General features: G+C 38.3%; 32 protein-coding genes and 3 pseudogenes. 31 read left to right on the forward strand and 4 right to left on the reverse strand.

What is annotated here, in order from left to right:
• The first annotated feature begins 336 nt into the window (after positions 1–336).
• From mobP2 to A3I7_RS14480, 31 genes and pseudogenes are all read left to right on the forward strand, one after another.
• Positions 337–2,703: a MobP2 family relaxase gene (mobP2, locus tag A3I7_RS0103850; protein ID WP_018375463.1), complete on the forward strand. Its 2,367-nt coding sequence runs from the start codon at positions 337–339 to the stop codon at positions 2,701–2,703.
• A 130-nt stretch (positions 2,704–2,833) separates the two neighbouring features.
• Complete coding sequence (locus A3I7_RS0103855; RefSeq protein WP_018375464.1) at positions 2,834–3,091, forward strand: hypothetical protein; 258 nt, start codon at positions 2,834–2,836, stop codon at positions 3,089–3,091.
• Positions 3,092–3,109: 18 nt separating this feature from the next.
• Entirely contained in the window at positions 3,110–9,196 is a 6,087-nt protein-coding gene (locus A3I7_RS14470) for a PBECR4 domain-containing protein (RefSeq protein ID WP_018375465.1), read from the forward strand.
• Positions 9,197–9,376: 180 nt separating this feature from the next.
• On the forward strand, positions 9,377–11,125 hold the full coding sequence (locus A3I7_RS0103865) for a type IA DNA topoisomerase (protein WP_018375466.1): 1,749 nt from the start codon (positions 9,377–9,379) through the stop codon (positions 11,123–11,125).
• A 1-nt stretch (position 11,126) separates the two neighbouring features.
• The gene (locus A3I7_RS0103870; protein WP_026217117.1) at positions 11,127–12,971 is read left to right on the forward strand and encodes an AAA family ATPase; all 1,845 of its coding nucleotides are present in this window, start codon (positions 11,127–11,129) and stop codon (positions 12,969–12,971) included.
• A gap of 92 nt (positions 12,972–13,063) precedes the next feature.
• Complete coding sequence (locus A3I7_RS0103880; RefSeq protein ID WP_018375468.1) at positions 13,064–13,411, forward strand: TrbC/VirB2 family protein; 348 nt, start codon at positions 13,064–13,066, stop codon at positions 13,409–13,411.
• 10 nt (positions 13,412–13,421) lie between these two features.
• On the forward strand, positions 13,422–14,495 hold the full coding sequence (locus tag A3I7_RS0103885) for a hypothetical protein (RefSeq protein ID WP_018375469.1): 1,074 nt from the start codon (positions 13,422–13,424) through the stop codon (positions 14,493–14,495).
• Between the two features lie 17 nt (positions 14,496–14,512).
• A complete protein-coding gene (locus A3I7_RS0103890; protein ID WP_018375470.1) occupies positions 14,513–15,247 on the forward strand; it encodes an LPXTG cell wall anchor domain-containing protein in 735 nt (244 codons plus the stop codon).
• A 78-nt stretch (positions 15,248–15,325) separates the two neighbouring features.
• Positions 15,326–17,920 carry an SEC10/PgrA surface exclusion domain-containing protein gene (locus tag A3I7_RS0103895; RefSeq protein ID WP_156812730.1) on the forward strand — a complete coding sequence of 865 codons (2,595 nt, stop codon included), beginning with the start codon at positions 15,326–15,328 and terminating at the stop codon, positions 17,918–17,920.
• A gap of 65 nt (positions 17,921–17,985) precedes the next feature.
• On the forward strand, positions 17,986–21,771 hold the full coding sequence (locus A3I7_RS0103900) for an SspB-related isopeptide-forming adhesin (protein WP_018375472.1): 3,786 nt from the start codon (positions 17,986–17,988) through the stop codon (positions 21,769–21,771).
• 40 nt (positions 21,772–21,811) lie between these two features.
• Complete coding sequence (locus tag A3I7_RS0103905) at positions 21,812–22,285, forward strand: single-stranded DNA-binding protein (RefSeq protein ID WP_018375473.1); 474 nt, start codon at positions 21,812–21,814, stop codon at positions 22,283–22,285.
• Between the two features lie 327 nt (positions 22,286–22,612).
• Positions 22,613–22,870 (forward strand): hypothetical protein, encoded by a 258-nt coding sequence (locus A3I7_RS0103910; RefSeq protein ID WP_018375474.1) that lies wholly within the window; start codon positions 22,613–22,615, stop codon positions 22,868–22,870.
• Positions 22,863–26,000, forward strand: coding sequence for a VirD4-like conjugal transfer protein, CD1115 family (locus tag A3I7_RS0103915; protein ID WP_018375475.1), 3,138 nt, complete (start codon positions 22,863–22,865; stop codon positions 25,998–26,000). Before A3I7_RS0103910 ends, A3I7_RS0103915 begins: the two co-directional genes overlap by 8 nt.
• A 94-nt stretch (positions 26,001–26,094) precedes the next feature.
• On the forward strand, positions 26,095–26,574 hold the full coding sequence (locus tag A3I7_RS0103920) for a hypothetical protein (RefSeq protein WP_018375476.1): 480 nt from the start codon (positions 26,095–26,097) through the stop codon (positions 26,572–26,574).
• A gap of 118 nt (positions 26,575–26,692) precedes the next feature.
• Positions 26,693–28,870, forward strand: coding sequence for a pLS20_p028 family conjugation system transmembrane protein (locus tag A3I7_RS0103925; RefSeq protein ID WP_018375477.1), 2,178 nt, complete (start codon positions 26,693–26,695; stop codon positions 28,868–28,870).
• A 5-nt stretch (positions 28,871–28,875) separates the two neighbouring features.
• Positions 28,876–29,160, forward strand: coding sequence for a BRCT domain-containing protein (locus A3I7_RS0103930; protein WP_003045958.1), 285 nt, complete (start codon positions 28,876–28,878; stop codon positions 29,158–29,160).
• Between the two features lie 140 nt (positions 29,161–29,300).
• On the forward strand, positions 29,301–29,606 hold the full coding sequence (locus A3I7_RS0103935) for a hypothetical protein (RefSeq protein ID WP_018375478.1): 306 nt from the start codon (positions 29,301–29,303) through the stop codon (positions 29,604–29,606).
• A complete protein-coding gene (locus A3I7_RS0103940) occupies positions 29,606–30,250 on the forward strand; it encodes a hypothetical protein (RefSeq protein WP_018375479.1) in 645 nt (214 codons plus the stop codon). Before A3I7_RS0103935 ends, A3I7_RS0103940 begins: the two co-directional genes overlap by 1 nt.
• A gap of 9 nt (positions 30,251–30,259) precedes the next feature.
• Positions 30,260–32,209 (forward strand): virulence factor, encoded by a 1,950-nt coding sequence (locus A3I7_RS0103945; RefSeq protein ID WP_018375480.1) that lies wholly within the window; start codon positions 30,260–30,262, stop codon positions 32,207–32,209.
• A gap of 19 nt (positions 32,210–32,228) precedes the next feature.
• The gene (locus A3I7_RS0103950) at positions 32,229–32,489 is read left to right on the forward strand and encodes a hypothetical protein (RefSeq protein ID WP_018375481.1); all 261 of its coding nucleotides are present in this window, start codon (positions 32,229–32,231) and stop codon (positions 32,487–32,489) included.
• Positions 32,490–32,501: 12 nt separating this feature from the next.
• Positions 32,502–33,839: a CHAP domain-containing protein gene (locus tag A3I7_RS0103955; RefSeq protein ID WP_018375482.1), complete on the forward strand. Its 1,338-nt coding sequence runs from the start codon at positions 32,502–32,504 to the stop codon at positions 33,837–33,839.
• 12 nt (positions 33,840–33,851) lie between these two features.
• On the forward strand, positions 33,852–34,436 hold the full coding sequence (locus tag A3I7_RS0103960; RefSeq protein WP_018375483.1) for a hypothetical protein: 585 nt from the start codon (positions 33,852–33,854) through the stop codon (positions 34,434–34,436).
• A gap of 143 nt (positions 34,437–34,579) precedes the next feature.
• The gene (locus tag A3I7_RS0103965; RefSeq protein WP_018375484.1) at positions 34,580–35,404 is read left to right on the forward strand and encodes a ParA family protein; all 825 of its coding nucleotides are present in this window, start codon (positions 34,580–34,582) and stop codon (positions 35,402–35,404) included.
• Entirely contained in the window at positions 35,397–35,675 is a 279-nt protein-coding gene (locus A3I7_RS0103970; RefSeq protein WP_018375485.1) for a hypothetical protein, read from the forward strand. The genes A3I7_RS0103965 and A3I7_RS0103970 overlap by 8 nt, the downstream gene beginning before the upstream one ends.
• 50 nt (positions 35,676–35,725) lie before the next feature.
• Positions 35,726–35,842 (forward strand): annotated as a pseudogene (locus A3I7_RS14475) (replication initiator protein A); the annotation flags it as partial.
• Positions 35,839–36,195 (forward strand): hypothetical protein, encoded by a 357-nt coding sequence (locus A3I7_RS0103975; protein ID WP_018375486.1) that lies wholly within the window; start codon positions 35,839–35,841, stop codon positions 36,193–36,195. The pseudogene A3I7_RS14475 and the gene A3I7_RS0103975, both read left to right, overlap by 4 nt.
• Positions 36,196–36,324: 129 nt before the next feature.
• Positions 36,325–37,659, forward strand: coding sequence for an ISLre2 family transposase (locus A3I7_RS0103980; protein ID WP_018375487.1), 1,335 nt, complete (start codon positions 36,325–36,327; stop codon positions 37,657–37,659).
• Between the two features lie 433 nt (positions 37,660–38,092).
• Positions 38,093–39,631 carry an ABC-F family ATP-binding cassette domain-containing protein gene (locus A3I7_RS0103985; RefSeq protein ID WP_018375488.1) on the forward strand — a complete coding sequence of 513 codons (1,539 nt, stop codon included), beginning with the start codon at positions 38,093–38,095 and terminating at the stop codon, positions 39,629–39,631.
• 652 nt (positions 39,632–40,283) lie between these two features.
• Entirely contained in the window at positions 40,284–41,258 is a 975-nt protein-coding gene (locus A3I7_RS0103995; protein ID WP_018375490.1) for an aldo/keto reductase, read from the forward strand.
• A 78-nt stretch (positions 41,259–41,336) separates the two neighbouring features.
• On the forward strand, positions 41,337–42,194 hold the full coding sequence (locus A3I7_RS0104000) for an aldo/keto reductase (protein WP_026217118.1): 858 nt from the start codon (positions 41,337–41,339) through the stop codon (positions 42,192–42,194).
• Between the two features lie 200 nt (positions 42,195–42,394).
• A pseudogene (locus A3I7_RS14480) lies at positions 42,395–42,457 on the forward strand (IS200/IS605 family transposase); the annotation flags it as partial.
• Positions 42,458–43,030: 573 nt separating this feature from the next.
• Here the strand turns inward: A3I7_RS14480 and A3I7_RS14485 are convergent.
• From A3I7_RS14485 to A3I7_RS0104020, 4 genes and pseudogenes are all read right to left on the reverse strand, one after another.
• Positions 43,031–43,690 (reverse strand): annotated as a pseudogene (locus tag A3I7_RS14485) (recombinase family protein); the annotation flags it as partial.
• Between the two features lie 81 nt (positions 43,691–43,771).
• Positions 43,772–44,266: a recombinase family protein gene (locus tag A3I7_RS14355; protein ID WP_018375493.1), complete on the reverse strand. Its 495-nt coding sequence runs from the start codon at positions 44,264–44,266 to the stop codon at positions 43,772–43,774.
• Between the two features lie 25 nt (positions 44,267–44,291).
• Positions 44,292–44,486 (reverse strand): hypothetical protein, encoded by a 195-nt coding sequence (locus A3I7_RS0104015; RefSeq protein ID WP_018375494.1) that lies wholly within the window; start codon positions 44,484–44,486, stop codon positions 44,292–44,294.
• Between the two features lie 159 nt (positions 44,487–44,645).
• Positions 44,646–44,877: IS30 family transposase (locus A3I7_RS0104020; RefSeq protein WP_018375495.1), on the reverse strand; the 232-nt coding region annotated here is incomplete at its 5' end.

Genomic DNA, 44,877 nt, shown 5'->3' on the forward strand with positions numbered 1-44,877 from the left:
GCTTCAACCCAAAATCGGTAAAACTGTTTATGCTCTATCATTGTAACACCTTATTTCAAAAAATACTAGATAAGGTGTCATTTTGTCATGCCCTTTTATAGCTAAATTAGTGACAAAAATAAGGTAGCAGCCTCAAAATAGTTACTGTTATGCTTTATTTTTTTGCTTAAAGCCTTGATAGACTTGACAAATGGTAGAAAAAGAGTTGCATGTTTCTCAATCTGGGCCATGGTTTAAAGACTTTAAGGTTGAGCCTGAAGAGCTCCAACCGCTCCTGAAAGATTATGTTCAATTAAGAAAAGATGGGCTATTTTGATTAAGAGAGGAGCATAAGTGATGAATGTATCGTCAAGTCCTAATATTACATTTATGCTTCAATACACAGAGGCTAATAGTCAATATGTGGATTATACAAATCGTGATGAAGCTGTCAAAATTGACGAAGAATTGTCCTTGGAAACGAACAGGCAAATGATTGAAGGATTGACTGAAGACGAGATGACTCGTATTCAGGAAGCTGTCCCTGAAACTCAGTTGAATTTCAAGGAATACATTGATTATATGAACCGATCATATGCAACAGAAAACCAATCAGAAGAAATAACAGCTGTCTTTACTCAGGAAGCAGACTATCTCCAAAAACGTCGATTAAACGACCTAAAAAACAAGTTGGAATCAGCTTATCAAAATGGTTCGCTTCTTTGGCAGGGTGTCATTTCTTTTGATAATGCTTTTCTTGCTGAGCAGGGATTGTATGATGTTGCAACTGGCCAAGTTGATCAAAAAGCAATTAAGGCTGCTATGCGTGACATGATGCCAACCCTAATTCAGAAAGAAGGCATTTCAGATTCTGCATTTTGGTGGGGAAATATTCATCTAAACACAGACAATATCCATATTCACTTTGGTCTTTCAGAAGTAGAATCTAACCGTGAAAAAATATTCTATCGGCCACGTGGACGGATGGAGTACAAAGGAAACTTCTCTCAAAAAACAATTAATCGTTTTAAAAGCGGTGTTTATCACGGCTTACTTAAAGAGGAAACACGATCAAACATTCTCAGAAAAGAACAGATTTTAGCTAACCTCAAAGCAGATTTAATAACCTCTGTTTACCAGGAAGATAAAATCACTTCTTCAGCTGAAAAAAATTTTTTGGAACAAGCATATAATCATTTGCCTCTTAATAAGAAATGGCGCTATGGATCTAATGCTAGAGATTTTGCGGTTAGTAAGTTCTTTCTGGATCGCTATTTAGACTCCTATCTAAAAAATGAAGGTAGTGTTGCCTATCAAGAATTTTTGAAAGAAACTAGAGAGTTTCTTAAGACCTATGAGGGTGTCTATTCAGCTGAAAAAAATCAAGTCTATGAAAAACTACGTAAAGTTGATGGACAAACTATCAGAACGCTTGCAGAGTCAAAAGGATATGATTTAGAACATCATATGGCACGCCGTGTGATGGATTTACGGGAGCGATTGGCCAATAATATCTTACGATCGTTTAAAGAAGCTGCACCACAGATACAGAACGCTCAGCTGGAAAAAAATTTGGATCATTTTTCTATCTTGAACCAGCAGAAAATTCTAGAACAGTATCCTGAAGCGAGTGTTGTTAAAAGCTTGAAAGCTTGGCAAAAATTAGGCTATTCCGTAAAAGCAGGGGAACACCCTCTTGAAATCATAAAGCCAGTCTATGAAGCCTATGATAAAACTGGTAAGGGGATTGGTAAGCCAGAATTTGTGTCAGATTATGTTTATGATGTTAATCAGCTAACAGAAAATATTCAGCTGAAAACCTTGACTCTAAAAGACTTGTCCTTATTATCATCAAGCGATCTCAAAGAGTTAGTGGATGCTGCTAAGTCAAAATCAACACTCTCTGAAAAGGAACGTCGTGAGTTAGGGACTTTCCGATATGCGTTAAAACTCAGTATGCTAGAGGCGAGTCAAAAAGAATTACAGGTGCGTCAAAAGCTTCTAGAACAGATACAACCTTTAGCATCCGATCAGCCATTTGTGGATTTTAAAAAGCAATCCTTAATACAAGAATTGAGAGCAATTGAACTACAATTGACTCCTAATTTTAAGCTTTCAGAAGATGATAAACTCTTGAAAGAGCGATTGAAGAGCCAGTTTGAAGATAGTGTTTCACTTCCTGTTTCAAAGGCCACTCCTGGAGTTATACAGCTTCCTATTAGACAACTTAGGGCTGAGATGGGGTTGGTTAATCAGATTCAAGATGATAATATTTTAACGCTTCTAAGAGGAAGACCAACGACAAAACGAGATTATGTAGAGGAGCTTCAGACTCATATTTCTATTTTTCAGTTGAAATACCAGATCAACAATAGAAACCAGCAGATAAGTCAACTATCGGATGAAGCAGCGATAAAAGAAATGAGAGTAGCTAATGCCAAAGGATTCTCTGAATTAAAACGGTTATATGAGAAATTGCAACCAACAGATGATAGTCAAAGCCAGATTGCACAAACAGTTTTTAAGCAATTACAAGAACGCAAAGTTACCAAAAAAACACAACTACAACAGTCTCAAGGGCCTATAAAGTTGGATACGGACTTCATGCGTCAATTGTCATCATCACTGAATCGTTCTCAACAAGCAAATAAAAAAGCACTTATGGAACGTGCTAGAAGTGATGAACGTGAAGAGCAAGAAGAACGCAGACAAGCTCAGCGTTAATCAGCCATTGATGGATTATCAATGGCTTTTTTAAGCTTAAAAATCTCCTGTGATTTGTCCCCTTAACACAAGATTTTCCATTATCTCTTAGACTAGAAGTAACTGTAGGTACAGGAAGGAGGTGGTGAGCATGCTACAATTTCCAAGCGTTTCTGAAGAGGAATTTGACTTCGATGCTGACTGGCTAGTCAAGTCTATTGATGATACTCAAAAACTAATTCTTTTTGCTGGACAAGGAAAGAATGGTGATTTGGAGTTGGAATTGGACTATCAAAATAATCCAGAAGAATTTGAGCATTTTTCAGTAGGTGATCTCATTCAATTACCAAGAGAAATATTTGTTGTTTCTGAAATGACACCGTATCAACCAAAATATGAGTGTTTCTAGTAAAGGAAAGGAGTTTTTATGGCAGAAGAACACACACAACAGCCATCTTCACGTGGAAAAAGCCGTCGAGAGAGGGTAGAATATGCTCGGTCTCGTGATATTTTAGATGTTGCTAGTGAACTGAACATGGAATTGGTGCGTTTAGGACGAGATTACCGCTGGAAAGAACATGATTCTATGGTTATTTCGCCTGATAAAAATATGTGGAACTGGTTTTCACGACACCAAGGCGGGGATGTTATCTCACTTGTTGAAACGATGAAAGAAGTGAACTTCAATCAGGCAATTGATTACTTAAATGATGGCAGTTTTAAAGAATATACAGTTGTTGAGAGGGTACAAGAACCGTTTTCCTACTATCTTGAGCCTTATGAGCAGCCGTTTGAAGCAGCTAGAACCTATCTAAAAGAACAACGTAGTCTATCAGATGAAACAATTGATTTCTTTCTTGATAAGGGAGTTTTAGCTCAAGCTAATGCTAAAGTCAATGGTAGTATTGAACCTGTTGTTGTTTTTAAGTCATTTGATTTCTCAGGTGAGATCGCAGGGGCAACTCTGCAAGGGATTGAAGAGAACTGGGAGAAGTGGCCAGAACGTGGATATGCTAAGAATATTGTCAGAAATTCAGATGGTATTACTGGTATGCACGTTGATATTGGGCAACCTAATCGCCTTATCTTTGCAGAAAGTGCTATTGATTTGATGTCTTACTATGAATTGAATAAAGAAAAACTACAAGATGTCAGATTAATATCGATGGACGGCTTGAAAGAATCTGTGGTAGGAAGGCATTTAGTACAGCTTCAGGCAGATATTTCAGGTCGTCCGCTTCGTTGGACTCATGATCAATTAGCAGAAGGATTACAGACAGCTATTGACAATAATTTCTTTACAGATGGAAAACATGCAAACTGGATCACTCTTGCAGTAGATAATGATACTGGTGGGCATAATTTTATTGACTCTCTGAGAGAAAAGGGAGCTACTATTAATGAGGATTTACCAGATTTACAACCAGGGCAAGATAAGACAGACTGGAACGATGCTTTAAAACAACATAAACTTTTGGGTCTGTCTGATGGTATGGAATCTTATCAAACAAGGAGTGAAGAACAAGGTGTCCTATTTGAAAATCTTGCTAATATAACTTCAACTTCAGATCGTGCTCAAGTACCCTATGATACTTTTAAAGCTAATCAAGAAAGACTATCAGAAGCAGTTCAAAATCAAATTCAAGCTGGTGCTTTGAGAATTACACTTTCAGATGAAGCCTATTTCCATACCTTGGTCAACTATACTGGATGGAGTCATCCGATGCAGCAGTTAAAACCTCAAGCAATGGAAGGCTTAAAAGAACATCGAGCTTTCTTTGAGTCAATCAATGATACTAATATTGATCGTTTTAAAGAAAAAGGGACACCTGAACAAAATCAGATGTACGACCTTTTAAAAGGTCTTCAAAAGGATTTAGGACGCTCAAGTACCTCGACAGTCTTTTCAGAAGAAGTAGCTATTAGTGCTTATAATCTCAATCGTCGATTAAATAGCCTGACAGCTGAAAATTGGGGTAAAGGCATCACGGACCCACTAGGGTCTCTAGGGCGTGATACCTGGAATGTTATCAGCTATCCTGCTAATGATATTGTAACTGATAATACAGACTATTATGATCAGCTGGTGCCTTACCACTTGTTAGAATACCTAAATGGTAAAAATGGAACGGTTGAAATATCTCCAGAAACGTATGAAACGATTCTCCAGCAGTTGAGAGATGAGTCAATTATCATCACTCCTGAAGTGGTAGAAGACGTTACGACATCACCAGAACAGGTGGTTTCTTCATCTGAGGAAACAGAAAAGCCTCTTGAGGTTCATCAAGGGCAGGATGTTTCAGAGCAACAAAAAAAGGAAGTGCAGCTAAAAGATATCCGTACACTACATCGTGAATGGGAACAGGAACTAGAAAATAAGGTAACTCAATTCCTAGGGCACACTCCTCAATGGTGGGAACTTGAGCGTAATCGGGGCGCATTCATCACCTCTGAGTTGGATCAACTATTTGCCAAACGTAGTTCACTGAAATTAGATGCTCACTTTGCAGATAATTCACAATATGTCAGACAGGAGATAAAGCAACTTGATGAACAAATTTTAACGATAATCCAACAAGAGAAAGCTCCTGAGAGGACTCAGGAGCAGGCTGTTTCAGAGCAACAAAAAAACGAGAGGATGTATCAACGCAAGGGTTCTTTACAGCCCGAAGCTGAAGGTAGCACCTCACCCGTACTTGAAACAAGTACCTTTGAACGCTCTGTTACCAGTCGTCCTACTGTATCCTCTCAGTATCTAAATTTTAGCATAAAAGATGGCTTTAAGTCAAGAAAAACAAAGTATGAAAAGTCTATTGATGCTTATAATTTGGGTAAATTAAATAGAAGAGGGATAGATATTCAAGAAGCGGCTCAATTCTATTTAAACGAGTTGGCAAATAGTACAGTCCATTACTTTACATCAGATGGTAGTTTAGTGCAGGTAAACTTTTTAGAAGAGAATTTTCTGCATCTAACTGGCCTAAAAATTATTGGTGATGCTGCAACACCTGGGAAAATATTGCATGATTTTGCTAATGGTGGGGAACTTAGTTATGACGATATTCGTTTAAAAAACACAGAATCTCCATTTGATAAAATTAAAGTTCTTCCTGACTTAGAAACTGTTTTACAGACAGATTCATTTTATTTTGATGATCTACAAGATATTCCTAGATACCAAGGACGTTTTGATAGTCTAATCAAGTCAGACGATAGTGATTTGATGCTTTTATTCCGTATGAATACCGAAGATGGAACAGTTCCTGTGTCAGTATTTAAAGCAAGACAAGTTTTGAGGGTAGAGCTACAAGAAGCTAGAAAAAATGAAATTTTAGGTATTTTTCGAGAGAAAGGTGGCTTGATAGAACAGATTGACATAAATAAAAACTATGTAAAAGACGATGGTGAGGAGATGCTTTCTATTTTAAAGAATAGACAATATGAAGAATCTCGTGATATAAATGATCAATCAATGAATGTTTCCTCTTATAGCTTCAATCATCAAGACTATTCAGATATTGATAGTTTGTTGGAAGCTGGTTCTGCTTATTTACAAACTACAGAAGGCCAAGAATGGCTGGCTAGAGATCCAGAGTATCATCAAGAATTATTAGATGTTTTTGAATCCGCAGGTGCCACCCCTAAACAAAAATTAGAGGTAATGAGTGAGTTTGGTAACATTCAGGTTAATGGCTATGATATTGTTGCTGGTCTAGGTTATTCTGAAGCGTTGAGTGATGATGCACTATTTTTTGATCAGAATACCATAACCGAAATTACAGAACAAGGATTTGTGCAGGAAAAACCAATTCAAACAAGAATAGATCAACAAGTTTCTCAACAACAATTGGAAAGTTTACGAAACTACTTCTCTGGTCAGATGGATAAAGTAGAAATAGGAATTGGTCGTTCTGGAGCTGGAGTAGATTATAGGGCCTATTACTTGAGAAATTCGTATGATAACAGGATAGAAATTGCTGCTACTGATTTAGGTAGTGAATTATCACCTGAAGAGCAGCTAGATGCTTTGATGAATAAGATTGTTGAAAATTATGGGAAGTCATTCTGGGATCTTGTCCAACAACCAGATTTTGAATTATCAGATGAAGAAGCTCATCAATTGGCCTATCCGATAGTTACTCAAGAGTCTTTATCAGAAGTATTTGGATATTCTCCTGATGTAATTACAGAAGAGAAACTTCAAACTCCTGAACCAATTTCAGCTGAACTTTTCACTCAAGTATTAGATTCTGCATATAACGTAGGCGATCCTAGAAAGTTAGGATTACAAGTTCCTGAAGAATCTAAGAGAGCTTGGGAGCGTTACTATGAACTTTCTGATAGTTATGAAGGAAACTTTAGCGCTGTGGTAGATGCTGCCGACCAGCTGAGTCTCGTTGATAAAAATTCTAATTTCTATCAAGACTGGCAACAGGATCAGATTTATAACGATACCTACCATGTTCGTCTTAGAGGCTCTAATGAGGGGTTAATCAGCCCTCAGTGGCCGTTTGAACCGACTCACTTTGTTTCTTATCAAGACTTTGTCACAGAGCTTTACAAGGCTAATCAGGACGCCTCTCAGACGCAGCCAATCGCATTTGATATTTACGCTCCAGGTGGCGCCCTGATTAAAGACGGTGTCCGTTATGCTGTTGGCGATGAAACGCAGCCTGTATCACGTCTTTTGGGACTAGGTTATCGTCGTTTAGAGGATTATCCTAATTTAGCAGCTATTGATGAAGAAGTGCTTTCTCAGCTGGAAAATCAAGAAGTAAATCAAGATATCGCAGCTGAAGCTAATGAGCAGACAGTAGCTTCACCAGAAACACCACAAGAACGTGATTCAAGAGAAGATTTTCAGTCTCCTAAACAGGATATAAGAACTGGATTAGCTCAACGAGTGGAAGAAATTATGGCTGAAGATGCTGCTAAGATTCTAGTATCTTCCATTCCCCAAGTTCAAGAGAATTTATCAGTAGAGGGTGATTTAATCGGAGCTCCTCAACCTGATGGTCAGATGCTTTATACCAACCAAGAAGATTTTGGCCGTGATTATCAATTAGAACTAACTGTTCATAGTCCAGTAAAAATTGATCAATTATCGGATATTCAAGCACCTTGGACGTTGGCACTTATTCAGGGAGAACAGAAACTTGGTTATTTAGCTTATGGTAGTGATTGGGGAAATGATTTTCAAGTTAAAAAAGAACTGGAGCAGCTTGCTTCACAAATTGGAGCTGGAAACTCCCCTGAAGGGCTTTATCAGCAGGAAGAGATAGATGCCTTTTTGACTAACAACAGAGGACAAGCATCTAATTATCGGACTCAGGAAAATATCTCTTCAGCAGAATCGTTCGACTATGCAACAGCTTCCGCTTATGATATTAGTGAAAGAGCTTTTCAGAAGATTCGTGAGTACACACAATCCCCTGAAGACTTGCTGGAGTATGTAGAATTTATGAGTAAATTCCCTCAGCTTTCTCCTCGTAACGTTGCGCTTATCCAAGAACAATGGAGAGGTGCAAATGCAGTCGCAACTTATGATCAGTGGAAATCAATGGGAGAAGCGCTTGGAATTAAACCAGAGGACGTTATTCAAACTAAAGCAACGTACGTTAATAAGAGAACTGGTGAAACAAAAGAAGTTGTTCATCAGGGGCTTTCTGTTAAGTCAGGGGAAAAGTCTCAAATAACATTATTTAGACCGTTGATGGTTCGGATGATTCCTGTCATAGATGAAAGTGGAAATCACGTCAAAAATGATAAAGGGAATCCAAAATATAAAAAGTTTTCAGATGCAACTCCACAAGAAAAAGAATTGGTGAAAGAAGGCAAGCTCCCTGTTCGTCAATTTCAGGAGAGAGATCCTAAAACTGGCCAACCAAGATTTACGACTTATAAAGTCTTTGAGTTGTCACAAACCACTTTGAAACCAGAAAGTTATCCAAAAGCTATGCCAAACCGTCATTATAACTTTAATACAGATAAGGTTAAGACTAAAGAAGTTCTCGAAGGCTTATGTGATTATGCTGAAAGTATTGGTGTTTCCATTATGAAAGATGAAGCTCATGTTCTAGGAAATGCGAAAGGTGCCTTTTTCCCAGGAGAACAATTAATTTTAATTAATCCAGATAACACGCCTGGAGAAAAAATTGCAACAACGATTCATGAACTAGCTCACGCAACGCTTCATAATCCTAACCTTGCAGATCAGTATAAAGAGCTGCCTAAAGTCCAAAAAGAGCTTGAGGCTGAAATGACTAGTCATTTGCTCTCGAAGCATTTTGGTTTAGATACGACTGAGAAGGCTATTGATTATATGGCTAAGTGGACCGATAATTTAAAAGGATTAGATGATAAACAACTAGCTAACTCTTTGAAACGCATCCATAAAACAGTTTCTAAGATGCACAAGCAAATTGAGCATCACACGAAACCTTATCAATTAGGAAAAAGTCGAGGACAGGGACCAAATTTTCCTAAAGCCCCTACCAAAGGGCCAAGTCGTTAAGACAAAAGGTATTCTCAATTGAGAGTACCTTTTTATACACAAAAAATGATACAAAAAGTTATATAACAAATTGTATCATAGCTGTTTTAGTTATCATCTGGGGATGGTTTGTCCCCTTAACGCAAGAATTACCATTATCTCTTAAACTGAAATTAACTAACAGTAAAGGAGAAGAGTGATATGGTGACAGTCATTTTGGCTGAAAAAGAAACACAGGCTGCTGCTTACGCAGAGAGTCTAGGAACAGCTAGTAAAAAAGGAAAAGTTCATATAATTAAACACACACCGTACTTTTCAGATGAAGTTCATGTTATTGCTGCTGAAGGACACTTATTTGAGTATGGTTTACCAAAGGATAATTGGGATTTAGATAAGTTACCCTTAGTCGATGTTTCATTTAAACAGACACTAAAGAAGGACAAAGATTCTAAAGAGACCTTTAAGCAGATTTATCAAGAAGTTATGGCAGCTGATCAGGTGATTATTGGTACAGATTCTGACAGAGAAGGGGAACGGATTGCTTATTCGATTTTATCCCATATTCCTGAAGGGAAAAGCAAGGTAACCAAACGTCTTTGGGTTAACTCGGTTACCACTCGTTCTATTCAAAAAGCTTTTCAGGCACTTAGGGAACCGATGGAAACCTATAACTACTATTTAGAAGCTGAAGCACGTGCGCAATCAGATTGGTTAGTAGGAATGAATTTATCACCTCTAGCAACGATAGAACTGCAAAATAAAGGACGACTTCCCAGAAGCAAAGGCAATAGCTTATCTGTTGGTCGAGTGCAAACTCCAGCAGTCCGTTTAATCTGTGAAAATGATTTAGCTATTCAGAATTTTAGACCCCAAACGTATTGGAAATTACAGTTGGAAGATAAAGAAACAGGAGTGATATTCTCTAATAAAGAGAAGTATTCAGATAGTGATGTAGTTCTGGCCACTTCACGACAATTAAGTCCGATCTCTATTGTCTCTTCAGTTGAAATGACGGAACACCAAAAAGCAGCACCTGCATTATTTAATCTCTCGGATGTTCAAGGGCTTGCTGCAAAATGGTGGGGCTTTGAACCTCTCAAAACAGAAAGGATAGTAGAAAGTCTTTATTTGAAAAAATACTTATCTTATCCTCGAACAGATACTCGATTTATTACTGAAGAGGAATTTGATTATCTAAAGACTTACATCAAGAGTTATCAAGATACTATCAGTTGCCATTTTGAGCCAGTTCATTTAGAACCAAGGGAAAATTACGTTGATCCTGAAAAAGTGGCTAAAACGAGTCACTACGCCCTTATTCCAACAGAAAATATTCCTAACCTAGTGACTTTAAAACCTGATGAGCGTTTAGTTTATGAAGCCATTGTTCGCAGAACGCTTTTGATGTTTGCCGCTGATTGTCGTTACAACACTACAACTGTTGAATTGGAAAATAAAGGCTTGATTTTTAAGGCAGCAGGTAGACAAATGCTTGATTTTGGTTGGGTCGCTTTTAGTAAACAAAAATTAAAAGGTAATGTTGAACTTCCAGATTATCGCACAGGGGATCAATTAGAAACGAAGGCACTGGTTCTTGAAGGTGTGACAAAACCACCTAAGAGAATTACTGAGGCTCAATTTATCAGTGAAATCTTACCTAAGTATGGTTTAGGAACACAGGCAACAAGAGCTGCTACGCTTAAAACGATTCAAGACCGTGGTTATATCACTAAAAATAAGAAATCAGGTCAACTATTTCCAACCAACAAAGCCTATCTCTTAATTCATTACCTTTATGATAATGAGTTTGCGAGTCCTGAAACGACTGGCGGTTGGGAACTATTCCTCTCTCAGATTGGAGAGGGAAAAATTAATCCACGTGAGTTTGTTGATGCGATCAAAGAAAAGCTAACCGATCAGATTGCAACTGCTAAAGGAAGGAGTGATTGAAGTGGACGATGAATTGAAGACCCCCTATCTTGATAAATACACTGATAATTTGTCAGCTAAGGTTGCTAAAAAATCAGATGATTACCAAGTTTATGGCCGTGATAAGGAAGTAAAAGCGGTCATTATCTCTCTTCTCAGACGAACTAAAAATAATCCTATCTTGGTAGGAGAAGCTGGAGTTGGGAAAACAGCTATTGTGGAAGGCCTAACGCTTGCTATTATGCGTGGTCAAGTTCCTGAACCTTTAAAAGGGTTAACAGTTCGCTCTCTGGAACTCTCTAGCTTGATGAGTGAAGAAGATGGTGGCTTTATTGCCAAGTTTAAGAAGATTATTGAAGAGATGGTTGCGACACGTGGCCGTAATCTTCTCTTTGTAGATGAATTTCATACTATCGTTGGTGCAGGTAGCCAGGATGGTCAAGCCCTCGATGCAGGAAATGTGATTAAACCAGTTTTAGCACGTGGGGATATTCAGCTGATTGGTGCCACTACCCTAGATGAGTTTCATAACTATGTAGAGACTGATAGAGCCTTGGAACGTCGAATGCAACCAGTCATGGTAGAAGAGCCCACCATTCCACAAGCCATATCCATTATTGATCAGGCCAAAATAATTTATGAGAAATTTCATGGGATTCAAATTTCTTCTGAAGCTGTGAAACAAGCGGTACGTTTATCTGTTCGTTATCTAACAGATCGCTTTCTGCCAGACAAAGCTTTTGATTTGATTGATGAAGCAGCAACCATTGCTTCAGCTGAAGGAAAAGACAGTATTACAGAAGAGGATATTGCCCAGGTCTTGAAGGATAAAACTGGTATTCCTGTCACTACAATATTAAAAGGTGATCAGGAACGCTTAGATGGTCTGAAGGAAAAATTAATGAATCGTGTCAAGGGGCAAGAGGATGCTATTGATGCTATTGTGGATGCTGTCACGATTGCTCAAGCTGGATTGCAAGATGAGAATAAACCTATTTCGTCATTCATGTTCCTGGGCCCAACAGGTGTTGGTAAAACAGAGTTATCAAAGGCTTTAGCTGAAGCGCTCTTTGATGATGAAAATGCTATGATTCGTTTTGATATGTCTGAGTTCAAAGAGAAAGAAGATGCAGCTAAACTGATTGGTAATCGTGCAACGAAAACAAAAGGGCAGCTGACACAGGCTGTAAAACAAAAGCCTTATTGCGTTGTATTACTAGATGAGGTTGAAAAGGCTGATGGTGAAGTTCTGGATCTTTTTCTTCAGGTGCTAGATGATGGTCATTTAACAGATAGTTCAGGACGTTTGATTAGCTTCAAAAATACTATTGTCATAATGACCACTAATATTGGAGCCAAAAAGATTATCAATAAATGGGAGTTGAAGGGGAGTTTCCAGCATTTAACAGAACGTGATAGGCAACAATTTGAGAAGTCAATGATTAGTGAACTTGAAACTGAGTTTAGACCAGAGTTCCTTAATCGTATTGAAAATAAGCTTATCTTCAATCTTTTGGAACGAGAAATTATTGAAAAGATTGCAGAAAAAAACTTGTCTGAAATTGAAGATAGAATGAGGCATCAAAATATGACACTCTCATATGAGCCTAGTTTAATTCAGTATTTATCTGATGTTGGAACAGATGTAAAAAATGGCGCACGTCCCTTAGAGCGTTTGATTAAAAGAAAAGTTTTAGCCCCTATTTCAGCTAAAAGTCTTTCTTTAGATAAAAGTAGGCAAACCTACAATATTCATCTATGGGTTGAGGGAGAGGCACCAGATAGCCAACATCGAAAAGATTTGAGACAAATTCAGCTAGATGTTGAAGGAGAAATTGGAGAAGAAGTTGATGCTCTTTTCAGCTGAAAAAAACTTTTTTCCCATGACTTGTCCGCTTAACGCAGGAATTTTCATTATCCCTTACACTAATAATGTCAATAAAATAAAGGAGGTCTTCTATGAAGAACAAGTTGACAAATTTTATCAGTGAAGTGAGGACTAAAAGCAAAGGGTATTTGCTTAGTTTATCGCTCTTTTTATCAGGAGTCCTGACGAATACCGTCTATGCGGATGATCCTTTTGCCAAAACAGATGCACTAGCTCAACAAGGTATTTCTAAAGTTCAAGGAATTGGTATTGTAACTTTGGGATTAGCCGTTGTTGTCACTGGTTTAATCTACGGTTTCGGTGGTCGTGAAGTTAAAGCTGCAATCAAAAAACACTGGGTAGCAATCGCAGTGGCAATTATTGCTGTTTCTGCTGGTCCAAGTATTGTTGAATGGTGCTTTAACTTTGTGAAAGGTTAAGGTGGTTGCTATGGCATTTATCCCTTTTAAGAAAAGCAATAAATGCTTAGTAACAGATGAACTATTTCTTGAGGTAACTTGGGAAGAAGGGAAATCTCCAGAAGATGATAGCGAGTTGCTTGGCATTATTGAAGGGCTGGATCAACAGTACCTGGACTTTGATCATACAATTGAAGAATCATTGCCTTATGTGACCTTTTATCAAGCAGAATTGCTACTTCAAGCGCTAAAAGATGCTTATGGGCACATGGAATTGAAAAAAGTGGCTATCTGTCATTTGGAGGGTAAAGAGGCTATCTCAGAAGGAGAAGTCTTTGCCAGTCCATTTATCATTGATCAACGGTATCAGAATTTACTCTTACCGCTGATTCAATCTATTATGACAGGTTCAGATTTCCAAACCTATACTTATCAAGAAAAGCGTGAGTATTTTGTTAATCAAATTTACCCAGCTTATAAAGCAAGTCTAGGAATTCAGGAATCAGCCTTACCCCTTTTCCCAGAAGAAGGAGAGCAAGTGTTGGCTCCCTTTACTCAACAGCAACAAGTACCTAATATTAATGTTGGTGCTACTCCACAAGCAGTAGTAAATGTTGCTGATCAGAAATCTCTGAAAAAGGTTTACTTGCTGATGGGGCTTTTAGCAACTTTAGCTATTGGAGGAATCGTTTCATCTGTTATTGCATATACGCAACTAACTAAGCAAAATGAGCAAGTTACTTATCTTTATCAAGAACTGAAGAATACTCAGAATGTCATTAATGAAGAACATCAGATTGATGTGTTCAGTCGTTATTTCTTACCAAATTATTATTCTGGTAAGAAAGAAAATCTTGAGGAATTTCTTTCTGATGGAGATGCCAAATATACTGTTCCCAAAGAAGGAACTTTACAGTCAGTTATTCTTGAACAACTGACCTATGAACCAGAAACTAAAGAATATCAGCCGACTTACGTTCTATCAGTTAAAGAAGGTGATAAAGCTAGAAGTATTCGTTTAAGTTTTACTGCTAAAAAATCTGATTCTGCAAAATATGGTTTTGTTGTGACAACTGAACCTAAAGAAGCAGACTATATCAAATAAAGAAAAGGAAAACAAAGATGATGAAAAAACAATTAGTTACAACATTAACCCTATCAGCTCTTGCACTAGCTCAAGCTGGGTTCGTTTCAGCTGATGAAGTAACGCCCGTTGATCCTTCAGCACCTTCAACTGAAGTTGTGACTCCAGCAGAACCTTCTACTCCAGCGGTTACAACAGATACAACTGTACCAGTAGATACTACGACAGAACAGCCAGCGCCAGTTGATCCAACAACTACTCCTACTACAGAAGTCACTCCGCCGTCAGGTGAACAAGGTAAGGATAGTGCTGGTGACAACTTGGAAGTTACTGATCCAAGTCAAACTGAACAGCCAGCTCCTTCAGGTGAACAAGGTAAAGACAATGCAGGAGAGAACCTAGATGTTCCAGCCGAACAACCAAAGACAACAGACCAAGCTAATCAGCAGGGAGCTTCTCAAGTAGGAACTGTTTCAACTTCCACTGGTCAGGTCGTGCAAAATGTTACGCCTGAAGCACCAGTACAAACCAACACAGGTGCCTCAATTGTTAGCACACAAAATGGTCAAGTAGTACTTGGTGATGGTTCAACTGTAGCTCCTGAGACAATTGGAGCCGTGACAAATGCTGACAAAACGATCACTGTAACAAAGGCGGATGGGACCAAAACTACTCTCCCTGAAACTGGAGAAAAAGCAACGGGGGTACTCAGTGTTATTGGAATGTTACTACTAGGCGTGGTATCCGCTATTATGAAAAAGAAAATGTTATGAAGTGAGAGGGAAGTTTAATGCTATTAGGAATTGTACTTGTTTTCTTGTTACTGACTTTTTTTACCTGGAGTCTAGTACGTGTCGGAGATAAGAAACAGGGTTGATGAAGGAAAGGATTTAACAATGAAAAATACCAAGGTTTTAGGTGTTGTCGCTGTAGGTGTAACTGCTTTAAGTGGTGGAATAGTACATGCAGAAGATTCTGTTCAAACACGAGCAGTCCAAGAAACAGGAACGGTTGATAGTCAATCTATCGAGGTAACGCAAGTAACAGTTGATTCTGCTAAAGCAGCTGCGACTGTTGCTTCGGAACAAGTAAAGGCACAAGAAGAAATTGTATCTCAAATTAGTTCTGACAGTCAAAAAGCACAAGAACAAGAAGTAAAGGCTGAACAAGCTGTACAGTCAGCTGAAAGTGTTGTGAAAGAGGCGACGCCAGAAACTATTTCTCAGACAGAAGATAGCATTAAAGAGACAACTGCTGCTATTACAGGCGTTGATGAGCAGATTGAAGGAGCTCAAGCAACTGTTAAAGATGCAAATGAGGTTATTGAAGCTAATGAAAAAGTAGTCACTGCTAAACAGGCAGCGGTTGTTTCTGCTGAAGGTGAGTTAAACATTGCTCAAGAAAATGAAGCAACTGCTCAGGCTGTATTGGATGGGACTAATGCAGCAGAACTATATCAACGTGCTGAAGAAACTCAAAATGCAGTGAATACAGCTTCCAAAGAAGTTCAAACTGCTGAAAATGAGTTGGAAGTTGCTAAACAGGCTGATGAAAGTCGTTCGCAGTCTATTGAGACAGCTAGTCAGAAAGTAAGTGACCTTGAATCAAAGTTGTCTGCAACTAAAAACAATTTGAATGAAGCGAGTTTACATAAAAATCAAGCAGATAAGGCGGTTGCTGAAGGACAAAAAACACTGACGAAGGCTGAGAATGATGTTGCTGCTATCAATACCATTACTTTGTCATCTGAATACATTAATGCTTTGAGAGACTATTCTTCTAGTGAAATTGGTTCTGATGACTATCATGCTGCTGAAGAAACATTGGCTCGTTTAAGCACAGAGTTACGCAAAGTTAACCAGTTTAAAGCAAATAAAAATGACCTATCAACTGAGACTTATGACCTTAACAACTTGCCAACATCTGTATTAACTGAATTATCTTTATTTACATCTGATTTGTTAAACCAAATTCATCAACAAGTTGGGACTAGTCCAACAGTTGTTACTCCATCATCTATTGCTTTTGCAGATAAGGTGACTGATAAAGCTGTTGAATCAAATTGGGATACTTGGGATCAGTCTCATAATGAAGAAGGCATTACAGCAGTTGCTAAAACTTATCATTTGGTAGCTTCTGATAAAGTTGGAAATTATTATGAAGATTGGGCTGGACTTACAAATATGTCCAATACATCATATACTGTTCCAGATTTAACAGTGTCTCAATTAAAGCAGAAGATTTATGAAAGTCTTTTGATGTTTTTCTTTCCTACAGATGTTAAAGAGTGGCAACATGCGGCTGATTTGGCGGGAACAAAAGTATCTCTTCTAGGATATGAAGGTAAGGTAAAAGAATCCTATGTAGCTGTTGATTTTTCTCGTATTGGTGAACATTCAGGTATTCATTTTATTACGGTAAATGATGTGATGTTAACGTCAAAATCAGATTTTGACACTACTCCTATTTTACAGTCTAAAACACCTGAAGTTATGAAGAGTACGCTTGAGAAAGCAAAATCAAATTTGGTAATTTTGAAAGAGCAACAAGTGAAAGCTCAAAAACTTTTGTCTGATGAACAAGCAAGTTTTGAAGCTCTTACAAGTCAATTGATAGAAGCCAAGGATCAGTTATTGACAGTAAAACAAATACCATTGCAAACACCAGCGGCTCGACAAGTTCTTTCTAGCAGTCAAGAACGTTTGGCAAAAGCTAAAGCTGCGAATGAAAAGGCACAAGCAGATGTTAAACAATTATCAGCTGATATGACTTCAAAGAAAGTAGCTCTTGAGCAAGCTAAACAGGTTGTTAAAGAGAAACAGGATATTTTAACTCAAGCATTGGTTGAGCAACAAATTGCTTTAGCTGCGCTTAAAGATAGTCAGAAGGATTTGGAAGCTAAACAAGCAGTTGTTCAAAATTTGGAAACACAACGTCAACGTTTGAAAGCCAAACTAGAACAGCAACAGGAGCGTTTGCAACAATACAAAAATGCTCCTAAGTTATTAGCTGCAGCTAAGAAGCAGTTAGAAGAGGTAAAAGTTTCTGCTGAGAGATTGAATCAACAACTAGCAATTGAACAAAAACGATTAGATGAGATGAAAAAAGTTGAGACTGAGATAGTTGCACGTTATCAATCCCTATCTTCTCGTTATCAGAAAGTTTTGGAGGCTAAGAAACAAGAAGATTTAGCTCTAAAATATCAGCTGATTGAAAAGCAGGGTAGTGTGCCATCACCTATTTTTGATGAAGCAGGTAAAGTAGTTGATTATGTTGCTTCTGCTTCTCAGTCACAAGTTTTAGCAACAAAAACAGCCCGTATTGCTTCTAGTCAATCAGCTTTAGTATTGCCATCAACAGGTGATGCAACTAGTATTCTGAGAATTCTAGGAGCTATCCTATCTGTATTTGGTTTGGCTGGTATTCGTAAACGTAAAGAATGTTAAATTTATTTATTAAAAAAAATTGACCTGCGATGTCAGAAAACTCAAGCTAGAAAAGGAAGTTTCACATGAATCAGAAAATGGAATTTAAAGGACGCGGTTTTTACCGTAAATCTAAGGCTTATGGACTTGTCTGTGGGATTGCTTTGGCAGGAGCAGTGATGATGGCGAATACTCAAGTATCCGCTGATGAAACAACTGCAACAACGCCAACAGTGACAGTAACAGAAAATCCAGCAACTAATTTAGTTGAAGCTCAATCAGCTTCATCTGTTGAGAACACTCAAACAGCTGCTAATGCTGGTCAACAAACGGGTGAGTTAGTCTCTCCAGTGCCATCAACTGAGCTTGATACGGCTGTTTCAGAAGCACAAGCTGCTGGAGTTGCTGTGACAACTGAAGAAACTGCAACGACTCATGATAGTCTTGCTAGTGCAGAAGCAGATTTGTCTAAACAGACAGCGGAAGTAGTAACTACTACAGAAAAACAGCAAGCAAATACAGAAAGCATTAAAGCTGCTACTGAAAAGAATGCGGAAATTGATGCTCAAAATAAAGCTGAAGCAGAACGTGTTGCTGAAGTGAATAAACAAGGTCAAGCCGCAGTAGATCAACGTAATACTTTAGGTCAAGCGGCAGTAGATAAACGCAATGCAGAAGGTCAAGCTGCTGTTGATGCTCGTAATGCAGCTAATCAAAAGCGTATAGTAGATGATAAACTTGCTGTTGAAGAACGTAACAAACAAGGTCAAGCCGCAGTAGATCAACGTAATGCTCTAGGTCAAGCTGCAGTGGATAAACGCAATGTAGAAGGTGCGGCTGCGGTTGCTGAGGCTAATGAAAAAGACAAGGCTGCTGCTGAAACGATTAATGCTCAGTTGAAGAAAGAGTATGAAGCAGCTTTAGCTGGCGTGAAAGAAATCGAAGCGTTTAATGCAGCAGTTCGAGAACGTAATGCAGCTGCAGAAGCACAAGCCGCTCAAAAGAATGCTGCCTTGAAAGCTGATTATGATAAAAAAGTTGCTGAAATGAAGGCTAAGACTAATCAAGATGGTTATTTAAGTCAGACTGCTGTTCAAGATCTCATTTTTACAAAAGAACCTAATGTCTCTGTCACTATTCAAGGACAGTATGCTAACTTAAGTGTAGCTTCTACAAATGGTGCTGACAAAACAGGTAATATTTTTTATATGAACAGTAGTAATTATCAGGCTTCTGATTTTGTGTCATCACCTGTTTTATCTACTACTCCAAATGAGGGAGCTTCAATTGGGGATTCATATAAGATTTTGATGAAAGCAGGCGAAACGACAACAGTAACTTATGATGGGCTAGAAAATTCTTCTTATCAAGGTAAGAAAATCAGTAAAGTTGTGTATGCTTTTACACCTCAAAAGAGTAATGATGCTAGTGGTTTAGTGACAGCTTTTATTTTCCGTGATCCGACAGATACCATTAAATTTGGGTCTAATTTGGGTGCAGGTGATTTAGCCTTTGATTTTGTAGCTAAGTATTATTATGAAGATGGTAGTATAGTTGACTTTACTGGTGGTAGTGCTTTGATTTCTCTATCATCTCTCAATGCTTCTGATAGTACTACAGGAATCGCAGGTAGTAGTGATGCTCAAGCGGCGTCTAAATATTATGAATTTGTGTCGAATACAAATGGGGAATTTATTAAAATCACAGGTTCTACTATTGATAACTATAGTGGTATTATTCATTCGTTGACAAATAACAATGCAGATGGAAGTTGGGACACTCCGACATCAAACAAAGCTTATATTGGTGCTGGTGCTCTAAAATTAACGGGTACAGAGATTAAATTAAGTTTTGGCTCTACAAGTGAAGCTAATCAGTGGTTTGCTTTTAACTCTTCTATTAAAGCTCCAACGCTTCCAGCTAAGCCACAACCACAAAAAGTGACTTACGAAAAAGAAAAAGAGGTACCAACAACACCCGTTGAACCTAAATATGTGACACCTGAGGTTAAAACTTTTACGCCAGAAACGTTTACTCCAGAGGTTTTCACTCCTGAAAAACCATCAACAGAAGAATTTAAACCAGAAACGTTCACCCCAGAAACCTTTACGCCAGAAAAATATACACCAGTGACACCAACGGTTTTACCACATGTTCAAGTACCTGAAAAAATTCAGTATAAGGTAGCTGTTCATCCAGTTAAGGTTAAACAAACACCAGTTAATGTTAAGGATGTGGTTGATACAGATGGTGTAAGTACTGACGGTCAGTTAGTTCCAAAAGGTTCTATTCAAACTTGGACACTGACCAATGCTAATCTTAAAGCTGGACGAGAAGAAGTAACGTCTTACGTGATGGACGATCCATTCCCAGCTGATTTTGAAATTGATCGTGAAGCGACTGCTGCTAAAAATGATGCTTATCTACTTTCTTATGATGAAAATGGTAAGGTTCAATTAGTTGCAACACAAGCGACATTGAATAGTTTTAATGCTAATCGTGACCAAGATGTTGTTGTTCCTGTCGCTTATTTTGTTGGTCGTCCATTAAATGATGGTGGTACTTATCAAAATACTTTCACAACAACAATTCAGACACCAACTGGTGAGTTTAAGGTGGTATCTAACACACCTGTTATCTATACACCAGGTAATGATCCTAAAACACCTCGTGACCGTGGTGGAGAAAATCCGACACCGCATGATAATCTGATTCAGCCTGAAAAACACAATTATAATGAACAAGGGACATTGATTGATGGTAAAGTTGTATTTCCTAATCAGGTGAACGCTTATGTGGCTAAATGGGATATGGATCAATATAAAGGAATAACAGCTTCGGCTGGGGCAATTGCTCAAGGTTTTGCCTATATTGATGATTATCAAGATGATGCTCTTGTTGCTCAAGAAGGTCAGTTTACAATTACTGATGCAGCAGGTAAGACAGTTAATGGGTTGACAATGTATCATGTGCTTTCTACTGAGACAGCTTCAGAAGCAATTAAAGCAATGGTAAAAGCATCTGGTGTTTCACCAGTGGGTGCTTTCTATATGTGGGTTGCTGATAAGCCAGAAGAATTCTATAGTGTTTATGTTAAAACTGGAACAAATCTTTACTTCCATTTGCCAATGACAATTAAGGAAGGCTTTACAGGTAAGTATACTAATAAGACGTTCCAAATTGATTTTGGCAATGGCTATTATAGCAATGTAGTAGAAAATGAAGTGCCTACATTTGAGACAACTAAGAAAGTTACAGTGGATGGTAAAGATGTCAATGGTCAAGAAATTGCCTTGAATCAAACCTTTACTTACGAATTGAATCATGTCTTAGTGCCTGCTAATCGTGCTGAAAAACTCTTCCAGTATGATTTCAAAGATGATTATGATGAAACGGGAGATAAATACACTGGTCATTATCATGTTTCAGCTAAAGTTGACTTTACTTATACAGATAAAGATGGCAACTTAGTAGCTGTTAAAGCTGGAGATGATTTAACAGATTTCACAACATTGGTTGATAAAGATGGTCAATTGTTGATTAGCTTTGATAAAGCTTTCCTTGAAAGTATCTCTGATGATAGTGCTTTCCAAGCAAGCGCTTATCCAGAATTTGAGCGTATCGCTTCAGGAACTTTTGAAAATACTTTTGTGGGTATTATCAATGGTAATGAAGTGGTGTCAAATATGGTTAAAACAACAACTCCAGAACCAGAAAAACCAAGTGAACCAACATCGCCAACTCCAAGTATTCCAGTTCAAAAAGCTAATGTGCTTCCATCAACAGGTGAAGCAAGCAGCGCTTTGGGCGTTCTAGGAGCTATCCTATCTGTATTTGGTTTGGCAGGCGTTCGTAAACGTAAAGAAAACTAATCAAATATTTGATTAACTTAATCAATAGAAAGGAAAGAAAATGCAAAGTTTTATTGCTAATGGCCGTGTTTCAGATATTCCATCAGATGCTGTTGGAAAAACCTCTAATGGGCATGTCAGTTTTAAATTTGAATTTGTATGTGACACCAGTCAACAAGATCAAGAAGGTAAGGCTTTACCAGCTTTCTTTCATGTTCAGGTGTATGGTAAACAAGCTGAGTTTATGGCCCAGAGCCTTGTTAAGGGCTCGCCTATCCTAATTAAGGGTGAAATTATTCAACGCCCTTATACGAACAGCCAAGGGCAACGTCGAACCTATCAATTTATTGCTCCAGCCTTACAAGGTGGGATTACTTTCTTAGAAAATAAAGAAGCTGCCAATAGACGAAAACAGGAGCAACTCAACATGCAGAAGCAACCAGCAGATCATGATCCATTTGGTGGAAATGAAAATCAAAATATTCTACCAAATGACTCTTATCCAACACCGATAGATGCTGATGAACCCTTCTAGATAATAGAAAAAGGCGTGAGGGAGAACCTCATGCCTTATTTTATAGAATCATCATCAGTTCAAAAATAGCACGTGGAATAATCGCACGTGCTATTTCTGGTTAGGGCTTTGCGCCTCTGATAGTATATCATAAGGTGTGCTGAGAAGGCAATTCTGAGTCATTTTCAGGTGATTTTATAGGTAATCGTCCATGAAAACTTCTTAAAATGAGCTATAAAAAGTTATATAACTTTTTGTCTACTGTTTAGACTTGTCCCCTTAACGCAGGAATTTTCATTATCCCTTATTCTAGGAGTGTATTAAAAACTAGAAGGGATAACTTTGCTTATGGTAAAACAACAAACAGATTATCAATCTGATGATTTAATGGCAGATTCCCTTCAGATAGAAAATTATCTGAAGCAAGGAAGAAGCTGCCACTTATGTACAGTTCATCTGGGAATTGAAGATGGTATTAGTTCTTACCTGGAACGCTACCAGCTTGCTTCACCTCAACAGAAATTTAAGATTTTTCTTTTTTCTACTTTCTATGGTGAGAAGATCAAGCGATTTTTAGAAGAAATTCGAGGTAAGCAGTATGTTTAGTTGGATAGAAGCCATTTATTACACGCTTATTCAATTAGCCAAAGTCAGTAGGTTCAATGCTTTTCTCCTAGTAAGTTTTGTAGGATATCTGGGTTACCAAGGGATAAAAGTTGTGAGAGAACCACTTAGAAATCTTTTCCAGTTGATAATAGGCTTGATAGATGATAGAGAACGTTTCATAAATAGGAGTACAGAATTAGCTCATATCTTGAAGAACCGTCATGAAATTGACTGGAAGTCAGCTGGTAAAGTTAAGAGTAAACAGTTCTGGAATCTTACGAAGCAACTTATGACAGTTGTTCCTTCATTTTTATTCTTGCTGATTGGTAACCTTCTCTTCCGTCTTATCTATAGATTGCCCTTTGTGAAGCAAGACAGAAAGCGATTTGACAAGGAAATGAAGCCTCTGCTCTACTTCAAAAACTACCGTAGTTTTGTATTCATGGGTTTGGGCTTCAGTTTTATTGCTTTAATTTTGACGAACTATTTGGTAACTGTTTTAAGGGCAGCTATCCGCTTCCTTTATTTCTCACTCATAACATTGAGGGATAGCAGCCAAGTTGTCGTCTTTAATGTTGATAGCTTACTGATTCAGAATTTATTTAATGCTAGAGTATTTCTGGTAGCACCGATTCTAGCAGTACCAATTTTTATCATTGGTTTAATTATTGCTTGGCGCTCTGCATGGGTCAACTTCGAACAATACCGTGACTATAACCATAATGAAGAAGGTGATGACCGCTTTGCGACAGTCAAGGAAATTCACCAACAGTATAAGAAAGTTCCCAATAAAACAGCAACTTATCCAGGTGAAGGTGGTGTACCAGTCCTACATGAGACGAGAACGAATCTTACAGGTTTAACATTAGGTTCTCAAATGCTTTGGCAAAACCGCACTTTTAGCCGATATCTGACGAATGCTGAAAGAGTCTTAGGGATTTATGCGAAAGCTTCAGGTGATTATTACATCGATGACAGCACCACTAATATGCTTGGTATTGGTATGACACGTTCTGGTAAAGGTGAAGGGCATATTACAACGACTATTGATATCAATAGTCGTGCTGAAATTCAGCCATCAATGGCTATAGGTGATCCGAAAGGTGAACATTATCAATCATCTTACAAGACCATGCGCCGACGTGGTTATGACGTTAATGTCCTTTCTTTCCAAAATATGGACTGGTCAATGTCCTATAATCCTTTGGCACTTGCGATTGATGCCGCCAAAAAGGGGTACTATGAAAAGACACAGACACGTGTCAATGCAGTTGCGGAAGCAATCTATCGTAAAACTAAGCCAGGTGTTGGTAATGGGAACGCTAAGTATTGGGAAGACACTTCTATTTCCCTCTTTAATGCGATTGCTATGGCTTTGATTGACCGAGCTAATGAAACCTTCAAAAATGGTGAAATGGATGCCTGGGACACGGTTACAGTCCGTAATATTGCTAAGTTCTTGACCGATTTAGGTTCAGAAGAAGTTTTTGTCAATGATTATGGAGATATTATTGAGAATCCAGACCGTGACCAGCAGGTTAAGAAGAAATCTAAAATCACGGTGTATTTTGATAATCTGCGAAAGATTAATCAGGAGACTTTCTCTAAATTCAGAGATATGGCTGATCTGAACTTCAGATCATCTGACTTTGCTTCAGAAGAAACTAAAGGAAATGTCTTCTCTAGCATGATGTCAGGTATTAACCTCTTCTTGCAAGATAATATTGCTAAGCTAACTTCTAAAAACTCGATTGATTTGGAGTCAGTCGGTTTCCCACGTCGTTTATCTATCAAGTTCCGCTCAAGCTCAACTGCTGCTATGCGTAACGAGTATGCTCATAAGACAGCTAAAATCACTATTACTAGTCAGACAGCTTGGGGTAAAGCTACCAGACAAGTTACTCACGTGAAAGAAGCAACAGCTTTGATCGATGGAGAAGGCTATCTTACTTATGTGATTGAACCTAAGTTGCCTGATCAGTTCCTGGTAACGATTGACTTTGATCACAAAAACAATGGTGCTTCAGCTATTCGTAATAAAACCTTCCAATTTTCAGCTGAAAAAGTCTATAAGAAACATGGTAAGGTCATTGCTTTGGATGAGTACACGAAGAAACCAGTACTGGATCATATTAAGGTTACTGTCCTAAATAAACACGAGGACAATCTTCTTCAGGAAGAAGATATTGACTTAGTATATTCAGATAATCCAAAAGTGATCTACTTAGTAACGCCACCGAACCGAACAGAATATAATAGCATCGTATCTCTGTTCTTGGATCAGTTATTTAATGCTAATTATGAGTTAGCTCTGTCAAATGGTCGTAAGTGTGTTAACCGTATTCTTCATATCTTAGATGAGTTCACCAATATTCCAGCTGTTCCCCATATGGATACTAAAATTTCTATTGGACTTGGCCAGAACATCCTCTATTACCTCTGGATTCAAAACCTGGAACAATTGGTTGATAAGTATGGTGAGAATGTCGCAGCAACCATCCAAGATAACTGTTCGCTTAAAATCTACGTTAAATCTACCTCTAATAAAACTAATGAACGCTTCAGTAAGGATTTAGGAACACGGACAATCACACGTCGCAGACGTTCTAGCAATATTTTAGATGAAGCTAACCCTAACGTGTCTATTGAAAATCCTAAACAAGAGTTGCTGACACCTACTCAATTAGCTAAACTTCAGGAAGGAGAAGCTGTAATCTTACGTGGAGTTAAAGGTCGTGATAATGCAGGTCGTAAAATCACGACAGATCCAATTTTCTTACATGAGAAAACTAGTCTTCCTTATCGATACATGTTCCTTCAAGATGAGTTTGATCACTCAATGACTCTAGCAGATATTCCAGTAGAGAGTGAGCATAGAGAACTTGAACTTCAAGATATAGCTGTAAGTGCTCAAAGTACCTTCAACAAGATTATTGCTTGGCGTATATCTTTTACAGACCGCATGAGGACAAATGGAGAAGTTCCACAGTTGGCTACTAGAAATCAGCACCCTAAGTCTCTTAACCAAGCTCAATTTACTTCTTCAGTTGACTTAACTCAAGCCATCATAGCAGAAGTCTTTGATGATGAAGACGATGATGATATTCTATTTGTAGATGATGTAATATAGATAAAAAGTTATATAACAAAATATATAAACTATTGTTTATCATTTCTATTTCTGATATAATGAAGGCAAATTCAAACAAGGAGAACACGTTGTTATGAAAATGAAAAAATTGTTTAGTCTATTGACGTTAGGGCTTGCGCTTATTCTTCTAGCAGCCTGTGGTCAAAAGTCAGCTGAAGATATTGTCAAAACAGAATTAAAAAACAGTTATACAGGGTACTCAGAAAATTCGGGCGGTGGTTATCCATTTAGGGCTGGTGATGATGTACTAACTTTTAATAAAAAAGATAATTCAATTACCAATAGCTATGGAGATATGAAATATTTTTCGGTCATCTCTGAAAAAGATATTCCTTCAGGAACTCAACGCGTCATTGATGAGCTAGAATCTGAGCTAAAAGGTACTGATAATTTTACAATTATTGTTAGTCGTGAGAAAAATCCAACTAAAAAGGATTCTGAGGGAGCTTATCAAATTGCACTCTCAGATGGAGGAAAGAAAATTCGTATTTTTTATTTAGGACGAGAGCCACGTAGTTTTGGCTACTATGATTTCTCAGGTAAAGCTGAATAGATGAAAGAGCCTCGATTTGAGGCTTTTTTTGATGGCTCCTGTGGTTTGTCCGCTTAACGCAAGAATTTTCATTATCTCTTATCATGAAGGTATCTTATATAGAAAGTAGGTACCTTATGTGAAATATGATACTTATTCCGATTTGGTTAATGCTTTAGAAAAAGGATTTCTAGATGTTAATGGCAAAACCAATGGGAATATTACAGGAGAAAATGCGGAGAAGATGGCCTCCTTTTACAAATACTGGAGTAATTATTTAGACTCAACTCCTGCATTTCTCTCCTTTCTAGCCTATATACCAGGTGCCATAGCTAAAGCCTTATATTCGATTACAGCTAGTCTTGAACACGTCTTTAACAATATGTTTAAGCTCTTTGGATTATTTGGCTACTTAGGCGATAGTAACACGGTTATAGGTCAATTCTTTTATTGGTTTCAGGTGATAGGAGCTACTCTGTTTAGCCTAATTCTGGTTGTTTCAGCGATAACTGGAGTCTTTACGAAACCAGTCAAATATAAAGGGGTGATTACTAATTTCCTTTTAGTGACGATGGTAACGGCAGTCTTGCCATTAGCTTTGACAACTGTTTCTTCTGCCATCGCACAAGATGCTATGAGTATCCAAACGGTATCCAGTGAGGCACCCGATGGCAGCAAGAAGTATTCCTCATTAGCGATACAGCCTATGAAGAACAATATTGTGGATCTTAAAGTACTGATTGATAACGATTTTTCAACAGAACTTTTTCCACTGGATGACTATGGCTATATTAAACCGCCTAAGGAAGGGTCAACACCAGTCAATAATGTTACGGATAGTACTGATAAACGGGATACTTCTGATTTTGCAACACGGATTGATTTTGGTGCAACTTATGGTGCCTCAAACTCAGCCCTGCTTGATGAGTTAGAAGATAAGCAGGAAGGACTGAAGGGACTATTTCTGCACCGATTAAATACTAATCAGACTGGTGTAGAAACGATCACTGAACACCGTATTGTTGGAGAATTAAATGCCTTTGAACCAGTTTATATGCGATATAAGGTCAACTGGATAGGAATGTTCATGCAATACATTATCCTGATTGTCCTCTTAATTTCTATGTCGATCAAGTTGGTTAAATCAGTCTTTGATATTGTGATTGAAGCTATGATTTCACCGCTTCAGGGATATTCTTCCTTGTCTAATTCCAAGAAGTATAAAGAACTTCTACGAACAATAGGAGGTGCTTTTGCAGGTATCTTCTTTGAAGTGGTGATTATGCGTGTGACGTTGGAAATCCTACGTGACTTACCAACGTTATCAGTATCAGCTGTTACAAAATTATCAGGCGGTTTCTTTGATGGTCTTAATATGTGGGAACAATGTCTTGCGGCTTCACTTGTTTATATTGGTGTCTTCTTTGCTGCTATGCAAGGGGTATCAATGATTGAACGTTGGCTTGGCGTTTCTACTGGTCATAGTGATACAGCCCAACAACTGCTTGGAGCGATGATGATGGGTAATGCCTTTGCGACAGGTGCTGGAGCTATCAGTAACGGAGCTATGGCTATGGGAGGCTTTGGACTTGATATGGCTAAGAAAGCTCCTGGAGCAATGGTAGCAGGAAGTAAAGTTCTTGGAAATAGTCTGGCAACAACTGGTGGTGGAATTCGAGGTGCTTTCAATGCTGCTAAAGATCAAGGTGCTTTGAATGCAGTTAAAGGTGGCTTGAGTAACATGTACAGTGCTGCTGACCTTGCAGGTAAAGAGGCTGTCGGTAAAGCGAAAGACTTTGCAGGTGGTATAGCAGATAACTTAGGTCAAAAAGAGCAGGCTGCCCATGATGCTGTTTATAAAGGCATGAAAAATGATGCAATTCCGCCACGTGCAGGATTTGATTCAACAATCAATCCAAATGCAGACTACACCTTAAATCCTTCTGGCCAATACGGAGGAGAAAGCCTATTCTCAGATGACTCAGGTGCATTTGACAATACTGATAGTGGTCCAAGTGGTGGAGGTATTACAGATCCTACAGTGACCCCATCAGAGCCATCAGGAGAAGCATTTGGTGGTATTAGTGAGCCAACTCCATCGCCTGGAGATACTACGCAACCTATGGGAAATACTCCACTTCCAAATGTTACTCCTGATGCACCAAAAAAGCCTGAAGGCTCAACGACTCCTAAACGTAACTTCCAACAATCAATGAACCAAATGCAGTACATGAACCAACAAATGCAACAAGCAGGTCAGCGTATACAAGGACAATCTCATATAAGAGGTGCTGAAATTGATGAAAGTGAAGAGTAAGCTCTATGTGTGATGTTGCAGGTAAGGTTGTTGTGATTACAGGAAGTTTACGACCAATGAGCCGACAAGATGTGATTACCTTTCTGGAGAAAAAGGGAGCAATCGTTCAAGGATATGTCTCTGCTCAAACAAATATTCTTCTTGCAGGTCATAAACAACTAGATCTTTTTGAACCAGATAGACGGTCTAAAAAGTATGAAGCTGCAATATCCAGAATAGCAGAAGGGCAAGAAATCACAATTTTGTCAGAAGAATCATTCTTCAATATGGTTAAGAAGTCTCAATCTTGAGGCTTCTTTTTTATGTAAAAAGATATATAACTTTTTGTATAAAAACGGCTCTTCAGTTTTAGATGATACCATTTGTCCGCTTAACGCAAGAATTGTCATTATCTCTTATGATGGAACTATACAAGAAAGGAGTTAGATAAATGGATGAAAAATACGGTGTTCCACGTGACATCTATGCCAAAGTAAAAATCATAGGACTATTCATGGCTGATATTGTTTTTGTAGGAGGGTCAGCGGTTGCTGCGGTTTCTATTGGAACTAAGATATTCCCAACGAGTCAATGGCCACAGTTACTTGCCTTTATTATTTTGACACCGCTTATGTGTCTCTATCTAGTTTTACCAGCCAATGGCGGAAAGAAAAATTGGCATAGCATGCTTCTCTTTTTCAGGAGACGACGGAAACGTTACATTAGTTTGAATTATCAGAGAGGAGAGAAACGTTAATGGCTATTAAACAAAATCAACCCCAGCCTGAAGTTAAACGACAATTAGGGCGTAAGCAGGAAAAAAAGCACAGTCAAGAATATTTTGACCTTCATTCATGTGTAGAATTGCTTGATGTAAAGTCAATTATTGATAATCGTCAAGCTTACATTCAATTAGTTGATTACGGTTATCTTCAGTTGATGGAAATACCAGGAAAAGACTTAGGATCACTTTCCTATAATGAAATTCGACGAACAATTGATAATTTTGAGAAATGGTTGACTGACTTTAACACTGATATTCAGATTGAAACAACAACCTTGCCAACTAATACAGATACTCAGATTATGGATCTTCGTCATCATTTGAGCCTCGTTCGGCAAGAAAAGGCAAAATTACTACCTAATTCACGTCGGTACTTACAGATTCTTGATCGTGAGGCCTTACTGATCAATGAGATTCAAGTTGAGGAGAGTATTCAACAAGAAATCTATAATACAGAGTTCATTCTGTGGCTCTTTGCCCCAACAACAACAGAGTTAGATGACCTGGTACGTAAGGCTAAGTCTTATGGAAATAATGATTTTGTTCCTCAAGAAATAACCAGGGTTAAGAAAGAACAAATTATCAAGCAATTCAATAACATGAACGAAAAAGTATAGGAGGATAACATGCCAGAACTTTCAAAACGCAGACAAAGACAGTTAAAAGCGCAAGGTTATGATCTTGCTTTTCTCAGTCGCATACAACCACAAGGTAACATTGATTTCAAAAAGGATGACCGCTCATGGATCAGTGGGGACGGTTATCATACAGCACTTCATTATTACGAATACCCCTCAGAAGATTTAGACCGTTTCTGGTTATCAGATTTAATGCTGATTCCAGGCACACGTTCGTTTTTGTCTCTCTATCGAGCAAATAACAAAGAGCTGAAGCAAGAAATCAAAGATGCTATTGAGGAAAAATCAACTCGTATTACTGGAAACAGTAAGATAGTTGATAACCAACAAGAACTAGATGAAATCAAAGACTTAACTCAGCTGGATAGAGACATTACCAAGAAGAATATTGCGATGCTAGGAATGTATGTTCGGAACTACTCTTCTGCCTCTACTAAAGAAGCTCTCTTCAAGCAAGTAGAGGATATTAAAGACAAGACTTCTAACTTTAAGTCAACTATCCTTTCAGGTGAACTTGACTTTGAATATCATGCTCCATTCATACCAGCCCAATATCAAATTGATTTACCCAACCATAGACGAGGTATTCCTATTAGGGCGCATGATTTGGCTGGTGGTTATTTCTTCAATCACACCAAACTAGAAGATTCTAAAGGTGTTTACATGGGATGGACACCCACCAAAGGAGCCGTTAATTTCAACTTTTTGCAACGTGATCAACGTCGAACTCGTTCCTTTATGATTATTTCAGGAAACCCTAAGATGGGGCAGCGTTCTTTTCTGTTGAAGCATACAGATGGCCTTTATGCCAAAGGAAATTATATTCGTAACTTCGATGCAAATGGGACATTTCTCGATCAGACGAGACACCAGCATGGTCTGATTCTTGATTTATCAGGTGAAGCTAACCGTATCAATATTTTCCAAGTGTTCCCAACAGTAACAAATGAAGATGGAACAGAGATTGATAAGAAGAAATCCTATAATCTTCATATTCAGAAGTTAAAGAGCATCTTGAAACTACTTAATAGTGAAGTAACAGGGGATGATTTAACAACCTTCGGTAAGATGCTCAATGAGTTTTATATTGAAGAAGGTTTGTGGGCACGTAATCCTAAGTTGAATCCAGAGAAATTAAAAGCGACTGATTTAGTGAATGAGGAGTACCCAGTCCTAACAGATTTTATCCACTTTGCGGAAGACTATAAGCGTAGTTTATTGGCACAAAGTCAACCAGATGAAATTGAAATTAAATCTGTTAACCGTATTCATAATACCTTTGATGAACTGCTAACAACAAACTCAGAGATCTTTGAAGGCACAACTGAGTTCCAGGATATTTCGTCTGAGCAAGTTGTTACTTTTGACTTCTCAGGCCTAAAAGGAACCCCTCACTTGCTTAATGCACAAATCTTTTCAGTGCTATCCCTGGTTTCAGCTGATATCGTCAATAATGGTAAACGCTGCAAGCAATTATTAAAAGCTAATTCTAATCTAACAGAAATGGATATGGAGCATTATATTGTTAATATCAGTGAAGCTCAAACATTGATCAATCCTAAGTATGAAAGCAGCTTTGAACTACTAGCTGATATGATTGACTCGATGGGAGAGAACTTTGCAGGTGTGGTACTATCGGTTAACTCTCTACGAGGAATTTTATTTGAATCAGGAGCAGGTAGTCATAAAGATCCGTATGTCACAGCTGTTCAGCGTATCTTTGGATTGATGCAGTACCGTGTTTTTGCTCAAACTGATGAAACAAGTATTCCTTTGCTTGCTAATGCCTTGGTAGGCTCTATGAATCAATCAGAGCTGGAAACATTGCCACGCTTAGTAAAAGGGCAATTATTTATGAATATCGCTGGGGTAGGCAACCTGGTCTTTAACCAGCAGTTATTAACGCCAGAAGTGCAGAGATATGGTGGTATTCAGTAGAAATAGAAAGGTGACAGATATGTCAAATAAAAATCCAAATAAACTTGGACCAATTGAAAGACGAAAGCAAGCAATCAATAACTATGTGACCGTACGAAAAATTAAGAGTCAGGAAATTAGAGATTATTTTGCCTCGGATGGTGAGTCTGATCCAGAACGCTTAGCGGCTCAGAAAGTACGTGATCAAGAATTTTTAAGAGGTTTAAGGAAACTTGGTGTTGGTTTCATTGTCTTCTTAGTGTTCTACGCTATTCTAAAGACAATTCTTGGTCTTTGGTAGAAGGGAGAATATGTGAAAAAAGCAGTTCTATTTAAGATACTAGCACCACTTATTTCTCTTGTTTTTCTAATTAGTATTGGTGTAACCATACTAGCAGGTATTTTAGGAGCTGTTAGCAGTTCGCAAACGAATTGTACAACTGAAGTAGCAACTTCTACCTCTACAGATTCCTCTATTTCTTCAGGTGATGGCTCAATTGATTCATTTGTCAAGGAGCACAAAGAGGCTTATATCCTGTCTTGGAAAGCTGGTGGGTTCTTACCGTCTGCATCGATCACGCAGACTATGATTGAAAATGGATTCAATTTCTCTAATCCTAATGGCACCTCGTTTTGGCAAGCACACAATATGGGTGGTGTTAAAACTTCGAGCAAGAGCAACTTCCCTGTTACTCTAGCAACTTATGGTGAAGATAGTGTTGACCTAACAGGAACGAAACCAGGAGCTAATGTAGGAGATGGTACAGGTGGAGCTTACACCTGGTTCTCCAGTTATGATGCTGGCATTGTTGGTAAAGCAGAGTTTATGGCTCACCAAACACTCTATACTAAGGCTATTAACAATACGGATGGCATAGCGACTCTAAGTGCTATTGCAGACGGTGGCTGGGCTACTGACGGTACTTATAAAACTAAGCTTATTGACATGTACAATACGCTTGGCAAAAAGTATGAATGGCTGGATAAGGAAGCTATCAGCTCTCATGGTGATAAACCTTATAAAGCAGTCACAGCTTCAGCTGGAGATACTGGTCCATCTGATACTTTTACAAGCAATAGTAAAGATTGTAGCGATTCTTCTTCAGGTGGTGCCACTGATGGTACAGGAACAGTTCCAGCTGATGCGACAGCCTGGGGATATAGTCCTGATAACTTACCAGAGAGTCTAAAGCAGTATATCATTGATCCTAAATCGCTTGGCATGGCCTATGCAAGCTCTTCTGGATGGTTTAATCCAGGTAGTGATTATTTAGCTGGTCAATGTGTTAATTTGACAATTAGCGTGGGAAACCATCTTTGGGGACATTCAGGGTCGGTTACTGGAAACGGTAAAGACCAAGCAGCAGCATGGGCTAGCATCTTTGGCAATTCTGTCAAAACTACTCCTAAAAAAGGAGCTATCTTTTCTACACAAAACGGAGGTGGTGGTTATGGCCATACTGGTATTGTGTGCCATGTTTTTGAAAATGGTTCAATTTTGATTGTAGAGCAAAATACACCACTTTCAGGGGCAGATTATTTCAAAAAATCTTATACCTGGAACTATCGTATCTGGACACCAGAGCAACAAAAGGCAGAAATTACTACCTTTGCTTATCCAGATGGAAAAGAACCAAAACTTGGAAAGTAAAAGGATAAATCAATGAAAGAATGGATAAAAGTTAATATGATTTATGTTATTGTGGTTGGACTATTGCTTATTTTCTCTGGATTTGCAGTTTATAGAAATCTAACCAGTAGCAAACCACAGGAACCTAAAAGCGAACAGACGGAGACGACAGTGGAGGATGATGTATCACAATCAACTCCAGAAACAGTTGATGAAAAGAACTATCGGACAGCAAAATTGAAGCTAGAACACCCTTATACTGAAGGGAGCGACGGGCATAAGCAACAAGTACTTAAAGCATTTGATGAGGCAACAAACGCTATTAAGAAGGCAGACCATTTATCAAATGTTCGTGGCACACTAGAAAATCATCTTTCTATGAGTCAAGATGGAATGGTTCAAACTTTTGCGATGGCGCTCCTGGTAAATCAATATGAGTATCAATCAGATAAGCTAGAAGTTATGCCATCTGAAAATGAGGACGTTGTTCAATTTCTGATCGTTCTGACAAAGAATGGAGAAGATAATTGTTATTTCGTAGGAAATTTCAATACAACGGTTAACCAAATTCAGTTAAAAGCTTATGTTGGCGGTAATATTGGTGGTACATATGGATAGTAATTAAAGCGATTGATACACAAAAAGTTATATAACTTTTTGTGTATTTTTTATTGACAAAGTTTAGCGTATAAGATAAAATAGAGATATAATAAATTATATAACAATTTATATAACTAATCGTAAGTAAAGGGAGTGTTTTTATGAAGATTCAAACAACAAACCTAGATAAAGGTGGTGGTGGAAAAAGCAGTCATACTTATAACGAAGGAGACTGGCTGTCACGTATCAAAAATAAGCGTGTCCTACTGATTGATGGAGCTAGAGAATGTAACTTAACGCATTCCTTTGATGTCACAAGTGAAAAAACAATCTATGATATTTTTACAACAGGTGAGTATGAAATTTGTCGGATCAATGATAACCTTAGTTTGATTCGTGGAGATGAGCGGCTAACCGATGAACAGTTAGATTTAGCCAGCCGAAATAATAAATACCTTCAACTATTTATGTGGTTCAGTGAGCATTATGAAGAATTGGCAGAACAGTTTGATATTATCCTAATTGATACGCACAATGATGAAAGTCTAGTAACTGCAAACTTCATTGCTGTGTCAGATATTGTTCTAGGAGTAACGGACGCATCGACAAATGGTTTTCGGGCTTGGTTGGCCCTTAAAAAGTTTGTTGATTACATCAAGAGTGAAGCTGTCGAAGTTATCACCAAGAAAAGCTACGTAAAAGCTGAAGCTTATATCATTGGTAATAAAATCGAGTACTACGGTAATAATGTGACGGACACCTGCAAACAATTTTTAGATGTTGTCCAGGAAGATGAAGCTTATCTGGGATCTATTCAGAAAAAAGAGCTGGTGGCTAAAAGTTTAGTGATTAACCAAAGTGTTTTTGAGCAACGTGAGCAAATGACTCCTAAACAAAACCAAGACCATCAGAAATTTTATGATAATATAGAGTATGTCTATGAGAACATTTTAACAGTACTAGAAGGGGAGGATGCTAATGTCTGATAATCGCTTTGCTCAATTAAGAGATAATTTTGAAAAAGAACCACCTAAACGACGAGTTCCAACGTCTCGAACAACAGCAGCACAAAAAGCGCCTGAGAGTTATAATAAGAAAGGGCGTTATCCATTTTCGCTGCATTATGATGTCCGCTATGAGAAGTTAGAGGAGCTTGTCGCATTCCATGGGGCTAAGTCAGCTTCAGATTATCTGGAAAAAATAATTATCCAAGAGTGGGAGAAGATGCAGCGCAAGATCAAGAAAGATAAGGAGTGAGTCAATGGCTTATTTATCAAAACTATCTGATTTAGATCAATCATTGAATGAAAAAACTACAACAATATGGTTTGATCGAAGAAATTCAAGTAGGGAATAATCAACCAAACCGAATTTATTTAACAGATAAGCTCGTTCATTACATGGTTCAAGGAGAAAGATTATGATTATTTTTGTTTCTATCAAAAAGCTTGTTCAGACGTTCTGGTGGTTGATAGCAGCAATAGCGCTGTATATCTTCTATCAGTCTATTGGCTTAAATATGTTCTTCTTGCTAGTTATTGGACTGCTGGCATTGAAGTTTGTTCCTGTCCTAGTGTTACCTATTATCATCATTGCTCTAGGAGTCCATTTCTCAGGTGGCTTTTCGTTCATTGCAGACTTTTTAGAAACAGGAATTGTTATGCTTATAGGCTTTCCTTTTGTCCTCATAACTTGGCTGTTTATTGATGAACAGATAAAACAATGCAAGGAGCTTAAACAGTTAAGAGCTGACATTAAAAAATTAAGAACTAAATAACACAGAAGTATAGAGCCCTTGCCTATTGGAAGGGCTTTTTAATTCAGAATTAAAATAAATTTGAAAAGAAAATGCTGAATCTATAAAATAAGGTCGTTATTTCAAAATTAAAGGAGAGGAAGAGGGAAGATGACGACCTTTGATGAAAGAGAACTGAAGGAGCATCTATTTAAACAAAATGCGATTGACTTTTATGACTTTGTGGCCAAGTACGACGATCAAATGGTCCCAATTATGAAAGCTAGAGGATACANTTGTGTACATTCCATGGAACGTACAGTTGCTTTTACATTTGGAGAATTTACCTTCCGTCGCCGTCGATGGAAAAAAGGAGATAAATGGGTGATTCCAGTTGATGAAAAATTAGGACTGAAGAAGAATGTTCGATTCTCCTGGGAATTTATGTATCAGATTGCTATACTATCTACGATGATGCCTTATGACAAAGTAACTCAGGTTATTCAGCTGACTTATCACATTACAATTACTAAGCCTACAGTAGTTCAAGCTGTTAAGCTTTGTGACAAACTGCTAGAAGAACGTGCAGCTTATCGTTTATATGAGGAGTCTATTAGTCGAGATAAACAAAAAGTCGATGTTATCTATATTGAAGGTGACGGTGTTATGGTGAAAGCACGTAACAGTGATACAGAGAATCGTCATTATGATTTGTCTCACTTCGTTGTGCATACTGGAAGCCATAAAGTTGGTAGTAATCGTTTCGAACTAAAAGATAAAAAAGAATTTGTAGCCTTGGATAATCGCTTAGTCAGGGAGCAAGTCTTGGACTATCTTTACAACACTTACGAGATAACTGATCAAACATTACTGATCACTAATTCTGATGGTGGCCACGGTTATACACCCTATATTTTTAAAGAGATTGCCAAGGCGCTGAAAATCAAACGACATGAGCATTTCTGGGACGAGTATCATGTAAACCAGAAACTAAAACAGTTCTTTAAGCCCTATTCAGAGGAGCTTCTTGATAAAGCTTTTCAGGCGATTAAGCAGCATGATAAAGGGAAACTTCGTACAGTTCTTGATACGACAGAAGTATTGGTTTTAACAGAAGAAGAACTTGAAGCTTTTGAAGACTTTAAAAGAAAGTTGCTTAATAATTTTCAGTACACTAAGCCAGCAGAGTTGAGAGGCTTCAGTCATGCAGGTATAGGTATTATGGAAAGTCAACACAGAAAGATTACGTACAGAATGAAGAAACGGGGCATGTACTGGACGGTATGGGGTGCTGAAACTATGAGTCGTATCATTGTTCTTAGTTATGAAGATAAATTACGAGATCTATTTTTTGGTTCTTGGAGGGAGGATTACGAAAAATTAGTTGAGTTAGAATCTTTATCAGCTGGATCTATCAAGACAAAATTAAATCAAATTGAGAGAGAATATAGTCTGCGTCGGTTGAGTAAAAAAGAAAGTCAACGGGCTTTTTGGTCCAATAAATAGATAAAAAGTTATATAACTAGATATATACAAATAACCTTTCAAAAGAAAGGCTTTTTGTGCTACAAAATTGAAGAAAATACTTGCTTAGTGTGTCTCCGTGTGTTATAATTTAACTAAATTAATCGAATAAAAAAAGACGAAGGTGCGTCAACACCTCCGCCTTACCGAGTAAGAACCACCACTTCTTACTCAGTCTCTAATTTATGATACAGGATAAATGTATCATTGTCAAGGGCTGAGCAAGAATTGTTCAGCTTTTTCTTTACATCTCGGTAATAAGTTCTTCTCAGACAATACAGTATTGACCATTCTAAAAAATTCTACCGCATACATGAGAAATGTTTCACATTGACAAAAGTCTCAAGATTTGCCATAATAAGATAAACAAAAGCCGTTCTGACGGCTTTTTTAGTGAATAAAAAGAGGTAATATTGTGTCGATTTTAGAAGTAAAAAATCTCAGTCATGGTTTTGGCGACCGTGCTATTTTTGAAAATGTCTCCTTTCGACTTTTAAAAGGAGAACATATTGGTTTAGTCGGTGCCAATGGTGAAGGTAAATCAACTTTCATGTCTATCGTTACAGGCAACCTGCAGCCTGATGAGGGCAAGGTGGAGTGGTCAAAATACGTAACAGCAGGCTATCTTGATCAGCATACTGTACTTGAAGCTGGCATGACCGTTCGCGATGTTTTACGTACTGCATTTGATGAACTTTTCAAAACAGAGGCACGTATCAATGATATTTACATGTCCATGGCCGATGAAGGGGCGGACGTAGATGCTCTGATGGAAGAAGTCGGAGAACTTCAAGATCGTCTGGAGAGCCGTGATTTCTATACTTTGGATGCCAAGATTGATGAGGTAGCGCGTGCTCTTGGCATTATGGATTTTGGCATGGACAGTGATGTGACAGAGTTATCTGGTGGACAACGGACAAAGGTACTTTTAGCAAAATTATTACTTGAAAAACCAGATATTTTATTGCTAGATGAGCCGACAAACTATCTGGATGCCGAACATATCGCTTGGCTCAAACGTTATCTTCAGAATTACGAAAATGCCTTTGTCCTCATTTCACATGATATCCCATTTTTAAACGATGTCATCAATATCGTTTATCACGTTGAAAATCAAGATTTAGTGCGTTATAGTGGTGATTATGATAATTTCCAATCGGTTTACGCCATGAAAAAAGCACAATTGGAGGCAGCTTATGAGCGTCAGCAAAAAGAAATTGCTGATTTGCAGGATTTTGTCAACCGAAACAAAGCCCGTGTAGCAACTCGAAACATGGCCATGTCCCGACAGAAAAAATTGGATAAAATGGATATCATTGAACTTCAAGCTGAAAAACCAAAACCAAGCTTTGAGTTTAAAGAAGGCCGTACTCCGAGTAGATTTATCTTTCAAGCTAAGGACCTTGTGATTGGATATGACCGCCCTTTGACAAAACCGCTTAACTTGACCTTCGAACGTAATCAAAAAGTAGCCATTATCGGAGCAAATGGTATTGGTAAAACAACACTGCTGAAGAGCTTGCTAGGGATTATACAACCGCTCGAAGGTGGAGTAGAACACGGAGACTTCATCGAACTGGGATACTTTGAACAAGAGGTCGCTGGTGGAAATCGACAAACACCTTTGGAAGCTGTTTGGGATGCTTTCCCTGCCCTTAATCAAGCTGAGGTGCGTGCGGCTTTAGCACGATGTGGACTAACTTCTAAACATATCGAAAGCCAAATTCAAGTGCTTTCAGGTGGTGAGCAAGCAAAGGTCCGTTTCTGTCTACTGATGAACCGTGAGAATAATGTACTTGTCCTTGATGAACCGACCAACCACTTGGATGTGGATGCCAAGGATGAACTTCGCAGAGCACTTCAAGCATTCAAAGGCAGTATCCTCATGGTCTGCCACGAACCAGAATTTTATCAAGGATGGACAGAAGTCTGGGATTTTAATGAGTTAATTTGATGACTACTAGGCTTTAGAATATATGAAAAAGAGTTAAGGGTTGTAATTGAATGTCCAATTCCAAATTGGGACAGTATTTAACAAAATACGAAAAGCTAGAAGAATCTCTTTAAAAGAGATAAGCGAGGAAAAATTTTTCTATTTCCATGTTATCAAGGCTTGAAAATGGACGATTTGAAATTTGTGCTGAAAAATTGTTCGATTGCTTAAATCATATTTATTTGAATATAAGCGAATATAATGAGCGTATAGAAAACTCTGCCATTCATGAAGCAATAGGGGAAATAAAGGCAAAGATAGAAAACAACAAGTTGATGTAGAAAATGGCTTAAAAATAGTATAACGGCATTGGCATTGAGTGAAACAAATTTGAAGCGGTGAACTATTAATGAAAAAGTGTTATTGCTGATTCCACAGGGAACATAGCTTATTGGAAATCAGATAAATTTGACCTACCCTAGGGTAGGTCATTATTTCTTCACGGATTAACCGCAAATCATGCTATGTTTGAACAGCAGTTTCTTTCTCTAAAAAGGTATGTCATTTGTGAATAGTAGTATCAATGATTTTTAATATACAAGCGATTTAAATGGTATTATACTATAAATAAAAGAGACAAAAGCAAATAGAAAGTAAGGAGAGACTGTAGCATATGGAGTACACTAAATTAGGTCAAACAGGTTTAGAAGTTTCTAAATTGTGTTTAGGGTGCATGAGTTTTGGTGATCCGGACCGAGGATTTCATTCGGGTTGGGTTTTAAAAGAAGAGGATAGTCGTAAGATTATCAAAAAAGCCCTGGATCAAGGCATTAATTTTTTTGACACCGCAAATATTTACGGCTTGGGTTCTAGTGAGGAAATTCTAGGACGTGCCATTCGCGACTTTGCCAAACGTGAAGATGTGGTCATCGCAACGAAGTTATTCTTTGGAGATGGGAGAAATGCAACAAAACTGTCTCGTAAGGCTATCTTTCATCAAGTTGAAGAAAGTTTAAAGCGTTTAGGAACTGACTACATTGATATTTTATATATCCACCGTTGGGATTATGATACTCCAATCGAAGAAACGATAGCTGCCTTGAATGATTTAGTGCGTTCTGGCAAAGTACTTTATCTAGGGGCATCAGCTACGTATGCTTGGCAATTCCAAAAGGCGCAATACATTGCAGAAAAAAATGGCTGGACCAAGTTTTCCGTAATGCAAAACCACTATAATCTGCTCTATCGAGAAGATGAGCGGGAAATGATTCCATTTTGTAAGGATTCAGGGGTCGGTCTAGCGCCATATAGTCCTCTTGCAGCTGGACGAATTGTTCGAGATTGGTCTGCAGACACTGCCCGAAGTAAGACGGATGAAGTGTCAAAATCTAAGTACGATTCAACCGAATTGGAAGACAGAAAAATTGTTAACCGTGTAGCTGACCTTGCAGAAAAATATCAAAAATCTCGTTCACAAATTGCTTTGGCTTGGCTATGGCAAAAAGGAATTCACAGTCCAATTGTAGGGGTTACTAAAGAGAAATACCTTGATGATTTCATGGGTGCTTTTGGATTTGAATTGACCGCCGAAGATATTGATTATCTTGATGAACTCTATCTACCTCACAAAATTGTTGGAGCTCTGTAATGGATTCGATGATTAGGAATGGTATCCATGGACTGATAGAGATTGTTTTTTAAGAAAAAAGAAAGTGAGATGAACCAAATGCAACATGTAGTATTAAACAACGGTGTTAAAATGCCGATTTTAGGGTTTGGTGTTTTTCAAATTCCTGCTAGCGAGACTAAACAAGCAGTTTTAGACGCTATTCAGGTAGGTTATCGCCATATTGATACCGCACAATCTTATGCTAACGAAAAAGAGGTTGGTGAGGCCATTGCAGCATCAGGAATTCCAAGAGAAGAGTTTTTTGTTACTAGTAAGGTCTGGTTGGAGCATTACGGTTATGAAAAAACACGTCAGTCTGTGCTGGCTTCTCTTGAAAAAATGGGCTTGGATTACCTAGACTTGATGTTACTTCATCAGCCATTCTCAGATTACTATGGCTCTTATCGGGCCTTAGAGGATTTGTACAAAGAAGGGAAACTCCGTGCCATAGGTGTTAGCAATTTCTACCCAGACCGTTTGAGTGATCTAGTAGCTTTTAATGAAATCACCCCACAGGTCAATCAAGTAGAAACACATCCCTTTAACCAACAAATCTTTGCTCAAGAAAACATGATTAAAAATAATGTACAGATTGAGTCGTGGGCAACATTCGCAGAAGGCAGAAACAATATTTTTACCAATCCTGTGTTAGTGAGGATTGCGGAAAAATATGGCAAGTCCACTGCTCAAATCATGGTCCGCTGGCAGGTCGAACGTGGTATTGTTTGTTTAACAAAATCTGTTAAGCCAGAGCGTATGGCAGAAAATATCGATGTTTTTGACTTTAGCCTGTCAGAAGAAGATATGGCAGAAATCGCAAAACTGGATACAAAAGAAAGTCTCTTTTTCAATCATCAGGATGCTAGCACGGTAGACCTATTTCTTGGTTTCATTGAACAAAGAAGAGGGAAATAGTCACATAATAATAAAACACTAAGATTCTCAATGCATCTTAGTGTTTTATTATTATGTGACTTTCAGTCCGTTTCGCTCCGCAGGTGCGAAACAAATAAACCACCCGCTATGCGGGTGCGCATCGCTGGTTATACCAAAAAAACTCCAAACGCGATACAATAAATGTGTTCAAGCCTAATGTAAAGCGAAAGGAGCAAAATATGGCACAAAAGGCACATAGTTTATCTCACACAAAGTGGATGTGTAAATACCACATTGTGTTTGCAACACTCATCTGAATCACACAAAGGCAATTTGGATGTGATAGTACCTGTTTCTCCCACACCGGATATGTAACCGGTTGCCCGGAAGAAGTCATCATAATCTTCTTTCGAGCAACCTTTGATGAAGATGTGACAGTGACGCTCATCATTTTCATCGGTGATATAAATGCGCTCCACAAAGGTCTGTATCAGCGTTACAAGCACATCGGGTGCGGCGTTTTCGGCATATTTCCCGAAGGAGAGCAGCCGTTCCTTGATTTCTTCAATATCACGGATAGCGTACATCTGACTTTGTCTGCTATCCTCTAATTTTTGCAACAATTTTTCCGTTTCAGAAAGCTCGTCCGTTAGTCCCTTTACATCGTCTTGAATAAACCGTTTTAAGTTTTCGTCTGCTTCCCGCAGATTTTTCACCTGATTTGAAATAGCAGTTTCAAGCTGTGCTTTCTTTTTCTTTAGTTCAATTAGTTCCTGTTCGTTCTGAGAACTCTTGAAAATATCTGAAGTCTTCTGATTGAGTAATTTGATAAAGTATTCGCTGTCCTCATCGGATAGATTGGATAACTGTTTGACTACAAATTCATCAAGCAGTACACCGTCAACAGCACGGAAAGTACATTCGCCTAAACGATAGCCGGGACAGACATATTTGAATCTCGGCTTACCGTTTGTCCATCGGTTTGATTCGGAGATAACTCGCAGGCGTTTTCCACAAAGCGGACAGTATACTAGTCCTGCCAGCAGAGCACTAGTCTTTCGGTGCGGGCGGTTATATTTTGCTGCGATGGAATCAAGCATATTTTGTGTATCAATCCATTGCTGACTCGGAATAAAGCCTTCGTGCCTGCCAACCGAGATAATCCATTCAGAAACAGGCTTTGCAGACATTAATTGCACAAATTTTGGAGAAATGAAGGTGCTGTCAGCGTCCTCAAACTTCTCTTGGTCGGTTTTGTTATAGGCGGATAAGCCGTGCTGACCGTCAAACTCTGACAGCTCAGCGCATACTCCACCGCCGTTTTCGTAGAAATAGTTGTAAGCAATTTCATCAGCAACGCAGTAAACAGGATTTTTTAATAATAATCTTGTAGTGGAAGTGTTGAATTTGCTGCCAATTTTTGTGCGATAGCCAAGCTCATCCATCTTGTCTGCTGTTTTCTTAATAGAACGGGTTTCCGAAAATACAGCGTAGAGTTTTTGTATCATTGCTTTTTCTTCGGGAATGCTCTCCAAATAACTGTAAGCTGATTTGTTTTTGCCGGTGCCAGTCTTTACACGCTTTACTGTGAAACCTGTGGGTGTATTTCCGCCAAGCTAACGTCCGTCTTTAGCCAGCTCCATCATATTATCTGCGATACGCTCGGTCAGAGTATCACGCTCAAATTCCGCAACCACAGCAAAAATCTGAATGAATATTTTGGATACACCGGAAGCGGTGTTGATATTGTTGGAGCAGATCAGCAAATCCACCTTGTGCTTTTCAAGAAAATCAAGCAAGCGTAAAAGGTCACTGGTCTTTCTGCCGATACGGTCTGACTTGTAGCAGACAATGGCACGGATTTTACCCATTTCAATATCGTGGAGCATACGCTGGAAATCAGGACGGTCGGAATAGTAACCAGAGAGTCCTTTATCCTCATATTCCATAAAGTTGTAATTGTCGTTAAGCTGAAGTTCTCTTTTGGCATATTCAGCGCATTGCTTAAACTGTACGCCGATACTGTCGCCTTTATTTGTAATGCGAGACTTTCGGGCGTAGATAGCTATGCCACGATTGTCCTCATTGTTTCGTTTTTGTTTTTTCATCATAATTACTGCCCTCCTCACTGTCTGATTATACCGCCATCCCTGTAACCGTTTCTATTGTGCGGCCTCGTTTTTGAAGGTCGGATAGAAGTAAGCGTAAGGTTTCGATATCAAAGACACGGATTTTCTGCTCAAGGTATTCCATTCTCTTGTTCTGGAAAGTGCGCAACGAATTTTCATAATCGCTTCCTCTGTGAATTACAGCGTTCATCTTAAAATCCATAGGCGCACCTCCTATCTTGAATCTCTGTCACGCAAGCGCTTTCGATGATACGCTTCGCAGAGTTTTACAATGGTTTCTTCCATTTGAGTGGTAGTATAATCTTTTCCCCACTTGTCAAGTCAAGTGCAACAAGTTCATTGATAACTAGAGTTCCAGAGGTTAAGCTGTTTGGGCTAGCCCAAACAAAATATTTGCGGTTTTATACTTGTGAAGTCGTCTAGGTCTGTCATTGATAGCAGAGACGTAGTGATTGAGTTCTTCTGTCGTTAGTGAGTTAAGAGAGACACCTTTTGGGAGAAACTCTCTCAAGAGACCATTGAAATTTTCATTTGTTCCTCTTTCATGAGAAGCATAAGGATGGGCAAAATAGACTTCCACACCTTTTAAGTCT

Source organism: Streptococcus orisratti DSM 15617, assembly GCF_000380105.1.
Lineage (GTDB): Bacteria > Bacillota > Bacilli > Lactobacillales > Streptococcaceae > Streptococcus > Streptococcus orisratti.

What these genes read in the sequence shown, in the direction of transcription:
- A3I7_RS14355 (WP_018375493.1), bottom strand. Translation starts at nt 44,266, where the DNA reads ATGATGAAAAAACAAAAACGAAACAATGAGGACAATCGTGGCATAGCT.
- A3I7_RS0103885 (WP_018375469.1), top strand. Translation starts at nt 13,422, where the DNA reads ATGGCATTTATCCCTTTTAAGAAAAGCAATAAATGCTTAGTAACAGAT.
- A3I7_RS0103880 (WP_018375468.1), top strand. Translation starts at nt 13,064, where the DNA reads ATGAAGAACAAGTTGACAAATTTTATCAGTGAAGTGAGGACTAAAAGC.
- A3I7_RS0103935 (WP_018375478.1), top strand. Translation starts at nt 29,301, where the DNA reads ATGGATGAAAAATACGGTGTTCCACGTGACATCTATGCCAAAGTAAAA.
- A3I7_RS0103905 (WP_018375473.1), top strand. Translation starts at nt 21,812, where the DNA reads ATGCAAAGTTTTATTGCTAATGGCCGTGTTTCAGATATTCCATCAGAT.
- mobP2 (WP_018375463.1), top strand. Translation starts at nt 337, where the DNA reads ATGAATGTATCGTCAAGTCCTAATATTACATTTATGCTTCAATACACA.
- A3I7_RS0104000 (WP_026217118.1), top strand. Translation starts at nt 41,337, where the DNA reads ATGCAACATGTAGTATTAAACAACGGTGTTAAAATGCCGATTTTAGGG.
- A3I7_RS14470 (WP_018375465.1), top strand. Translation starts at nt 3,110, where the DNA reads ATGGCAGAAGAACACACACAACAGCCATCTTCACGTGGAAAAAGCCGT.
- A3I7_RS0103945 (WP_018375480.1), top strand. Translation starts at nt 30,260, where the DNA reads ATGCCAGAACTTTCAAAACGCAGACAAAGACAGTTAAAAGCGCAAGGT.
- A3I7_RS0103890 (WP_018375470.1), top strand. Translation starts at nt 14,513, where the DNA reads ATGATGAAAAAACAATTAGTTACAACATTAACCCTATCAGCTCTTGCA.
- A3I7_RS0103970 (WP_018375485.1), top strand. Translation starts at nt 35,397, where the DNA reads ATGTCTGATAATCGCTTTGCTCAATTAAGAGATAATTTTGAAAAAGAA.
- A3I7_RS0103915 (WP_018375475.1), top strand. Translation starts at nt 22,863, where the DNA reads ATGTTTAGTTGGATAGAAGCCATTTATTACACGCTTATTCAATTAGCC.
- A3I7_RS0103865 (WP_018375466.1), top strand. Translation starts at nt 9,377, where the DNA reads ATGGTGACAGTCATTTTGGCTGAAAAAGAAACACAGGCTGCTGCTTAC.
- A3I7_RS0103900 (WP_018375472.1), top strand. Translation starts at nt 17,986, where the DNA reads ATGAATCAGAAAATGGAATTTAAAGGACGCGGTTTTTACCGTAAATCT.
- A3I7_RS0103960 (WP_018375483.1), top strand. Translation starts at nt 33,852, where the DNA reads ATGAAAGAATGGATAAAAGTTAATATGATTTATGTTATTGTGGTTGGA.
- A3I7_RS0103965 (WP_018375484.1), top strand. Translation starts at nt 34,580, where the DNA reads ATGAAGATTCAAACAACAAACCTAGATAAAGGTGGTGGTGGAAAAAGC.
- A3I7_RS0103855 (WP_018375464.1), top strand. Translation starts at nt 2,834, where the DNA reads ATGCTACAATTTCCAAGCGTTTCTGAAGAGGAATTTGACTTCGATGCT.
- A3I7_RS0104015 (WP_018375494.1), bottom strand. Translation starts at nt 44,486, where the DNA reads ATGGATTTTAAGATGAACGCTGTAATTCACAGAGGAAGCGATTATGAA.
- A3I7_RS0103975 (WP_018375486.1), top strand. Translation starts at nt 35,839, where the DNA reads ATGATTATTTTTGTTTCTATCAAAAAGCTTGTTCAGACGTTCTGGTGG.
- A3I7_RS0103910 (WP_018375474.1), top strand. Translation starts at nt 22,613, where the DNA reads ATGGTAAAACAACAAACAGATTATCAATCTGATGATTTAATGGCAGAT.
- A3I7_RS0103930 (WP_003045958.1), top strand. Translation starts at nt 28,876, where the DNA reads ATGTGTGATGTTGCAGGTAAGGTTGTTGTGATTACAGGAAGTTTACGA.
- A3I7_RS0103995 (WP_018375490.1), top strand. Translation starts at nt 40,284, where the DNA reads ATGGAGTACACTAAATTAGGTCAAACAGGTTTAGAAGTTTCTAAATTG.
- A3I7_RS0103950 (WP_018375481.1), top strand. Translation starts at nt 32,229, where the DNA reads ATGTCAAATAAAAATCCAAATAAACTTGGACCAATTGAAAGACGAAAG.
- A3I7_RS0103940 (WP_018375479.1), top strand. Translation starts at nt 29,606, where the DNA reads ATGGCTATTAAACAAAATCAACCCCAGCCTGAAGTTAAACGACAATTA.
- A3I7_RS0103920 (WP_018375476.1), top strand. Translation starts at nt 26,095, where the DNA reads ATGAAAATGAAAAAATTGTTTAGTCTATTGACGTTAGGGCTTGCGCTT.